Genomic DNA, 57235 nt, shown 5'->3' on the forward strand with positions numbered 1-57235 from the left:
CCGAGACACACATCCGCATCCGCATACAGCTCGTGGAACTCATGGGTGGCGCGGGGCCCGGCGTCGACGATCACGTCCGCCGGGCGCCGACCGTATTGAGCGTCGGTGGCGGTCGAGATGATGGTGCCTCGCCCGCGAGCGAGAGCCCGGATGTCGGAGAATCCCTCGTAGCGATCGATGTGGATCATCGCTGCGTCGATTTCGGCCGCTTGCTCGAGCAACTCCCCCGAGTTCATCGCCGGCGGCACCACCGTGATCTCGGCCGTGCGCACCATCTGGAGCGCCAGGGGCGACTCGATCTCGCCCGATAGGACTGCGCGACGCCCCCGCGCGACGAGCTCTTCCGCAATCGCCACGGTACGGACAAAATGACCGATCCCCCCGCGCAGAGTCGCGTCGCTGCGGAACAAGACCGCGCTCATCCCTCCTCGATCCGCTTCTGCGCGACGCCGGCGTTCAACGCGACGAGCTCTGCGTGCGCCTCCAGGATCCGCACCACATCACGCCACCGAGGCGGGCGCGGCAGCAGTGGCACGAGCGCGTCCAGCAAGGCTGCGTCCTCCTCGACGTCGAGCGTCACCCGCAGGTGGGAGGATGCCGGCGCGACGATGATGCCGGCCCGTGGCACGACCGAGTCGACGCTGTATGCGCGGCTGGTTACATGGATGCGGTCATACCCCACCGCCGTGCGATCCATCTCATCGAGCACCTCACGCGAGACCAGCTCGACATCCAGGCCGCGGGGAAGCGTGCGGTTCAACGTCGTCGCAACATATCCGAGACCCGGATCCCCGCGCCACACCGCGATCACCTGATCGATCAGGACCGCGTCAAGCAGCGGGCAGTCCGCGGTGAGCCGCACAACCGCGTCTGCCCGCGTTTCGGCCGCCGCGAGCGCGAATCGGGACAGCACGTCGGAATCGCTGCCCCGTACGACGCCCACCCCGCGCTCCCGCCCCCAGGCAGCGATCGGATCGTCGGCTGTCAGTGCCGAGGTCGCCACGACCACGTCGTCGACCTCCCTCGCCGATAAGGCCGCGCTGACGACCCAGTCGAGCACAGGGCGTCCATCGAGCTCCCGCAGCACCTTTCCTGGAAGCCGCGTAGAGCCCATTCGCGCCTGTATGACGGCAACGACGCGGGCGTTCACGCGCCGATCGCCTTCCTCACCGCTTCGATCACGTGGTCCACATCGTCTACGGTGAGCGAGGCGTGCATCGGAAGGGATATCTCCCGTCGGTACCAGTCTTCGGCCACCGGGCAGAGGCCTCGACGGTAGCCGAGGTCTTGGAACACGGGGTGCCAATACACGGGGATGTAGTTGACCTGGACGCCGATTCCGTCAGCGCGGAGTTCTTCGAAGATGCGCCGGCGTTCCTCGACTGGGACGCGCACCGGGTAGAGGTGCCACATCGGGTCGGCATTCGGTGGGCAGCGGGGCAGCTCGATGCCTGCGAGATCGGAGAGCCCGTCGCGATAGCGCTCGAACACCGCGTTGCGGCGCGCTTTGAAGGACCCGAGGCGCGACAGCTGACTTGACCCCAGGGCGGCGAGCACGTCGGGCAATCGGTAGTTCAGGCCGAAATCGGCGATCTCCTGATGCCACGGCCCTTCATCGGGCCAGCGCTGCCGGGCGCGGTCGCGGACCAGACCGTGGTTGCGGAACGCGCGGGCCCGGTCCGACAGCGCGGCGTCTCCAGTGACGACCGCACCGCCCTCGGCCGTCGTCGCGTTCTTCGTCGGGAAGAACGAGAACGTGGTCACGTCGGCGAGACCACCGACCGGAACACCGTTCAGGAGACTGCCGAGCGAGTGCGCGGCATCTTCCAAGAAGAGCGCGCCAGCGTCGTGCGCCACCACCGCCAGGCGGGTCGCATCCACCGGCACACCGGCATAGTCGACCCCCGCAACGACCGCGGTGCGATGTGATGCCGCTGCCGCGGCGGCGTCAGGATCGAGGTTGCCTGTGACGGCGTCCACGTCCGCGAACACGATCGTGGCGCCGAGGAGAGCCGCGGTGGATGCGGTGGCTGCGAACGTCAGCGGCGAAGTGACCACCTCCGTGCCGGGACGGACGCCCGCAGCGTGATATGCCGTGTGGAGTGCCGCCGTCCCGCTCGTAACGGCGACGGCCGGAATGTCCACTCCGGCTGCACAGCTCACCGCATTTTCGAACTGGACCACCGCTGGCCCCGTCGTGAGCCAGTCGGATGTCAGTGCGGCGACGACTGCATCGACATCGGCCCGGTCGATCGACTGGCGCCCATAGGGGATGTTCCTGTTCACGCTGCGCTCAGAATCGTCCGCAGGTCGTCGACGCTCAGCCATTTCTGGTTCCGATCGGAGCGGTAGCTCTCGCCCTCGGGGAACGGGACGCCGTCCGCCGGCGTCGTATAGCCCCAGCCACTCAGATGAGGCTGCACGACGAAGCGATCCCCCAGCACGAGCGTGCGACGCGCATCATCCTCCGCGATCATCTCCTCGTGCAACTTCTCGCCGGGGCGGATGCCGATCTCGACTGTCTCGGCTCCTGGGGCGACGGCCTCGGCAAGGTCGGTGATGCGCACCGAGGGGATACGTGGCACATAGAGCTCGCCGCCGGTCATCACGTCGAACGAGGCGAGCACGAACTCGACCGCCTGAGGGAGGGTGATCCAGAAGCGCGTCATCCGCCGGTCGGTGATCGGCAGCGGCTGGCCCGCGTTCGCGAGTTCCCGCCACTTCGGTACGATGCTCCCGCGAGAACCCGACACGTTGCCATAGCGAACCACAGCGAAACGAGTCCGGTAGTTCGCGGCGTAGTGGTTGCTCGCGATGAACATCCGATCCGCCGCGAGCTTTGTCGCGCCGTACAGGTTGATGGGGCTCGAGGCCTTGTCCGTCGACAGCGCGACCACCCGTGCCACGCCGGTATCGATCGCGGCCTCGATCACGTTCTGGGAGCCGCGCACATTGGTCTCGACGAATTCGAAGGGGTTGTACTCCGCAGTGTCCACCTGCTTCAAGGCTGCGGCATGGATGACATAGTCGACTCCGTGCATCGCGCGCCGCAGCCGACCGACGTCGCGGATGTCGCCGAGGAACCAGCGCAAACGAGGATCGTCGCCGAACTGCTGACGCATCTCGAACTGCTTGAGCTCGTCCCTGCTGAGGATGACCAGTCGCCCGACGTTGCGGTTGGTCAGGAGCTCCCGGGTCAGTGCCTTTCCGAGAGACCCCGTTCCGCCCGTGATGAGAATCGAACTCCCCGCGAGCACCGAGGTCATGGAGTCGGTTCCTCAAGGCGGCGGAGACGTTCTTCGTAGTGGCTGATCAACTCCAGCCGGAGGCGGGCACGTTCGTGTTCGAGTTCGGCATGCGTCTGAGCCTCAGCCGAATCAGTTTCGGACATGCTCAACTGCCGCCGCAGCGACTCGAAGCGGTATTCGAGCGCCGCGACCTGCGGTGCGACGCGATCGAACTCGGTCCTCAAGTGCCCGTAATCCGCCGCGACGCGATCACGCACTCGTGCGACCTCGTCGCGCAGAGCATCCGCTTCGATGCGCTGCTCGTTGCGGAGAGCTTCGAGTCGATAATCGAGTCGCTGATCGAGGCACTGATCGAGTCGCTGGTCCACCCGCCGCTCGACGGCGCGCGTCAGGCGTTCGCGGATCCGATTCAACATGATCATCCTCTAGCTCAGAACTTCAACGATGGAAGCGGATGCGACCGCTGTCGATCCACCGGCGGGCAAGGCGACCTTCGTTGGCGATGCGGTGTTCCGGCCCCACTGGGCAGGCATCACCATACGCATGCTCCCATGAGGTTTGCTCAGGATCGTCGACGAACGAGAGTCCAGCGACGTCAAGGGCCGCGTTCGGGAACAGATGCGCAGCGATCCACATCATCGTAGTTCCAGTCGTCGCCCACTCTCCATCATGCTCCGGATCGAGTCCGATCTCTCGGCCGAGAGGAATGATCACATCACGGTTGGGCACGGTTACGAAACCCAGGTCTCTAGGCCAGAAATGCGGGTAGACCTCCCACTCCCATTGCATGCGACCGGGCTCGATGAGGAGGTAGAGCCGCTCGCGATATCCGGAGAAGAACCAAGGCGTGGGGCGGACACCGCGATTGAAGACCACAACGTCGGCCTTCGTGCCAACAGCAGGTGCCTCATCAGGTTCGTCGAGCCTGAACCCGTTCACTCGAAAAACAAGGTCTGCTGAGTCGATGACCTCTGCTCTCGTTGCGGACGCTTCGAGCGGCTGATTGCCCACAACGGCAATGCGCTCCACTGATCGACGCGCCGCGTACGTCGATGCCAGCGGTCGCAAGACGCCATAGAAATCGGGTTCTCCCTCGAGGGAGGCGCGTCTTGGCGCGAGTTCGGCTTTCATAGTCGCGCAAAGCCTATCTGCCGTTAACCCGTACATGGCCATTCGTTCAGCGAGCGTCGCGGGTGAGAACCGCCACGGCTTCGACGTGATGCGAGTTCGGGAAGAGGTCCAGCGCGTCGACTCGGGCGAGGTCGTAGCCACCGGCGCGGAAGGTCGCGATGTCGCGCGCGAGGGCGACGGGATCGCACGCCACATACACCACCGTCGCGGGAGCGAGCGCCGTGATGTGCTCCACGACCTCGCGCCCGGCCCCGGAGCGGGGCGGGTCGAGGAGGACGACTCCCCGTGACAGCCGCTCGCGCTCGCCGGCGGATGCCTCGACCGCGAGCCGCGCCAGCCACCGGTCGACGCGCCCGGTCTCGGCACGCGCGCCGACCCAATCGACCAGGTTCTCGCCCGCGTGGTCGGTGGCGCGGGGGTCGGATTCGACGCTGGTCACCCGCGTCGAGGGTCCGCCGAGCTTGCCGAGCGTCGCAGCGAACAGGCCGACCCCGCCGTAGAGATCGAGGTGGGAGGCGTCGGGGTCGATCCAGAGCCCACCGGACTGACGGATCGGCCCGTCGGCACGCAGACTCTGCAGAGCCCCCGTGACCGTCGCAGTGAGCGAGTGGGCGGCGAGACGGTGGACCTGCCAGAAGCCGCCCGCATCGACGCGGAACTCGCGACCGTCGACGCGCTCGATGACCGTCTCGGCCTCGGGCGCGCGGCGACCACGGCGGCCGCTGCCGCGGCGGCCCCCGGCATCCGGTCGGCGCTCCGGGCGCGGCAGCACGCGAACCCGCCCATCCGCCGGCTGCACCAGGTCGCCGCGCCCGGGCTCGCCGCCGCGGAGTTCCAGGGCCGCGCGCTCGACCTCGGCGGTCGCGAGCGGCAGATCCTCGAGCGGCACCACGCGGTGGCTGCGGGCGGCGTACTGACCGACGTTGCCGTCGGCATCCACGTGCAGGCTGACGCGCGTGCGCCAGGCGGTGCCGTCGAAGGTCTCCTCGGCAACGGGGTCGCCGGCGAGCGCGTCGGTGGACTCAGCAAGGATCGGAAGCGCCGACTCGATACTCGCGGTGGCGTCGGAGACACCGCCGAAGCGGTGCAGCGCGTCGAGCAGCACCTCGAGCTTGAGCCGGCGCTGGTGCTCGAGGGAGATGTGTCCGAAGTCGGCCCCGCCAGGACGCTGCTCGGGCGGCACGTCGACGTCGGCCTGGCGCCACACGTGCAGCTGCCGGTGCGGGGACGCGTCGAGCACCTCGAGCGTCTCGGCCCGCCAGAACGACGACTTGGCCGTGTCGGTCAGTCGCACGCGGACGCGCTCCCCCGGAATCGTGTCGGGCACGAACACGACCCGCCCCTCGTGCCGGGCGACGAAGACGCCGCCGTGGGCGACGCCCGTGATGTCGAGGTCGAGGAGGTCGCCGGTTCCGCTCATCCGTCGAGCCTACGGCTCGGCCGCGTACCGTGGAGGCATGCGCGTCTGCCTCGCCTCGACTTCGCCCGCCCGGCTCATGCTGCTGGGACAGTTCGGCATCCGGCCTCTGACGGTCGCCCCGGACGTCGACGAAGAGGCCGTCATCGCGACGGTCGAGGCGTCGGAGAGCCGCACCCTGGCGCCCGACGAGCACGTGCTCCTGCTCGCTCGGCGGAAGGCCGCCGACGTGGCGGCGCGGCTGCGCGACGACATCCCCGATTTCGACGGCATCGTCATCGGCGGCGATTCGATGTTCGAGCTCGACGGCGAGGTGCTCGGAAAGCCCTACACCCCCGAGAACGCCGTCGCGCGGTGGCGCACGATGCGCGGCCGCACCGGCGTGCTGCACTCGGGGCACGCCGTCGTGCGCATCGAGCCCGGCGAAGCTCCGCGGGAGGTGCATGCGACGGCCGCGGCATCCGTCTCCTTCGTCGAGGACGTGACGGATGCCGAGATCGAGGCGTACGTCGCCACCGGCGAGCCGCTGCACGTGGCCGGAGCGTTCACGGTCGACAGTCTGGGCGGCGCCTTCATCGAGCGCGTGGAGGGCGATCCCTCGACGGTCGTCGGCATGTCGGTGTCGACGCTGCGCCTGCTGGTCCGCGAGCTGGGCGTCGAGTGGACGGCACTGTGGAACACCACGGACCCGTCGCTGGGATCGTCGGAGACCGAGCCCGTCACGCTGTAGCGCAGGCATCGCCGGGGGCGGACGGGCCTTGTAGTAGGAATCCCACGTTTCTCGTCGGTTCTTGTATGAACCGGTCAAAAGCCCTCGGGATGCCGTCGGTAGGCTGGCATCCATGCCCCAGATCGCCAAGGTTCTCATTGCCAACCGCGGCGAGATCGCCGTTCGCGTCATACGCGCCGCCCGCGATGCGGGGAAGGCCTCCGTCGCCGTCTACGCCGACCAGGACCGCGACGCCCTGCACGCCCGCCTCGCCGACGAGGCGTACGCGCTCGAGGGCTCGACCAGCGCCGAGACGTACCTGTCGATCGACAAGATCCTCTCGGTGGCGCGCCGCTCGGGCGCCGACGCCGTTCACCCGGGCTACGGGTTCCTCGCCGAGAACGCCGAGTTCGCCCGCGCCGTGATCGCGGCAGGGCTGGTGTGGATCGGCCCGTCGCCCGAGGCGATCGAGGCCCTCGGCGACAAGGTGACCGCCCGCGCGGTCGCCGAGAAGGTCGGAGCACCCCTCGCACCGGGCACCCCCGGCCCGGTCGCGGGCGCCGACGAGGTCGTGGCGTTCGCCGAGCAGGTGGGTCTTCCCATCGCCATCAAGGCGGCGTACGGCGGCGGCGGGCGAGGCCTCAAGGTCGCCCGCACGATCGACGAAGTGCCCGAGATGTTCGAGTCGGCCACGCGCGAGGCGATCAGCGCGTTCGGCCGCGGCGAATGCTTCGTGGAGAAGTACCTCGACAAGCCGCGCCACGTCGAGACGCAGTGCCTCGCGGATGCCGCGGGAAACGTCGTGGTGATCTCGACGCGCGACTGCTCGCTGCAGCGCCGCCACCAGAAGCTGGTCGAGGAGGCACCCGCGCCGTTCCTCTCGGACGAGCAGAACCGGATCCTGTACGACGCGTCGAAGGCCATCCTCAAGGAGGTCGGCTACGTCGGCGCGGGCACCTGCGAGTTCCTGATCGGCGCCGACGGAACGATCTCGTTCCTCGAGGTCAACACGCGCCTCCAGGTCGAGCACCCGGTGTCGGAGGAGGTCACCGGCATCGACCTCGTGCGCGAGCAGTTCCGTCTCGCCGAAGGCGGAGAGCTCGGGTACGACGACCCCAAGCCCGAGGGCCACTCGATCGAGTTCCGCATCAACGGCGAGGACCCGGGACGCGGCTTCCTCCCCCAGCCCGGTCCGATCCACGTGTTCAAGACGTTCGGCGGCCCCGGCATCCGTCTCGACTCCGGCGTCACCGCCGGCGACAGCGTGTCGGGCGCCTTTGACTCGCTCCTCGCCAAGATCATCGTCACCGGGCGCGACCGCGCTGAGGCGCTCGAGCGCTCGCGTCGCGCCCTCGACGAGTTCGAGGTGTCGGGGCTTCCCACCGTCCTGCCGTTCCACCGCGCCGTCGTCCGCGACCCCGCGTTCGTGGCGGAGGACGGCCGGTTCGGCGTCTACACGCGCTGGATCGAGACCGAGTTCGTGAACGACATCCCGCCGTGGGACGGCGAGCTCGATGCGCCAGCACCGTCCGAGGCACGCCACACCGTCGTGGTCGAGGTCGCCGGCAAGCGCCTCGAGGTGAGCCTTCCCGACCGCGTGGTCGCCGCACCCGGTGTCGCCGGTCGCCCCGCCGCGGTGCCGCCGTCGCGGCGCTCGCACGCCCCGACCGTGGTCGCCGGTGCATCGGGCGACGCGGTGAAGTCGCCGATGCAGGCCACCATCGTCAAGATCGCGGTCGAGGAGGGCCAGCAGGTCGTCAAGGGCGACCTCGTCGTCGTGCTCGAGGCCATGAAGATGGAGCAGCCGATCCAGGCGCACAAGGACGGCGTGATCGGCGCGATCAACGCGAATCCGGGCACGACGGTGTCGGCCGGTCACCAGCTGCTGACGATCTCCTGACGCCCGTTCCCTCCGGCAGCACCTCGCGGCAGGATGGCGGGATGGATGCGTCCCCGCCGTCACCCGAAGTATCGGCCGCCGCGATCAACGTCGTGATCCCGCCCGAGCTGCGCTGGCACGACACCCGCCGCGGCGAGGAGTTCGAGCTGCAGACCCTGACGGTGCGGCTGCTGCCCGACGGCAGCCTGGCGGTGAAGGCCTACGGCCGTCCGGTCGCCGGGGGACGCGGCGCCTACGTCTCCTTCGCGATGCCCGACCGCCCGGAACTGCGCGCCCTCGTCGACGCCGCGGCCGACCGGGCGGCAGAGCTGTGGGGCGCCCACACCGGCCTCGGTTAGGGATGCGAGGACGGATGCCGCGGGCCGCGGCATCCGCTCTTCGACGGTCTCAGGGACCGCCCGAGGTCAGCCGCCGTAGACGTTGTGGTCGACGACGTGCATCGCCCGGGCCGCGTCGGTGATGCTGCCCGACAGCGACGGGTAGACCGCGAACACGCGCGAGACCTGGTCGACGGTGAGGCGGCGCTCGACGGCGATCGCGATCGGGTAGATGAGCTCCGAGGCGCGGGGGGCGACGATCACACCGCCGATGACGGTGCCGCTGCCCTCGCGGGCGATGATCTTGACGAAGCCGTCCTTGATGCCCATCATCTTGGCCCGCGGGTTGGCCGCCAGCGGCAGCTTGTGCACGACGCCGTTGATGTGGCCGTCCTCGATGTCCTTCTCCTGCCAGCCGATCGTCGCGATCTCGGGCGCGGTGAAGATGTTCGAGGTGATGCGGCGGCGCTCGAGGGGGATGACGATGTCGCCCAGCGCGTGGAAGATGGCGGTGCGGCCCTGCATCGAGGCGACCGATGCGAGCGGCACGAAGGTGGTGCAGTCGCCGGCGGCGTAGATGTTCGGCACGGAGGTGCGGGCGACGCGGTTGACCTGGATGTTGCCGGCCTCCGTCATCTGGACGCCCGCCTCTTCCAGGCCGATGCCCGCGGTGTTGGGGATGGAGCCGACGGCCATGAGGCAGTGGCTCCCTTCGACGGTGCGCCCGTCCGACAGCGTCACGATGACGGCGTCGCCGGTGTTCTCGACCTTCTCGGCCCGCGACTTCGACAGCACCTTCATGCCGCCGCGCTTGAAGACGCGCTCCAGCACGGCGGCGGCATCCTTGTCCTCTCCGGGGAGCACCTGGTCACGGCTGGAGACGAGTGTGACCTTCGCCCCCAGGTTCATGTAGGCGCCGGCGAACTCGGCGCCCGTCACGCCCGAGCCCACGACGATGAGGTGCTCCGGAAGGGCGCTCATGTTGTAGAGCTGCGTCCAGGTCAGGATGCGGACGCCGTCGGGCTTGGCGCTCGCGAGCTCGCGCGGCGACGAGCCGGTCGAGACGACGAGCGTGTCGGCCTCGATGCGGTCGAAGTCGGTTCCGCCCGGGCCAGTCGACACGACGACCGCGTGGTCGCCCTCGAGCCGGCCATGGCCGGAGATGATGCGCACGCCCGCCTCGACCAGCGATGCGCGCATGTCGTCGGACTGCTGCCGGGCCAGGGTGAGGAGACGCTTGTTGACGGCGCTCAGGTTGATCGCGATCTCCGGCTTCAGCGGCTTGCCGTCCTTGCCCTTGGCGAACAGCTGCACGCCGAGGTCGCCGGCGCCCGCGATCGCCACGGCGGCGTCGGCCGTCGCGATGAGGGACTTCGAGGGGACGACGTCGGTGATCACCGCCGAGCCTCCGATGCCCGCGCGCTCGACCACCGTCACCTCTGCTCCGAGCTGGGCGGCGGCGAGCGCCGCGTCGTAGCCTCCGGGTCCGCCGCCGAGGATGGCGACACTCTGGGTGGTCTCGAAGCTGATCGACATGGATTCCATTCTCCCCTGCCGGATGCCGCGACCACGACACATCCGGCGACACTCCCGAAAGCGCGGCGGACCGCCCCCGCTGGCCCTGGGCCGCGGCGGTTCCTAAAGTGGTGGCATGTCAGACACCATCGGCAATCCTCTCGACGACCCCACGGCCGACCCCTTCGAGGTCGCCGCCGCCGCCGCGGAGGACATCGCCCGCATCACCCGCGTCGAACGTCACGACATCGCTCTGACCCTCGGCAGCGGCTGGGGCAAGGCCGCAGAGCTCCTCGGCGAGACGACCGCGACGTTCCCCGCGACCCAGGTGACGGGCTTCAGCGCGCCGGCGCTGAGCGGCCACGTCGGGACGCTCCGCAGCGTCGTCACGCCCAAGGGTCGCCGCGTGCTGGTGATCGGCGCCCGCACCCACTACTACGAGGGCTACGGCGTGCGGCGGGTGGTGCACAGCGTGCGCACGGCCGCCGCGGCGGGAGCGCGCACGATGGTGCTCACCAACGGAGCGGGCGGCATCAAGCACACCTGGACGCCGGGCCGACCGGTGCTGATCAGCGACCACATCAATCTCACCGGCGACTCGCCGCTCGAGGGCGCGACGTTCATCGACCTCACCGATCTCTACTCGCTGCGGCTCCGGGACCTCGCACGCTCCATCGACCCGAGCCTCGATGAGGGCGTGTATTGCCAGTTCCGCGGGCCACAGTACGAGACTCCGGCCGAGGTGCAGATGGCCAAGGCGATCGGCGGCCACATCGTCGGCATGTCGACGGCGCTCGAGGCGATCGCCGCGCGCCAGGCCGGCATGGAGATCCTCGGCTTCTCGCTCATCACCAACATGGCCGCCGGCATCCAGAAGACACCGCTCAGCCACCAGGAGGTGCTCGACGCCGGCCGCGAGGCCGAGCCGGTCATCTCCTCGCTCCTCGCCCGCGTGATCGGCGCGCTGTGAGCGGCGCGGAGGTGCCGGCCGCCAGCCCCGACACGCAGGAGCCGGCACCGGACAAGGTGCCGACCGGGGCGGATGCGGCAGCCGAAGTGCTCGCGCGCGCACACTCGTGGCTCGCGCAGGACCCGGACGGCGTGACGCGCAGCGAGCTGCGTGCGCTCATCGAAGGCGCGGAGTCCGGCGCCGCGGCAGCGGCGGAGGAGCTCGTGGACCGCTTCTCGACGCGGCTCGCGTTCGGCACCGCGGGCCTCCGCGGCGCGCTCGGCGCGGGCAGCAACCGCATGAACCGCGTGCTCGTCGCCCAGGCCGCCGCGGGACTCGCCGCCTACGTGCGCGCGCAGGCCGGGCTCCCGCCGATCGGAGCGGAGGCGGTCTCCTCGGCCACCGAGCACGAAGGTGCGCAGGCGATGGATGCCGGGCCGCACGCCGACGCGGATGACGCCGCTTCAGGCGGCCCGGCGGACGGAGAGGCCAGGTCGAACACGGCGGAAGCCGCACCAGGGGCCGCGGCCGACGACGCGCCCGCCGGGCCGTCTGCGCCAGAGCTCACCGAGACTCCGTCGGTCGATGCGCTGGAGGCAGAGGGACCGGAGGTCCCCGGCATCCTCGACGATGCACCGATCGTCGTGATCGGCTACGACGGGCGACGCAACTCCGATGTGTTCGCCCGCGACTCGGCGGAGATCTTCGCCGGCGCAGGGCTCCGTGCCATCCTGCTCCCCCGGCTGCTGCCTACCCCCGTGCTCGCCTTCGCGGTGCGGCACTTCGGCGCCGCCGCCGGCGTCATGGTGACCGCGAGCCATAACCCGCCCGACGACAACGGCTACAAGGTGTACCTGGGCGGCGACGACGACGGCTCGCAGATCGTCGCGCCCGCCGACGCCGAGATCGCGGCGCACATCGCGCAGGTGGCCGAGGCCGGCGACATCAGCACACTCCCCCGCTCGCTCGCCTTCGAGGTGGCGACCGAGGACGTCGTCGACGACTACATCGCGGCCACCGCGGCCGTCGCCCCCGCCCCTGCGGGCGCGGACGGGCTCAGCTGGGTCTACACCGCGATGCACGGCGTGGGGTGGGAGACGCTGTCGCGCATCCTGCAGGCCGCCGGCTACCCGGAGCCTGTGCCGGTTTCGGCGCAGCTCGAGCCGGACGGCACATTCCCGACCGTGGCGTTCCCGAATCCGGAGGAGCCGGGCGCCATGGACCTCGCGTTCGAGGCCGCCCGCGCAGCGGGCGCCGAACTCGTGATCGCGAACGATCCGGACGCCGACCGGCTCGCCGTCGCCTTGCCGGACGACACCGCCGAGGGCGGCTGGCGCCGGCTGACCGGCAACGAGGTCGGGCTGCTGCTCGGCTGGCGCGCCGCGCAGCTCGCGACGGCTGACGGCCCGGCCCCGGAGGGCGCCTCGCTCGCCTGCTCGCTGGTCTCATCGCCGGGTCTGCAGACGGTCGCGGAGCACTACGGCCTCGACTTCCACGCGACGCTGACCGGCTTCAAGTGGATCTCGCGCGCCCCCGGCATCGTGTTCGGTTTCGAGGAGGCCCTCGGCTACCTCGTGAACCCCGGGACCGTGCGTGACAAGGACGGCATCTCGGCGGCGGTGGCGATCCTCGGCATGGTCACCGAGGCACGCGGCCGAGGCGCGACGCTCGCCGACCTCCTCACGGAGTTCGAGGAGCAATTCGGCGCTTTCGCCAGCGACCAGATCTCGATCCGCGTCGACGACGTGTCGCAGATCACAGGGATCATGGCGGCGCTGCGGGCGCGGCATCCGGAATCCGTCGGAGATGTCGCAGTGGATCGCATCGACGACCTCGAGCAGGGCGTCGACGACCTGCCGCCGGGCGACGTGCTGCGGCTGTGGCTCGTCGACGGCTCGCGCGTCGTCGTGCGCCCGAGCGGCACGGAGCCGAAGCTCAAGCTGTACCTGGACGTGCGGGGCGACTCGCGCGAGGACGCCGCCGCGCGCATCACCGCGCTCGCGGACGGCACCCGCGCGCTGCTCGCCGAGTACGGCGACTGACCGCACTTCGCGCCCGGTCGTTGAGCGAGCGAGGAACGAGCGAGACGAAACGCCGCCGAAGGTTGCGCGGCGTCAAGGCGTTTCGTCTCGGTCGCTGGCGCTCCCTCGCTCAACGACCGGGGGGACGCGCTTCCTGGTCGCCGGCGCTCCCCCGCTCAACGACCGGAACTTTGCGCCCGGCCGTTGAGCGAGCGAGGAACGAGCGAGACGAAACGCCGCCGAAGGTTGCGCGGCGTCAAGGCGTTTCGTCTCGGTCGCTGGCGCTCCCTCGCTCAACGACCGGGGGGACGCGCTTCCTGGTCGCTGGCGCTCCCCCGCTCAACGACCGGAACTTTGCGCCCGGCCGTTGAGCGAGCGAGGAACGAGCGAGACGAAACGCACCCGGCGCCGAAAGGCCTCAGCGGAGCACGAAGTGGCCGGGTGAGACCTCGGTGAGCACGGTGCCCTCGGGTTCGAGCCCGACGAGATCGGGCCGCGTCGAGATGCGCTCGAGTCGACGGCGGGCCTGCACGGGGTCGATCGACAGCGCGGCATCGAGCAGGTGGCGCGTGTAGGCGTGCTGCGGCGACGCGAACACCTCGGCGGTCGGTCCGAGCTCGACGATGCGGCCGCGGTTCATCACGGCGGTGCGCGTGGCGATCTCCCGCACGACCGACAGGTCGTGCGAGATGAACAGGTAGGTCAGCTCCAGCTCCCGCTGAAGCCGCAGGAGGAGGTCGGTGACCTGCGCCTGGATGGACATGTCGAGCGCCGAGAGCGGCTCGTCGCACACCACGAAGCCCGGACGCACAGCGATGGCCCGCGCGATCACGATGCGCTGGCGCTGCCCGCCCGAGAACGCGCGGGGGCGTCGGTGGACGGCATCCCCGTCGATCCCCACGGCCGCGAGCGCCTCGATCGCCTGCGCGCGCGAGTCGCCGCCGGGCGCGAGCACCGTGAGCGGCTCCATGACGTTCTGCAGCGCTGTGCGGTGCGGGTTCAGGGACGAGAACGGATCCTGGAAGATGACCTGCATCGATCGGTGGTAGGGCGCCCGGCGGGAGCGCGGGAGCGACGTGAGGTCGACGCCGTCGTACGTCACCGTGCCGCTCGTCGGTTCGTCCATCTGCAGGATGCTGCGCCCCAGCGTGGACTTGCCGCTCCCCGACTCCCCCACCAGCGCGAGCGTCTCGCCGCGGCGGATCGTCAGATCCACGCCGTCGACGGCCCGCACGGTCCCGGTCGTCCGACCCCAGGCGTTGCGCAGGGGAAAGGTCTTCACGAGCGCGTCGACGCGCACGAGATCGTCTATCGTCTGTTCGCTCATGCGTCCGCCTCCTCCGGTGAGGGCTCGGTGGGCGCGGCATCCAACAGCTCCTTCGTGTACGGATGCCGCGGCTCGCGGAAGACGCGATCGACATCGCCCGACTCGACGATGCGGCCGTCCTTCATCACGAGCACGTCGTCACAGACGGCCGCGACGACGGCGAGATCGTGCGTCACGATGAGTACGGTGAGCGAGCGCTCGGCCTGGAGCGTCCGCAGCAGCGCCAGGATCTGCGCCTGGATCGTGGCATCGAGTGCGGTCGTCGGCTCGTCCGCGAGGAGCAGCTCCGGCCGCGCGAGCAGGGCCATCGCGATCATGGCGCGCTGGCGCATGCCCCCCGAGAGCTCGTGCGGGTAGCGCGACAGCACGCGGTCGGGGTCGGGGATACGCACGGCAACCAGTGCCTCGCGCGCGAGCGCCGTCGCCTGGCGGCGCCCCACACGCTGGAACCGCTGCGCGACCTCGACGAGGTGCGCGCCGATGCGGACGAGCGGGTTGAACGAGGTCATCGGGTCCTGGAAGACCATCGCGGCCGGCAGCCGCTCCCGCGACGCCGCAGACGTGATGTTGCGACCGTCGAGGACCACGCGCCGCCAGTCGCGGGTCGCACCGTCGGGGAGGATGTCCATGAGCGCGCGCAACAGCATGGTCTTGCCCGAGCCCGACTCGCCGACGATGCCGACGACGCGGCCGCGCGGCACCTCGAACGACACGTCCTCGAGCACGCGCACGCGCCCGCCGGTTCGGCCTGCGAGGTCGACGTCGAGTCCTTCGACACTCAGCAGCACATCGCCGGGCTCAGCGGGCGGCGGGGTCGCGGCTGGGCCCACGCGGCCGGAGGCTCCGCGCGACGCGCCAGCGGCGGGTGGAGGGGTCGTGGGGACCGTCATGACGCTCCTCCTTCGCTGACGGTCTGGCGCAGCGCGTCGCCGAGCACGTTGAACGAGAGCACGGTGAGCAGGATCAGGATGCCCGGGATGAGGGCGAGGTAGGGCGCCGTCTGCAGACTGCCCTGCGCCGATTCCAGCAGGCTTCCCCAGGACGCCATCGGGGGCTGGATGCCGAGACCCAGGAAGCTCAGCGCCGACTCCGTGAGGATCGCGGTGGAGATGCTCGCGGTCGCCGCGACGATGATGGTCGGCGAGGCGTCGGGCATCACGTGGCGCCACACCACGAGCTCGCGCCGCACGCCGACGTAGCGGGCGTAACGGACGAACGCGCGCTCCCGGAGGCTCAGCGTCTCGGCGCGCACGAGTCGTGCCGTGGGCATCCACGAGAAGGCGCCGATCACGAAGATGATCGTCCAGAGCCCGGGCTTCAGGAACACGCTGGCGACGATGACGAGCACCATCCACGGGATCGACGAGAGGAAGTCGACGAACCGCATCAGCAGGTCGTCGATCCGGCCGCCGGCATAACCGGCGATGAGGCCGACGACGACGCCGATCACAGTCGCCGCCGTCATCGCCAGGATGCCGACGGTCAGCGAGATGCGGCCGCCATAGACCACGCGCGAGAAATAGTCGCGCCCGAGCTCGTCCGTGCCGAACCAGTGCGCGGCGCTCGGCGGCTGCCAGCGGATCGCGAGGTCGGTCGCGGTGGGATCCAGGGGCAGCAGCGGCGCCAGCAGCGAGACCGCGGCCACGATCACGAGGAACGCGATGGCCAGCAGGGATGTGACCGAACGGAACGAGCGCGTGCGGTGAACGAGCGTGTTCGCGTCGATGGCGGCGGCGACGTTGGGAGTGGTGGCGGTCATGAGCCCGCTCCGATCCGGATGCGCGGGTCGACCACGACGTAGAGGATGTCGGCGATGAGGTTGCCGACGATCACGAGCACGGCCGACAGCAGCAGCACGGCGAGCACGACCGGGTAGTCGAGACTGCGGGTCGCCGTGAGGAAGTAGGGACCGATGCCGGGCCAGCCGAAGATCGACTCGGTGACGATGGCGCCGGTGACGAGGATGGGCAGCGCGAGACCGAGCTGCGTGATGATCGGCAGCATCACGTTCCGCCCGACGTGGCGGCTGAGCACCTCGCGCCGCGACGCCCCGAACCCGCGCTGCACGAGCACGTAGTCCTGCGACAGTTGGCTGATGGTCGCGGCTCGCACATAGCGGGCCAGCTCGGGGAAGAACGCGACCACGAGCACGAGGAACGGCATCACGAAGTGCATCAGGAAGTCGACGGGATCGCCCTGCTTGCCCACGGAGTGCATGCCGATGATCGGGAACCATCGCAGTTGGTAGCCGAACACGTAGATGACCAGCAGCGCGAACCAGAACGACGGAGTCGCGATGCCGATGCCCGCCAGTCCGTCGATGGCCTTGTCGACGACCGTGCCACGACGCGAGCCGGCGATGAGTCCCAGCACGACGGCGATGACGAGAGCGGCGATGTAGGCCGGCGCCACCAGCATGATCGTGTTAGGAATCCGCGCGGCGAGCTCTTCGGCGATCGGGTGCCGGCTCACGAGCGAGTAGCCCAGGTCACCCTGCACGACGCGGGAGAGCCAGAGGCCGTATTGCACGACGAGGGGCTGGTCGAGACCGTAGCGCGCGCGCATCGCCGCCTGCGTCTCCTCCGACATCTGCGGCGTGGTGATCGTGTCGACCACGTCGTACGGCGCTGAGTGCAGCAGCGCGAAGACGACGAACGTCACCAGCAGCAGCATCGGCACGACCTGCAGCAGGCGCCGCAGGATGTAGACACCCATCGTTCTCCTTCCCCGCTGAAACGGATGCCGGGTCGCAACCCGCCGGACATGCCGATGTCACGGGCACCCGCGGCGGGGTGCCCGTGACATCAGTGGCTCACTGCTCGGTGAGCAGCCCGAAGTTCTCGAACGTGTAGATCGGGACGGTCTTCGCGTCGTCGACGCCGCCGATCCGCGGGTTGACCGCGAGGATCTTGAGGTTGTCGGCGAGCGGGAACACGACGGCGTCCTCGGCGATCTGCGCCTGCAGGTCGGCGTAGATCGAGGCACGCGCGTCGGGGTCGAGCTCGACGGCACCCTGGTCGAACAGCGCGTCCGTGGCCGGGTTGGAGTACGAGAAGTAGTTCGCCGAAGCGCCGGTGCGGTACAGCTGGCTGTACGCGTCCGGGTCCTGACCCATGATGTAGCCGCCCAGGAACGCGTCGTACTGCGAGTCGGCGCCCTTCTGGATCTCGTCGAAGACCGCTGCGGGCTCGATGCCGGCGAGCTCCACCGTGATGCCGGCATCCTGCAGCTGCTCCTGGATGAGGGTGGCCTCGGTGGTCTGCGCGGGATCGGCACCGGCGTACGCCAGGGTGATCGAGAGGTCCGACACGCCGGCCTCGTCGAGGAGGGCTGCCGAGGCATCCGCGTCCTGCTCGTACTTCTCGACGTCCTCGGTCGCGAACGCGTTGCTCGGCGGGAGGATCGTGTACGCGCTCTCGTAGTAGTCGTCGCTCAGGAACGCCGCGGTGTTGATCTCGTCGCGGTCGAGCGCGAAGAAGATCGCCTGTCGCACCTTCGGGTCGGTGAGCTTGGCGGCGTTGAGGCCGACGTAGGCGACGCGGCCCTCCGCGTACGGGTAGACGTTCAGGCCGGCGCCCTCGAGCTCGGTGATCTGAGCGGGCGTCGCGAACGACGCGTCCACCTCACCGGTCTGCAGCGCCGTCTTCGTGGTGTCCGCATCCGCGACGATGCGCAGCGTGACCTTGGGGATCTTGGGCGCGTCGCCGTAGTAGTTCTCGTTCGCCTCGAACGTGAGGTACTGGCCACGCTCGTACTCGGTCAGCTTGTAGGGGCCCGAGCCGACCGCGAGCGGGTCGAGCTCCGACACCGAGAAGTCGGTGACGTCGCCGTACACGTGCTCCGGGATGATGTACGTCTCGGTGGCGATGTTGCTGAGCGCCGCCGCGCTCACGCTCGGCAGGTGGAAGACGACGGTGAGCTCGTCGGTCGCCTCGGCCGTGATGGGCTGGTCGCCGACGTACAGCAGGTCGGCGTTGCCGTTCTCGCGGACCGCCTTGTTCGTGTAGGTGAAGACCACGTCCTCAGACGTGAGCGGCTCTCCGTCGGACCACCGCAGGCCGTCCTTGAGGGTGACGGTGACCGACAGGCCGTCCTCGGCCGGCTCGATCGACTCGGCCAGCTCGTTCACGACGGTGCCGTCGCCTTCGACCCGCGCCAGCGGCGAGTAGACGAGGTTCGTGACGGTCAGGCCCCAGCGGTCCGCGACGTTGATCGGGTTGAGCGAGGTCGGGTCGCTCGCGATCGCGTAGGTGAACTGTCCGGTCGCCTCGGCGCTGGTGGTCTCAGGTGCGGCGTCGCCCTGTGCGCAGGCCGCCAGTCCGATGGTGGCCGCCAGGGTCAGGGCGATGGGGGCGATCACTCGCCGTCTCGTCTTCATGAGCTCGTGGGTCTTCATCGTGTTTCGAGTCCTCTTCGCTGTGCATACGCCCGAATGGACGCACTGTTCGAGCCTAGGTCGGCCCGCGAGAGAGAGGCGCCGATCGGGCGAAGAATTGCGAAGTATGTCGACGCGGGGGCAGGCACATCGAGTCCTAAGCTCGAAGGATGCTGCTCACCCTGCCCATCGCCCTGGAGAACGCGTACGTGCGCCTGGAACCGCTCGCGCCCGAGCACGAGGCCGATCTCGCGGCGGCTGCCGTGGGGCTCGAGCACACCTGGTACACCTCGGTGCCGCGTCCCGACGGGATCGCCGCCGACATCGCGCAGCGCCTGGCGTGGCGGGACGCGGGTCACATGAACCCATGGGCGGTGCGCCGTCTCGACACCGGCCGCGTGGTGGGCACCACGACCTTCTGCAACATCGACCAGCCGAACCGCCACGTCGAGATCGGCCACACCTGGCTCGGACGCGAAGCGCAGCGCACCGCCGTCAACACGGCATCCAAGCTACTGCTCCTCGGCCACGCGTTCGAGGCGTGCGACGCGATCGCAGTCGAGTTCCGCACGCACTGGCACAACCGCCAGTCGCGTGCCGCGATCGCCCGGCTCGGCGCCCGGCAGGACGGCGTGCTGCGCAACCACCGGCTCGGCCCGGACGGCACCCTCCGCGACACCGTGGTCTTCTCGATCCTCCCCCACGAATGGCCCGCGGTGCGCCTCGGCCTCACCGAGCGCCTCGCGCGCGGCTGACCCGGGCGACCGGCATCCGTCCCTTCGCCTCCTCGTCTACCGGCCTTGTGAGGTTTGGGGCGCGTTCGCTCCGTTGGGGCGCAGATTCTGCGCCCCAACGGAGGTTTTGCGCCCCAAGACCATGGGTGGGACGGATGCTGCACCGCAACACCCGCTCCTCCCCGACGGCGGCCGTTCGCGGCTTGACCGCGGATTCTCCACGATCGGCGCCCGGGCGCACGTACCGCGCGAGGACGGCGAGCAGGCTCGACGCATGCCACCGATGCGCCTGCTGCGTCACGACGATCTCGTCCTCCTCGGTGTGGGCCCGCGCCGCCTGGCGACAGCGCTCCGTACGGGATCAGTGGTCAAGGTTCGGCCCGGGGTGTTCGTGCGAGGCGACGCGTGGAACGCAGCCAAACCCGAAGCACGGGCCGTCGCACGGGCCCAAGCACTGACGGCGGTCTCAACGATCCCTCCCGTCGTGTCGCACGAAACGGCGGCCGCTGTGCACGGCCTGCCCCTGTATCGCGCGGATGACCGGGAGCGCGTCCATGTGATCGCAGCCAGCGGGCGCCCTGGTGCCGCCGCAGGGGTCATACGTCATCGCGGAGAACTCCCCGACGACCACGTCATCGAGCTGGAGGGTATGCGCGTCACCTCGCTCGTCCGCACGGTAGCCGATGTCGCGCGCACCACCACCTTCGAGCAGGGCGTGACCATCACCGACGCAGCCCTGCGCGAGCATTTCGTGACCGGGCCGGGTCGGTACGACTTCGACGGCGCCGAGGACTTCCGGCAGAGGGTGTTGGAGATCGTGCGACGAGCCCCGCATGGGCAGACGCGCGCACGGCGTGTGCTCGATTTCGCCGATGGGCGCGCGCAGCTTCCGGGCGAGAGCATCAGTCGAATCCGCCTGCGAGACTTGGGGTTCCGAGCGATTCAGCTGCAGGTGCCGGTGGCGGGACCGCGGAACACCACCTACTTCGTCGATTTCGGTCTTGAGGAAATCACCGCGCTCGGCGAGTTCGACGGTGCGATCAAGTACGTGGACGGCCGACTCCTCGACGGTCGCACGTCGTCGCAAGCACTCGACGAAGAGAAGCAGCGCGAGGACTGGATCCGCGGGACGACCCAGCGCCGCTTCGCCCGCTGGGGCTGGCCGCACCTGCGCACGGCCGCCCAGTTGGGCGCACGACTCGAGGCGTTCGGCATCCGCCCCCTGTGCTGAGACCGCCGCCACCCACGCGCGGGATCGACGCCTTCCCTCTCGCCGGGTTCGGGGCGTGTTCTCCCCGCCGGGGCGCAGATTCTCCGCCCCAACGGAGGAAATGCGCCCCAAACCGAGGCTGAGGGCAGATGCCGCGGCTCAGCCGTCGATGACGGCGACGAGCTCGTCGAGGAAGGCGTTGAAGTCGGTGCCGCGACGCACGATGCGCTGCACGCTGTCTCGCTCGCTGAACACCTCGACGAACTGCTCGAAGACGGTCTGGAACGCCTCGCGATCCGTCTCCGAGAACGCGACGAGTGCGACGACCTGCACCCGTCCGTCGCCCCATGCGATCGACGGGTCGGCGATGCCGATGGCGATGGCGGTGCGGGATGCCGTCATCTCGAGCGCGTGGGGCACGGCGAGGGCGTCCGTGAACGCGGTGGATGACAGGCGTTCGCGCTCGATGGTGCGCTCGACGTACTGCGCATCGATGACGCCGCGCTCGCGGAGCAGCGCCCCGAGGGTGCGGATCACGCCTTCCTCGCCCTCGGTCGCGGCGACGTCGAGCCCCCGGAGGAAGGCCGACGGCTCGAAGTAGCGCTCGAGCTCGGCACGCAGCCGCGCGAGCCGTCGCGAGCGACGGATCCGGCCCGCCGCGGACTGCACCCGCTCGACGTCCGCGTCGGTGAGGAACGGCTGGATGCGCACGATGCGCTCGCTCGTCAGGGGCGGGTCGATCGTCGTGAGCACGAGGTCGGTGTCGATCGACGCCCAGTCGGGGTCGACGCGCGTCTCGACGCCGACGACCTCGACCGCCTGCCCCAGCGAGCGGTCGACGCTGGAGCGCAGCAGCTCGTGCAGGTCGTAGTAGCCGGGACACACGATGGTCGCGGTGAGCAGCTGGTCGGCACGCCGGCTGCGCTCGAGGCGTCCGCCGACGTGCATGGCGATGTAGGCGATCTCGTCATCGGGCAGCGGAATGCCGAGGCGCTGCTGCAGGCGGCTGGCGATGAACACCGCCACCTCGAAGATCATCGGATACGTCGACTTGAGCGAGCGCGTCAGCGGGTTGCGCGACCACGCCTGCTCCCGCGCCCGATGCAGCAGGTTCTGCACGTGCAGCGCCAGGCGCGCCACGAAGTCGTCGTGGGCGATGTCGACGAGGAACTCCTCGGCGGCGGCGACGACGACATCGCGTACGGCGGCCTGCACCTCGGGATCGAGGGTTGACGGTGTGCTGACGGATGCCGCGCCCTCGATCCCGTCGGGTGCGACGACGCGGGTGAGCACGAGAGTCGCGAGATGCTGGAGGTCCGCGCTGCCGAGGCGCACCCCGAGGTGCCGCTCCGACAGGTCGGCGATGATCGCCGCCACCTGGGTCTGCGTGGGACGGTCGCGCCCGTTCGCCTGCTCGGCGCCGACGGCGTCGAGCGGGCGGTCCCGGGCGGTGCGGTCGGCGGCGATCGCGATGTGCATCACGACGTCGGCGATGCCGATCTCGTTGACGAACCATCCGAGCTCGCCGACGCGCGCCACGAGCTCGGTCTTGAACGGACCGAACGCCTGAGCCCCGACCGACCCCTCGCCGAGGGTCCGCCGGAGGGCCGCGAGGTCGAAGGATCCGGCATCCATCTCGTCGTGCGCGAGCTTGCTCAGCAGGCGTCGCTGCGCGCCCTCGGTGCCGCGCAGCCGTGCGTGGGCGGCCGAGCGTTCGAGCGTGAGCTCCGTGCCGCCGAGGAGGCCGCGCACCCGCGACAGGTCGCCCTCGAGCGTGGCCGGCGACACGTGGAGGGCGTCGGCCGTCTCGAAGACGTCGATGCCGTCGGGGGCGTCCAGCAGCGCGCGCACCAGGGTGTGAAGGCGGTCGCGCGGCGTGCCCGCGTCCCCGCCGGCGCGCAGGACCGCAGCGGCCTCGGAACCGGCCCGGTACCCCTGCGGGCCCGACTCGACGGCGGTGCCGGGAGCCGCGCGTGCGTTCGCCGCGGTCACATACGACCGGATGCTGCGAGGAGTCACGCCGAGGGCGTCGGCGAGAGCGGATGCCGTCAGCCAGTCGCCGTCGCGCAGGAGCAGTGCGAGCACGCGATCTTGCCGGGCCCGGGTCACCAGGCCAGTCAACCACGGCGCTGTCGCCCGAGGTCCTCCGTAGCCTCATTGCGTTTCGTCTCGCTCGTTCCTCGCTCGCTCAACGACCGGACAGTGCGGTTAAGCGAGCGAGCAAACGGCTCGCTGTCGTGACCGCGACCCACCGGTCGTCGCGCGAGGGAGCGCCGGCGATCGAGTCGCAACGCCCCGGCCTCGGCGCACGACCCGACCGTTTCCGCCCCCGCGGAAGAAGGAGTGGTTGTCCCCTCTCAGCGTTCTCACAAGAATGGCCATGAGGAGGCGGGTCGATGAGGATCCTGGTGGTCTGCGGAGCGGGTGCCTCGAGCACCTTCGTCGCTCAGCGCGTTCGTCACGCGGCGCATGCGGAGGGTCTCGACTATTCCGCGTTCGCCGGCACCGAGCAGTCGCTGCCGATCGATCTCGATGGCGCCGACGTCGTCCTGGTGGGACCGCATCTTGCGCACGCGCTGGAGCGCATCGATCGGGATGCCGCCGCACGGGGCACGATCGTCGTTCTGCTGCCGTCCGACATCTTCGGAGACCGCGACGGCACCCGCACCCTCGCGCTGGTCCGCGCCGCGACCGGAAGCCCCGGGGGGTCGCTTCCGGCCGCGGCGGCGGACCCGCCGGACAGTCCCGACTGACCCGCCATCCCCTGAACGCCGAGCTCACGACAGAGAGGTCACCCCATGCCACCCATCTCCCGCACCGTCCGGATCGGATCGGCGCACGGGCTGCACGCGCGGCCCGCGAAGCTGTTCGCGCAGGCGGCGAAGGATGCCGGCATCCCGATCACGATCGCGAAGGACGCCGGCGGCCCGGTCAACGCCGCCAGCATCCTGGGCGTGATCGCGCTCGGCGTGGAGCAGGGCGACTACGTGACCCTCACGGCGGACGGTGACAACGCCGACGCCACGCTCGACAGGCTCGCCGAGCTGCTCACCACCGACCACGACGCGGAGGCCTGAGATGACCGAGCTGCGAGGTGTCGGCATCGGCCTGGGCGTCGCCCAGGGACCTGTCGCGCGCATGGCGGAGCCGGCGCCCCCTCCCTCCGACGCACCCAGCACGTTGAGCGTCGACGAGGAGAAGGCGCGGGTGACGGATGCCGTCGCCGCCGTCGCCCGCGAGCTCGAGGCGCGCGGGGCGCAGGCCGGCGGCGCCGCACAGGAGGTGCTCGAGGCGCAGGCGATGATGGCGGAGGACCCGACCCTCGTCGATGAGGTCGGCACCCGCCTGGCCCAGGGACGGACGGGCGAGTTCGCGGTGTTCGACGCGTTCGCGTCGTTCCGCGAGCAGCTCACCGCGCTCGGCGGCTACCTCGGCGAGCGCGCCGCCGACCTCGACGACGTCGCCCAGCGCGTCATCGCCCGGCTGCGCGGCGAGCCCGCACCGGGCGTGCCCGATCCCGGGCATCCTTTCGTGCTCGTCGCGAAGGATCTCGCGCCGGCCGACACCGCGCTCCTGGACCTCGACAAGGTGCTGGCGCTCGTCACCACGGAGGGCGGCCCGACGTCGCACACGGCGATCCTCGCGCGCGAGAAGTCGATCGTCGCGATCGTCGGCGCGGCTGACGCCAAGAACCTGCGGGACGGCGAGACCGTGATCGTGGATGCCGCGGCCGGCGTCGTCACGACGGCGGCGACGCCCGACGAGCTCGAGCGCGCTCAGCGCCGCGCCGAGGAGCGGGCATCCGCCTCGTCCGCGCCGATCACCGACGGCGCCCTCGCCGACGGCACGCCGGTGCCGCTGCTCGCGAACCTCGGCAAGCCGGAGGGCGCCGTCGATGCGGTGGCCCTCGGCGCCGAGGGCGTCGGGCTCTTCCGCACCGAGTTCCTCTTCCTGAGCTCGGCGCAGGCACCGACCGTCGAGCAGCAGCGCGAGGCCTACACGAAGCTGCTCGCGGCGTTCCCGGGCAAGAAGGTCGTCGTCCGCGTGCTCGACGCCGGCGCCGACAAGCCGCTGGCGTTCCTCAACGACGCGCACGAGGAGAACCCGGCGCTCGGGCTCCGCGGCATCCGCGCCCTGCGGGCGAGCGAAGACATCCTCCGGGAGCAGCTCACCGCACTTGCAGAGGCGGATGCCGCCACCGACGCCGACCTCTGGGTCATGGCGCCGATGGTGGCGACCGTCGAGGAATCGGAGTACTTCACCGACATCGCCCGCGACTACGGCATCAAGACTGCCGGGGTCATGGTCGAGGTGCCGTCCTCCGCGCTGCTGGCCGACCGGATCCTGTCGTACACCGACTTCGCGTCGATCGGCACCAACGACCTCACGCAGTACACGATGGCGGCCGACCGCCTGCTCGGCTCGGTCGCCTCCCTCCAGGATCCCTGGCACCCCGCGGTGCTGCGGCTCATCCGCGAGGTCGGCGACGCCGGCCGGGCGCACGGCAAGCCGGTCGGCATCTGCGGCGAGGCGGCGGCCGACCCGCTCCTTGCCGTGGTGCTCGTGGGCCTCGGCGCCACGAGCCTGTCGATGGCTCCCACGGCCCTCGCCGACGTGCGCGCCACGCTGCTGAAGCACACCGCCGGCCAGGCGCGCGACATCGCCGCCGCCGCCCTCGCCGCGTCGGACGCGGCATCCGCTCGAATCGCGGCGCAGCAGGCCGCGGCCGGCAGCACGAGCACCACCGCCCAGACGGCGGCCACCCGATAGACCGCCCGCAGCTGCGGCACAACGAGAAGAGAAGAAGGAGACAGCAGACATGACAACGGCGTCTGTGCCCGCATCGGGCACCAACAAGGCTCGGGTCGGAGTCCAGCGCTTCGGCACGTTCCTGTCCGGCATGATCATGCCGAACATCCCGGCCCTGATCGCGTGGGGCATCTTCACGGCGTTCTTCATCGAGGTGGGGTGGACACCCAACGCGGACCTCGCGACGATCGTCGGCCCGTTCATCCACTACCTGCTGCCGATCATCATCGCCTACACGGGCGGCAACATCGTGTACGGCGTCCGCGGCGGCGTCGTCGCCTCGATCGGCGTCATGGGCGCGATCGCCGGGTCGGATTTCCTGATCGCACAGATCAACGCGGACCTTCCCGCCGACAACCAGCTCGGCCAGGTACACATGTTCATCGGCGCGATGATCATGGCGCCGCTGTCGGCGTACACGATGAAATGGCTCGACAGCCTCTGGGAAGGCAAGATCAAGGCGGGCTTCGAGATGCTCGTCAACATGTTCTCGGCCGGCATCTGGGGCTTCGTGATGGCCATCGTCGGGTTCTACCCGATCGCGTGGCTGGTCAACGGGCTGATGCAGATCCTCAGCAGCGGCGTCAACTGGCTCGTCGACATGAACCTGCTGCCGCTGACCAGCATCATCATCGAGCCGGCGAAGGTGCTGTTCCTCAACAACGCCATCAACCACGGCGTCCTGACGCCGCTGGGCATCCAGCAGGCGGCCGACGCCCCGAACAACGCATCGATCCTCTTCCTCCTCGAGGCCAATCCCGGCCCGGGTGTGGGTCTGCTGCTGGCGTTCACCTTCTTCGGCATCGGGGCGGCACGCGCCTCGGCGCCCGGGGCTGCCGTGATCCAGTTCTTCGGCGGCATCCACGAGGTGTACTTCCCGTATGCGCTGATGAAGCCCATGGTGATCCTGGCGCTCATCGCGGGAGGCGCGACGGGTGTCACGACGAACATGCTCCTCGGCGGAGCCCTTCGAGCGCCAGCCGCACCTGGCAGTATCTTCGCGGTGCTCGCGCAGACGGCCACGGGTTCGTACTTCGCGGTCATCCTGTCGGTGATCCTTGCCGCAGCGGTCACCTTCGTCCTCACGGCGTTGATCCTCCGGGCCTCGCGCAAGCGCGACCTCGAGGCGATGGCAGCGACGGACGATGCCTTCGGCGCCGCGATCACGCAGACGGAGGCGGCCAAGGGCAAGTCCTCCGACGCGCTCTCGGGCCTGCGCGGCGGCGCCGCCACTGGACCCGACGGCGGCATCGAGCCGGCGACCATGACCGAGCGCGAGATCAAGAACATCGTGTTCGCGTGCGACGCGGGCATGGGTTCGTCGGCGATGGGCGCCAGCGTCCTGCGCAACAAGATCAAGAAGGCGGGCATCGAGGACGTCACCGTCGTCAACAAGGCGATCGCGGCGCTGGATGCCTCGGCGGACCTGGTCATCACCCAGAACCAGCTCACCGACCGGGCGCGGCAGAAGACGCCCGGCTCGGTGCACGTGTCGGTGGACAACTTCATGAACTCGCCCCGATACGACGAGGTCGTGGACCTGGTGCGCGCGCAGCACCAGGATGGGGCGTAGCCGAGACCGCGGTGGGGCCGGGCGGGCGCTTCATGCCCTCGGCCCCATCGCCCGGCCGGCCACGGCGAGCATCGCCGCGGCGCAGGCCGCGGCATCCGTCATCCGTTGATGACAACCGGAACGAACGATGAGAGAGGCGAAGACATGGCACGCGAGGTCCTGAGCATCGGTCAGGTGCGCATCCACTCCGGAAGCGCGACGCGCAACGAGGCGATGAAGGAGGCCGCCGACATCCTGCAGGCTGCGGGCGCGGTCACCGGCGCGTACTACGACGCCATGCTGCAGCGCGAGCAGACCGTGTCGACGTACATGGGCAACGAGCTGGCGATCCCGCACGGCACGAATGAGACGAAGGGCGAGATCCTCGAGTCCGCGCTGTCGGTGGTGCGCTACGACGGCGGGGTCGACTGGGACGGCAACCCCGTCACCTTCGTCGTCGGCATCGCAGGCAAAGGCGACGAGCACCTCGAGATCCTCTCTCAGATCGCCATCCTGTTCTCGGAGGAGGACGACGTGGCGCGCCTGAAGCAGGCGCAGACGCCGGAGGAGCTCTTCAGCCTGGTGTCGGCGGCGGGCGTCTGATGAAGGCCGTCCACTTCGGCGCCGGCAACATCGGTCGCGGCTTCGTGGGACTCCTCCTTCACGAAGGCGGATACGAGCTCGTCTTCTCCGACGTGGCCGCACCGCTGGTCGACGCGATCAACCGCGCGTCGAAGTACACCGTGCACGAGGTGGGCGAAGGCGGGCGCGACACCGTCGTCACGGGCTTCCGCGCGATCAACAGCGCGGAGCATCCCGAGCAGGTGGTGGAAGAGATCGCGGGCGCCAACGTCGTCACGACCGCCGTCGGGCCGACGATCCTGAAGTTCGTCGCCCCGCACATCGTCGGGGGGCTCGCGCTGCGCGATCCGTCCAGTCCGCCGCTGCAGATCCTGGCGTGCGAGAACGCGATCAACGCCACGGATCTGCTGCGCGACGAGATCAAGGAGCTCGCGGGCGACGCCTGGGACGCGCTTGCCTCCCGTGCCGTCTTCGCGAACACCGCCGTCGACCGAATCGTGCCCGGTCAGCCCGAAGGAGGCGGAGTGGACGTCACCGTCGAGCCCTTCTTCGAGTGGGCCATCGAGCGGCCGCCGTTCGGCGACGATCCGCCCCGCATCCCGGGCGCACACTTCGTCGACGACCTCGAACCGTACATCGAGCGCAAGCTGTTCACGGTCAACACCGGTCACGCCGCCACCGCGTACTTCGGCGCCCAGGCAGGGGTGGAAGGGATCGCACAGGCGCTCGCCGACCCCCAGCTGTCCGCACGCGTCGAGGCGGCGCTCGAAGAGACGTCGGCCCTTCTCGAGGCCAAGCACGGGCTCGATGCCGAGTCCCTCGCGGCCTACCGGTCGACGATCCTGAGCCGCTTCCGCAACACCGCCCTGCCCGACACGGTGTGGCGGGTCGGCCGTCAGCCGCTGCGCAAGCTCTCGCGCCACGAGCGGTTCGTCGGCCCCGCCGCCGAGGCCGCCGAGCGCGGTCTCGGCGTCGACGCGCTGGTCGACGCAATGGGCGCGGCGCTGGCCTTCGACGACACAGAGGACGCCCAGTCGGTGGACCTGCAGCGGATGCTGCGGGAACAGGATGCCGCGACCTTCACGGCGTCCGTCACAGGCCTCGAGCCGGAGCATCCGCTGTTCACCAAGGTCGAGGCCGTCGTCGCGGCACGGCAGGCGGAACTCGGAGCCTGACCGGGCTCGCAGGTTGAGCGGCACGCGCCGGTCTACGCTCGACCGGTGACCCCGAGCGCCCCCTCCCCCGAGCCCGCACCCGACGCCGAGGCGGGATCGGAGGCCATGGCTCCATCGGCACCCAAGACCCGCCGGCGCGGTCTCCGGGTGCTGTGGTGGATCCTCGGCTCGCTCGGCGCCCTCATCGTGCTCGCCGTCGTGGGCATCGTGATCTGGAGCCAGGTCGGCGTCATGGCCGCCGAGCCGGGACCCCTTGCCGACGTGCGCGCGAACACCGCGATCGAGATCACCGACACCGACGCGGGCATCGTGCTGGCACCTGCCGGCGAGTCGGCGGACGTCGGCCTCGTGTACGTGCCGGGCGCAAAGGTCGACCCCTGGGCATATGCAGACAAGCTGTCGGGTCTCGTCGCCGAGGACGGCGTCACCGTGGTCATCACGAAGCCCTGGCTGAACCTCGCGTTCTTCGACCTGCGCCCGCTATCGGCATTCACCGACCTGGCACCCGGAATCGACACCTGGCTCGTCGGCGGCCACTCGCTCGGTGGCGTGCGCGCGTGCCAGCTGGCAACGGATGCCGACGGTCTTGCGCTCTTCGGCTCTTACTGCGCCAACGACCTGTCGACGTCGGGACTGCCCGTGATCAGCGTGTCCGGCAGCGAGGACGGCCTGTCGACACCGGAGAAGATCGCCGAGGCGAGGCCCCTCCTGCCCGACGACGCCGAGATGCACGAGATCGAAGGCGCGAGTCACGCATCCTTCGGTGACTATGGACCGCAGCCCGGCGACGGCACGCCGACGATCGCGGACGACGACATGCGCGACCAGCTCACCGAGCTCGTGGGGCCTTTCGCCCTCGCCACCGCCGGTCGCTGACCGGCGCTCCCGCCCGAAGCCGAAGCGGACTGACGTCTGGACCGCATCCACCGCGTTTCGTCTCGCTCGTTCCTCGCTCGCTCAACGACCGGACAGCCCACGTCCCGGTCGTTGAGCGAGGCAGCGCCAGCGACCGAGACGAAACGCCCCGAGCCGACGGGCCGGGCTGAGCGACCGGCACCGCCCGCCTAGACTGGAATCCCGTGACCGTCATCCTCGCTGCGATCGCGGCCTTCGTCGCTGCGGTCATCCAGCGCATCACCGGGCTCGGGTTCGTGCTCGTGCTCGTCGGGCCGATCGTCCTTCTCTACGGACCGGTCGAGGGCGTCACGATCGGCGTGCTCCTCGCGCTCGTCGCCTCCCTCGTCGCGATCCCGCTGGTGTGGCGCCAGATCGACTGGGCTCGCTCCTGGTGGCTCATCTGGCCCGGGATCGTCGCCGCCCCTTTCGGCGCCCTCCTCGTGCGGCTCCTCCCCGATGCCGCCCTCCTGCTCCTCATCGCCGGCATGGCGTACCTGGCCCTGATGGCCGGACGCATCTCTGCGCTCTCCACATCGCTGACGGGGCGCATGGGCGCCGTCGTGTCGGGCTCCGCCGCGGGCTTCATGCACGTGGCGAGCGGCCTGTCGGGCCCGCCGCTCGCCGCATACGCGGTGGGCGACCGCTGGCCGCAGCGCAGCTTCGCCGCGAGCGCGCAGCTGATCTTCGCGGTCTTCGGCGTCGTTTCGGTGGCCTTGCGAGGACTGCCGGTCACGCCGGCCGAAGACGTCGGCACCCTCGTCATCGCGACGGTCGCCGGCATCGCGATCGGCACGATCCTCTCCCGCAACGTGTCGCCGCGCATCGCCCGGGCAGCCATGCTCGCGCTCGCGTGGGCGGGCGCGACGGTGGTGCTGGTCCGCGGCATCCTGGCACTGTTCATGTGACGGCTGCCGACGTCCGACGGGCGCGGCATCCCGTCGCGGGTGCCGGATCACGCGCGGATTTCGGTTAATGCTGCTTCACGCCTAGTGTTCTGTCGGCGGAATCGTCACGCCGGCACGAGGACGTGCGCACCGACGAACGTGAGGATCAATGAGCGACCATCGTTACGCCATCATCGGCGCCGGCCCCTCGGGCCTGTCGGCGGCCCGTGCCCTGCAGAAGGCCGGGATCGACTTCGACGGCTTCGAGGCATCGCGCGGCGTCGGCGGCCTCTGGGACATCGAGAACCCGCGCTCGACCATGTACGAGTCGGCGCACCTCATCTCCTCGCGCACCACGACCGAGTTCGCCGAGTTCCCGATGCGGACGACCGCCGACTATCCGAGCCACCGCGAACTCGTCTCGTACTTCCGCGAGTTCGCCGACCACTTCGGCATCACGGAGCGGTTCCGCTTCGACACGAAGGTCACCTCGCTCGCGCGCACCGACGACGGCGGCTGGATGCTGCAGGCCGAGGGCCCTTCGACAGGCTCAGGGACCGGGGGCGGCTCAGGGACCGGCGGCGGCTCAGGGACCGGGGGCGGCTCAGGGACCGGCGGCGGCTCAGGGACCGGCGGCGGCTCAGGTACCGGCGGCGGCTCAGGCGACGGCGGCGGCTCAGGCGACGGCGGCGGCTCAGGCGACGGCGGCGGCTCAGGGACCGGCGGCGGCTCAGGGACCGGGGGCGGCTCAGGGACCGGGGGCGGCTCAGGGACCGGCGGCGGCTCGGACACCGGCTCCGCAGGCGAGCCGACGCAGCGGCGCTACGACGGCGTGATCCTCGCGAACGGCACGCTCGCCGAGCCGAACGTCCCGGCGTTCCCCGGCGCGTTCACCGGCGAGCTCCTGCACACGAGCGCCTACAAGTCGGCGACGCAGCTGACCGGCAAGCGTGTGCTCATCATCGGCGCCGGCAACTCCGGCTGCGACATCGCCGTCGATGCCGTGCACCACGCGGCATCCGTCGACATGAGCGTGCGGCGCGGCTATTACTTCGTGCCGCGCTATCTGTTCGGCAAGCCGTCCGACACGCTCAACCAGGGACGGCCGCTTCCCGCGCGTCTGAAGCAGTTCGTCGACACCAGGGTGCTGCGGGCATTCACGGGCGACCCGGTGCGGTTCGGGTTTCCGAAGCCGGACTACAAGATCTACGAGTCGCATCCCATCGTCAACACACTCATCCTCAATCACCTCGGCCAGGGCGACCTGCGCATCGTGCCCGACATCGACCGGTTCGACGGCCGCACCGTGCACTTCCGCGACGGCTCATCGGGCGAGTACGACACCGTCCTCCTCGCGACCGGCTACAAGCTCGACTACCCGTTCGTCGACCGCAGCGAGCTCGCCTGGAGCGGCATGGCGCCGCGCCTCTTCCTCAACGCGTTCACCCCGTCGTTCAACGGGCTGTACGTGATGGGCATGATCGAGGCATCCGGAATCGGCTGGCAGGGCCGGTACGAGCAGGCCGAACTCATCGCCGCCTACCTCGCGGCGCTCGAGCGCCACCCCGACCGCGCCGCGGCCTTCCGCCGGCGCGTCGCGAGCGAGGCCTGGCCCGACCTCACCGGCGGCTACCACTACCTCGGCCTGGAACGCATGTCGTACTACGTGAACAAGGACGCCTATCGCGGTGCGGTGCGAGCCGCCACCCGCCTGCTGCGGACGGATGCTGCGGCGCCGACGCCGAGCGGACCCTTCGACAGGCTCAGGGACCGGAGCAAGGACAAGCTCAGGGACCGCAGAACGTCGGCATCCATGCGCACGCCGGCTGCGAAGAAGGCGACGGCATGAACCCGGACGACGTCCTCCTCAACTTCAACCCGGGCACTCTCGTCGTGCTCAACGTGGTGCTGGGGCTCATCATGTTCGGCATCGCCCTCGACACGACGGTCGACGACTTCAAGGTGGTCGCCCGCAAGCCGAAGCCGTTCGTCATCGCGATCCTCGCGCAACTGGTCGTGCTGCCGGCCGTGACCTTCGGGCTCACTCTGATCCTGCCCGTGACGCCGTCGATGGCTCTCGGCATGATCCTCGTGGCGTGCTGCCCGCCCGGCAACATCTCGCAGGTGCTCACGCACCGCTCCGGCGGCAACGTCGCGCTGTCGGTGTCGATGACGGCGGTGTCGAACCTGATCTACATCCTCTTTCTGCCGCTCTCGGTCGCGTTCTGGGGTTCGCTGCACCCGACCGCGCGCGATCTGCTGGTGGCCGTCGAGCTCAACCCGTGGTCGATGCTGGGCGACATCCTGCTCATCATCGGCGTGCCCTTCGCCCTGGGCCTGTTCATCCGCAACCGGTTCCCCGTCTTCGCCGGCAGGGTGCAGCCGTGGGTGAAGTGGTTCTCGCTGATCGCGCTCGTCGGCTTCATCGTGGCGGCGCTCGCGGGCAACTGGTCCTACTTCGTGGCGTTCCTCGGCATCATCATCCTCGTCGTCACCATCCACGACGCCGTCGCGCTGGGCATCGGATACACGACCGCCGTCGTCGGCGGCCTCGGCACGCGGGAGCGCAAGGCGATGACGTTCGAGGTCGGCATCCGGAACGCCGGTCTCGGGCTCGGGCTCGTCTTCGCGTTCTTCGGCGGACTCGGCGGCATGGCCATCGTGGCCGGCTGGTGGGGCATCTGGGACATCATCGCGGGTCTCGCCGTCGCGGCCCTCTGGGCGCGCCACACCAAGCGGCGCACCGGGTCGGCGAAGGGCGACGCGTCGCGTCACGCACTGCGGGTCGCGGATGCCGGGGCCACCGACGCTGGAGCCGCCGGCGCCGCGGAGTCCGGCGCCTCGGATCCCGGCTCGTCGGCCTCCGGTTCCTCGGCAGGAGCCGCGGAGTGAGCCGCGCAGGCCACACCGCCGCGGCCCGTGCCGCTGCGGCGCGCAGCAGCCTCTCGACGCAGCCGACCACCCTGACCGATCCCGCCGCACTCGGTGTCCGCCGCGAGCGGGTCAGGGTGCTGGTCACCGGAGGCGCCGGCTTCCTCGGGTCGCACGTGGCCGCAGCGCTCGTCGCGCACCCGGACGTGGAACTGGTGGTGGCCGGCGATGTGCGGCGGCCGCAGCATCCCATCGACGGCGTCGTCTACGACGACTGCGATGTGACGAGCGCCGGTGGACTGGTGCCGCTGCTGGAGCGCCACCGCATCGACGTGGTCGTGCACCTCGCGGCGATCGTGAACCCCGGCCGCGATCACGACCTCGAGTACCGGGTCGACGTCGACGGCTCGCGCCACGTGCTCGAGGCGTGCGTCGAGGCCGGAGTGCGGCGCGTCGTGGTGTCGTCGTCGGGCGCGGCCTACGGCTATCACGCCGACAGCCCGGAGTGGTTGCGCGAATCCGACCCGGTGCGCGGCAACGACGAGTTCGCGTACTCCAAGCACAAGCGCCTCGTCGAGCAACTGCTCGCCGGCTACCGCACCGCACACCCCGAGCTCGAGCAGGTGGTGTTCCGCATCGGTACCATCCTCGGGCCGACCGTGCAGAACCAGATCACCGCGCTCTGGGACGGCCCGGCGCTGCTCAAGGTGCGCGGGTCCGAGTCCCCGTTCGTGTTCGTGTGGGTCGACGACGTGGCAGCCGCGATGGCGCGCGCCGCGACGTCCGGCCCGCCCGGTGTCTACAACGTGGCCGGCGACGGCCGGGTGACCGTGCCCGAGATCGCGCGACGTCTCGGCAAGCCGGTCGTGACGGTGCCGCCGGGCCTGCTCGGAATCGGACTGCGCGTGGGACGGATGCTGCGCCTCACCGTCCACGGTCCCGAACAGGTCGGGTTCCTGCGCTACCGACCCGTGCTGGCGAACGACGCCCTCAAGCGGGACTTCGGCTACACGCCTTCCAAGACCTCATCCGAGGCCTTCGAGGCCTACCTCTCCACCCACCCCGGCGTCGCCCGCCGCTGACCCGCTACCGTCTCTGCGTCGCCCCGGCTGCAGGACGGTGCGCACCGCCGCGGTCCGGCAACAACTCCGCAAGATCTACCCGAGGGCTGGCCTCACCGCCGCGGTCGGCCATGAAGTTGTCTCCATTGAGGACTTGATGACGCGCAACCCGGCGCCGGTCGGGCCGTGATTGCTCACGGCGTTGGTTGGTGAGTCGAGGAGCCCGGGCCTCACGCCGGCAGCACCAACTCCTCAGGACCGGGCGACGTTCAGCGGCAGTCCCCCAGCGACATTGCGAACGGTTATCGATCCTGAGGACTTGTGGCTCCTCCACAGCAGAGGAAGCGGTGACGAATCCCCCACTTCCGCACAGAGGCGCCAAGAGGGCGGCCGGCCGGCAACGCCGGACGACAGGGTGAAGCGCATGTTCGAACTCGCAGAGCGCTCGCTCACCAGCGGCATATCGCCGACATTCCTCAGCCGCGACGAGCTCCTGCGAATGGGCCTGACGCGGACTCGCCTCGCCCGTGCACTGGCCGACGGACGGATCGTTCGAGCACGCAAGGGACGATACATCCGCAGCGATCTGCATCCTGATCTCCTTACGGTGGCCAAGCTGGGCGGGCGGCTCGACTGTGTATCGCTGCTGCGCCATCTCGGTGTCTTCGTCCTCGCTGCCCCGGCACTTCATCTGCAGGTGGATGTCGGCGCGAGCCGGCTGCCTCTCCGCCCACCGGGGGTGACGTGTCACTGGCGGGACTCCGAGGCACCGCGCGAAGCACTGGTGTCGGACCTGGTGGAAGCACTCGCACAGTCCGTGCGATGTCAGGGGCCACGCGAGGCCATCGCCTCGCTCGACAGTGCATGGCACGCCCGGCTGATCGACGACGCTACGCTGGCGCTCGTCTTCGGGAGGCTTCCACGCAGGTACCAGGCGCTGAGAAGACTGCTCGATCCTCGAAGCGAGTCGGGTTCCGAAAGCCTCATGCGACTGATCCTGCGCACCCTCGACTGCCAGGTCGAGCTGCAGGTCCGGATCAGCGGTGTCGGCAGGGTGGACTTCGTCGTCGACGGCTGGCTCATCGTCGAATGCGACAGCGAAGAGCACCACTCGGGCTGGGCGGCGCAGAAGCACGACCGGCGGAGGGACCTCGCGGCGGCAAGGGTCGGCTACACGACGGTCCGCATCATCGCTGAGGACATCTTCCACCACCGCGACGAGGTGCGTGCGGCGCTCCAGGACGTACTCCGACACGGGCCGCGCCGCCGCACAGAGCGCAGCAACTCCTCAAACAAGGTGAGATGAGCTCGTTGTGGGCCCGAGGGTGCGCTCGCCGCACCAGAACTGAGGAGTTGTTGCGGCCGTGCCGTGGAGCAGCGGATGCCGCGGCCGCGGCATCCGCTCTCCAGAGGCCGTGGGCTACGCGTCGAAGCCGTCGGCGATGAGATCGATGAGCTCCTCGCGCTCCTCGACGGGGAGGAACGCGCCAGCGGCGGCGTTAAGCTGGAACGCCTCCAGGTCGTCGAGGCCGTACTCGAACGTCTCGGCGAGAAGCGCGAGCTCGCGCGTCAGCGACGTGCGGCTCATGGTGCGGTTGTCGACGTTCACGGTAACCGCGAAGCCCAGCTGGTACAGCAGGTCGAACGGGTGGTCCTCGATCGTGGTGCCCCAGCGCTCGATCGCACCGGTCTGCAGGTTCGACGACGGCGACAGCTCGAGCGGGATCTCGCGGTCGCGCACCCAGCGGGCGAGGTCGCCGAACTGCACGAGCACCTCTTCGCCGGCGCGCGAGACGACCTCGAGGTCTTCGGCGATGCGCACGCCGTGCCCGAGCCGCAGCGCACGGCCATCGATGAGAGCCGATCGGATGGACTCGAGGCCGGCGGCCTCTCCGGCGTGGACGGTCGCGGGGAAGAACTCCGACGCGAGGTAGTCGAAGGCGTCGCGGTGGTTCGAGGCGGGGAAGCCGTCCTCGGGGCCGGCGATGTCGAACCCGACCGCACCCCGATTGCGCCACTCGACGGCGAGACGCGCGATCTCGAGCGACCGGTCGGTGTGACGCATCGCGGTGATGAGCTGGCCGACGCGGATGTCGCGGCCACCGCGCTCGGCGGCATCCTCGCCCTCCTCGATACCCTCCTGCACGGCGGCGACGACCTCGTCGAGCGACAGCCCGCGCGTCAGGTGCTGCTCGGGCGCCCACCGCACCTCGCCGTAGATCACGCCGTCGGCGGCGAGGTCCTCGACGAACTCCCGCGCGACGCGCGTGAGGCCCTCGCGGGTCTGCATCACGCCGATCGTGAGGTCGAACGTCTTCAGGTACTCGACGAGGGAGCCCGAGTCGCTCTTCTCGGCGAACCAGTCCGCGAGGTCGTCGGGGTCGGACTCCGGAAGCTCCAGCCCGATCGCGTCGGCGAGTTCGACGATCGTCGCCGGCCGCACGCCGCCGTCGAGGTGATCGTGCAGCGACACCTTGGGGAGGCTCCGGAGGGACAGACCGTCGAGAATGGCGTCGCCGTGCTGGTCGATGGGCATGGATTTCTCCTCGGTTGCGATCGCGAGTGGGGGTGATGGACGGATGCCGCGACCCGGCGCCGCACCGGAGCCCCGGCGCGGGACTGACCCAGCCTAGGCGGTGATGCGTTCCAGGACGAGTGGAGCGGCAGCCAGCGCCTCCGCACCGATCCGCCAGGCGCCCTCGACGGCTTCGAGGGCGCGTTCGAAGCGGGAGTCATCCTCGCCGAGCAGGGTGAACAGCGGCTGACCGACGGCCACCTGATCGCCGGGCTTGACGTGAAGATCGATTCCGGCGGCGTGGAGCACCGGGTCCTCGGCACGCGCGCGGCCGGCGCCGAGGCGCCATGCGGCGATGCCGAACGGCAGCGCCTCCACGCCGGTGACGTAGCCGGCCTCGGTGGCCGTGACGGTGTGGGTCTCGTTCGGCGCCGGGAGGGCGGCATCCGGATCGCCGTCCTGGGCGCGGATCATGGCGCGCCAGGCGTCCATCGCGCGGCCGTCCCGGAGGGCCGCCTCGACGTCCGCGTCGGGCTGCCCCGCGAGCGCGAGCATCTCGCGTGCAAGCGCGACCGTCAGCTCGACGACATCGGCGGGACCGCCGCCGGCGAGCACCTCGACCGACTCGCGCACCTCGTTGGCGTTGCCGATCGCGAGGCCGAGAGGCGTGTTCATGTCGGTGAGCAGGGCGGTCGTCGCGACGCCCGAGTCCGTTCCGAGCGCCACCATGGTGCGGGCGAGCTCCCGCGCGCGGTCGACGTCGCGCATGAACGCCCCCGAGCCGAACTTCACATCGAGGACGAGCGAGTCGGTGCCCTCGGCGATCTTCTTCGACATGATGCTCGACGCGATGAGCGGAATCGCCTCCACGGTGCCGGTGACGTCGCGCAGCGCGTACAGCTTCTTGTCGGCGGGTGCGAGCCCCGAGCCGGCCGCGCAGATGACCGCGCCGACATCGCGCAGCTGCGCGAACATCTCGTCGTTCGACAGCGCCGCACGCCAGCCCGGAATCGACTCCAGCTTGTCGAGGGTGCCGCCGGTGTGGCCGAGCCCGCGGCCGGAGAGCTGCGGGACCGCCACGCCGAACGAGGCGACCAGCGGGGCGAGCGGCAGCGTGATCTTGTCGCCGACGCCGCCGGTCGAGTGCTTGTCGACCGTCGGCTTGCCGAGGCCGGCGAAGCTCATCCGCTCCCCCGACGCGATCATCGCGTCGGTCATGACCCGGATCTCGTCGCGCGTCATGCCGTTCAGGAGCACCGCCATCGCGAACGCGGCCATCTGCGAATCGGCCACATAGCCGCGGGTGTAGGCGTCGACCATCCAGCGGAGGGCAGGGTCGGGGACTGCGCCGCCATCGCGCTTGGACCGGATGACGTCGACCGCGTCGAACGGCTCCACCGCGTGCGGTTCGATGGGCTCACCGACCGCAGGGGCGGTCATCGTGCCGCCTCCTCGAGGTCGCGGGGTCCGAACGCGTCGGGCAGCACCTCGTCGATGGTCCGGATGCCCGACACGGTCTCGAGCAGCATGCCCGGGATCGCGAACTCGTAGAGCAGCTGCCGGCATCGACCGCACGGCATGATCGTGTCGCCATGGCCGTTGACGCAGACGAAGGCCACGAGACCGCCGCCGCCGGACATCTGCAGCTCACTGACGAGACCGCACTCGGCGCAGAGGCCCACGCCGTACGACGCGTTCTCGACGTTGCACCCGGTGACGATGCGCCCGTCGGTCACGAGGGCGGCCGCGCCCACCTTGTAGCGGGAGTACGGCGCGTACGCACGCTCCATGGCGTCGGTCGCGGCGGCGCGCAGCTCGTCCCAGTCGATATCGGTCACTTCAGGACTCCGTTCAGGGTGAGGAAAAGCGTCACAGGGGTCCCCTGACGTTCGGCCGAGCCCGGCGGAGCATCCGACCGACCGCTCCGGTATCCGGAGGGTCGGCGGCGGCGGATCCGGATGCCTCGGCTCGGCATCCGCCGCTCGTCACGGTATCGGCGGGCACGGTCACCCCTTGATATAGGGCTTGCCCGCGGCGGCGGGACCGCGTATCTGCCCGGCGAAGCCGGCGACGGCGAGGATCGTCACGAGATACGGCAGCATCAGCATGAACTCGCTCGGGATGGGGGTCTTCAGCACGGTGAGCAGGTTCTGCAGGTTCGTGACGAAGCCGAACATCAGGGCCGCGAGGGTGGCACGGATCGGATCCCAGCGGCCGAAGATGACGGCGGCGAGCGCGATGAAGCCGAGGCCGGCCGTCATCTCCTTGCCGAACTGCGGCACCGACACCAGCGTGAAGTACGCGCCTCCGATTCCCGCGACCGCGCCGGCGAGGGAGACGTTCCAGAACCGCGAGGTGTTCACTCGGATGCCGACGGTGTCCGCAGCCTGAGGATGCTCGCCGACGGCGCGGAGCCGCAGACCCCACCGCGTGCGGTACAGCGCCCACGCGACCAGGGCGACCGTGAAGAACATCAGGTAGACGATGAACGTCTGGTTGAACAGCACCGGTCCGATGATGGGGATGTCGCTGAGCAGCGGGATCTTGATGCGGGTGAACCGCACCGGGTTGTTCAGCAGGGACTCGTTCGGTGCGAGCAGCGCCCCGTAGAGGAAGCCCGTGAGGCCTGTCACCAGCACGTTGAGCACCACGCCGACGATGACCTGCTCGACGAGGTACTTGATCGCGAATGCGGCGAGCACGAATGCGACCAGGACACCGCCGATCATCGCCCCGATCAGTCCGACGAACGGGTTGTGCGTGATGCTGGAGAGCACCGCCGCGGTGAAGGCGCCGAGTAGCAGCTGTCCTTCGATGGCGACGTTCACGACACCGACCCGTTCACCGATCACCCCGCCGAGCGCGCCGAACACGAGCGGCACGGACAGCGAGACGGCGCCGACGAGGAGGCTCGAGACCGGCACGAGGCCGCCCGCACCCGCCCAGACGAGGAACGCGAACACCGCGAGCACCCCGAAGACGATGATCAGCCAGAGCGCGGGCGAGCGGTAGGACCACGTGTCCCACAGCGCCCAGGCGGTGAGCAGCACGAGGATTCCGAGAAGGATCCAGCACGTCGCCGCGGTGGGCAGTTCGACGTCCGGCAGGGCGAACGCGGAATCGCGGCCGCCGAGACGGAAGGTGCTCACGCCGTCGCGCGGCACGAACAGGAAGAGCGCCGCGAGCAGGAGGACGACCGCGCCCAGGACGATCGCCGTCTTGAAATGGCGCTCGCGGACGGTGACGAGCTGGATCGTCCCGTCGGCAGATGCGGTGGGGGCCAGTGCGCTCATGCCGCCACCGCCTTCTTCGCGGCCTTGGCTCTCGCCTTGGCGGCCTTCTCGGCATCCGTCTTCGGGAGGAAGAAGATCGTCCGCAGCAGCGGGGGCGCCGCGATGAACAGCACGATCAGCGACTGCACGACCAGCACGATGTCGACCGGGATGCCCTGCGCCTGCATCGAGAACGACCCTGCTTTCAGCATGCCGAACAGGATGCCGGCGGCGAAGGTGCCCCAGGCGCGGCTGCGGCCGAGCAGGGCGACGGTGATGGCGTCGAAGCCGATGCCGGCGTCGATGGTGGCGGTGAACCCGGTGGTCACCGAACCCTGGATCTGGTTCATGGCGGCGAGGCCGGCGAGGCCTCCGGCGAACAGCATCGCGTAGATGTAGATGCGCTGGACGCTGATGCCCGCGGCGCGGGCGGCGTGCGGGTTCTCGCCCACTGCTCGCATGCGCAGGCCCAGGCTCGAGCGCTCGATGATCCACCACACGAGCAGCGTCGCCAGGATGACGATGACGAAGCCCCAGTCGAGCGACGGGAAGTCGGGGCCGAACAGCTCGGGGAATCGCGCCGACTCGGGCGTGGCCGCGCTGATGGGCTGGTTCGTGCCCTCCTTCTGCAGCAGGCCGGGGGTGCGGATCATCCACAGCAGCAGGTAGTACGCCACGTAGTTGAACATGATCGTGAGGATGACCTCGTGCGCACCCGTGTACGCCTTGAGCACACCGACGAGGCCGCCCCAGAGCGCCCCGCCCACGATCCCCGCGAGGAGCGTCGCGGGCAGATGGAGCCACATCGGCAGATCGATGTGGAAGGTGAACAGCGCCGCGAACACCGCGCCCATGAGCATCTGACCGCGCGCGCCGATGTTGAACAGCCCGACGCGGAACGCGAGGGCGACACCGAGACCCGCGGCGATGAGCGGCGCGGCGAACCCGAGCGCGTTCGTCAGCGGTTTGATCTGCGCAGCGAAGTCGGCTCCGCGGGCGTTGAAGACGGCACCGCGGAAGAGCGCCTCATAGCCGCCGTAGACCGCGGACCAGGCGGCGACGAACGTGTCGCCCGGACGGGCGAAGAAGTAGACGGACGCCTGCTGGACGTCCTCGTCGGTGAGCGCGATCAGGATGCCGCCCACCAGCATGGCGAGCACGATCGCGAGGATCGTGGTGACGATGCTTCCGCGCATCAGCTCTTTGATGAAGGCGTTCGCCTTCGGGGGTGCCGGCGGCTCCTGCCCGGTGAGGGGCCCCGACATGCGGGGAAGCTGCGGGTCTATGGGACGCTCGACGCCGGCGGCGCCGGGTGTCGTACCGCTCATGCCGAGACCTCCGCATCCGTCGCGCCGGCCATCATGAGTCCGAGCACCTCGCGGGACGTGTCGCCCGGCACGACACCGACGATGGTGCCGCGGTACATCACCGCGATGCGGTCGGCGAGGGCAGCGACCTCATCGAGCTCGGTGGAGACGACGACGACGGGGATGCCGGCATCCCGCGTCTCGACGATTCGCTTGTGGATGAACTCGATGGATCCGACGTCGACGCCGCGCGTGGGTTGAGCGGCGACGAGAAGGCGCAGCTCCCGGCTCATCTCCCTCGCGATCACGACCTTCTGCTGGTTGCCGCCCGACAGCGCGCCGGCGGGCGTCGCCGGCCCTTGCGTGCGGATGTCGTATTCGGCGATCCGATCCTTCGCGAACTGCTCGACCGCTTGCCGGCGGATGGTTCCGGCCCGCACGAACTGGGCGTCGATCGAGCGGTCGAGGATCAGGTTCTCGGCGACGGTGAAGTTGCCCACCAGCCCGTCCTCCGTGCGGTCCTCGGGCACGAAGCCGACACCGGCGTCGAGGATCGCCCGGACGCTCTTGCCGACGAGCTCGACGCCGTCGAGCTCGATCGAGCCCTCGATGCGGGACGCGAGTCCCACGATCGCCTCGACGAGCTCGGTCTGTCCGTTGCCCTGCACGCCGGCGACGGCGAGGATCTCGCCGGGATGCACCTCGAACGCGACGTCGTCGACGACGACCGCACCGGTCGCGGTCAGCACGCGCAGATCCTTCACGACGAGCCCGCCCTCGCCGGGGCGAGGGGCATCCTTGTGCACGGTCAACTCGACGGCGCGGCCGACCATGAGGGAGGCGAGCTCGGCGTTGGTGGCCGTCGGCGAGGCCTGGCCGACGACCTTTCCGAGGCGGATCACGGTGATCTCGTCGGCGACCTCACGCACCTCGCGGAGCTTGTGGGTGATGAAGACGATCGACGTGCCCTCGTCTCGCAGCTGGCGCATGATCGCCATCAGCTCGTCGGTCTCCTGCGGGGTGAGCACCGCGGTGGGCTCGTCGAAGACCAGCACCTTGGCGTCTCGCGAGAGCGCCTTGATGATCTCCACGCGCTGCTGCACGCCGACCGGCAGGTCGCCGACGATGGCGTCCGGGTCGATCGCGAAGCCGAAGCGGTCGGCTACCTCGCGCACGTGACGGCGTGCGGCGCCCAAGTCGAGCACGCCGGGGCCCCTCGTGGTCTCGTGCCCGAGCATGACGTTCTCGGCGACCGTGAAGACGGGGATGAGCATGAAGTGCTGGTGCACCATGCCGATGCCGGCCGCCATGGCGTCGCCCGGTCCGCGGAAGTGCTGCACGACGTCGTCGAGGAGGATCTCCCCCTCGTCGGCCTGATACAGGCCGTAGAGGACGTTCATCAGCGTCGACTTCCCCGCGCCGTTCTCACCGAGAAGCGCATGGATGCGCCCCGGCTCCACGAGGAGATCGATGTGGTCGTTCGCGACGAGACTGCCGAATCTCTTCGTGATCCCGCGAAGCTCCAGCTTCATATCTGCACCCTATAGATTCGCTCGGCCGCGGCGCTATGCGCCGGGCGGGTGCGGGGCGTGCGCCCTGCACAAGTCGGCGGCACGTGTCGGGGCGGACAGCGGATGACCGCTGCCCGCCCCGATCGTGCCGCACAGGATTACGGAGAGTTCGGCGACTCCACCACGATGTCACCCGAGATGATCTGCTCCTGGAGCGCGGTGAGCTCGTCGAGCAGTCCGTCGGGCAGCTGCGACTCGAAGTCGTGGAAGCTGGACAGCTTGACGCCCTCGTTCTCGAGGGTGCCGATGTAGGGCTCCGGGTCGAAGTCGCCCGACGCTGCGGCGATCGTCGCGTCGTAGACGGCGACGTCGATCGCCTTCATGATCGAGACGAGCGTCAGGTCGGCGACGTCGGGGTCGGCGACCGCGAGGTCGGAGTCGACACCCAGCATCACGGTGCCGGTGCCACCATCGGTGATGGCAGCCGCAGCGCTCTGGTAGATCGGTCCGCCGACCGGCAGGATCACGTCGACACCCTGGTCGAGAACGCCCTGCGCGGTCTGCTTGGCGGTGTCGTTGGCGTCGAAGCCGCCCGTGAACGAGCCGGTCTGAGCCTCGGAGTCCCATCCGAAGACCTGGACGTCGGCGCCCTTGTCCTCGTTGTACTTCTCGACGCCCAGCTGGTAGCCGTCCATGAACACGGCGACCGACGGGATCTGCATGCCGCCGAAGGTGCCGACCTTGTTCACGCCGCTCTGTGCGGACCACGCCGCCGCGGCGTAGCCGCCGAGGTAGGCGGCCTCTGCGGTGTTGAAGACGAGGGGCTTGATGTTCGGGGCGTCGGTGGTGCCGTCGAAGTCGGTGTCGGCGTAGTCGTCGATGATCGCGTAGTTCACGTCGGGGTTCGCGAGCGCGGACTCGACGGTCGCCGCCGACAGGTTGAAGCCGACCGAGATGATCAGCGTGCAGCCCTCGGCGACCGCGGTCTCCATGTTGGGCGCGTAGTCGTTCTCGGAGGTCGACTCCAGTTCGAGCGGCTCGATGCCGAGCTCGTCGGCGGCGCGGTCCATGCCCTCCTTGGCGGACTGGTTGAACGACTTGTCGTTCCAGCCACCGGCGTCGGAGACGAGGCACGCCTGGAAGCCGTCGACGACGTCGGCGGCGCCGGCACTGTCGCTCGGGCTCGCCTCGGGCGCGGAGCCGCAGCCCGCGAGGGCCAGCAGAATACCCGCGGCGGCTGTGACGCCTACGAGCTTCTTGGTGCGTGAGATGGTCAACTCAGCCTCCACTACATTGCCCCGCGTCCTTCACGGGGACTGCACAAAGTTACCCACTGTGTCGGTGCGGTTGCATACTCCACAGCCCGCTGTTCGCGAAAGGTTACAAAGACGCAATATGCGGTGCGATCAGAAGCCGAGCAGGAAAACGGATGCCGCGGCCGCGGCTGGGCCCACGAGCCCGAGGCTCCGCTCAGCGCGAAGCGATGAGTGGAAAGGCGTGGGGACCCTCACAGCACCTCGCCGCGCCCGCTGAGCTTGAGCGCGTCGACGACGCCCTTCACGCGCTGGGCGTGCTCGCTCGTCGTGACGAGCAGCGCATCCTCGGTGTCGACGATGACGATGTCACGCACGCCGATCACGCTGATGACGCGCCGCGTCTGGCTCACCACGATGCCGCTGGCGGCGTCCGAGAGCACGCGGGCGTTCTCGCCGAGGATCGCGAGGTCGTTCTTGCGGCCGTGCGAGTTGAGCTTGGCGAGGCTCGCGAAGTCGCCGACGTCGTCCCAGTCGAAGTGACCGGGGATGACCGCGAGGCGGCCCTTCGCGGCGGCGGGCTCGGCGACCGCGTAGTCGATGGCGATCTTCTTCAGGCTCGGCCACACGCGGTCGACGACCGGTCCGCGCTCTTCCCGGTCGTCCCACGCCTCGGCGAGGTCCATGAGTCCGGCGTACAGCTGCGGCTCGTTCTCGGCGATCTCGCCGAGCAGCACATCCGCACGGGAGATGAACATGCCGGCGTTCCAGAGATAGTTCCGGTCGGCGAAGTACTCCTTCGCCGTTTCGAGGTCGGGCTTCTCGACGAAGCTGCCGACGAGGGCCGCCTCGGGCGCACCATCGATCGACAGCGCGTCGGTCTTCCTGATGTACCCGAAGCCGACGGACGGCTCGGAGGGCTGGATGCCGATGGTGCAGATGTAACCCTCGCGTGCCGTGGCGACGGCCTGGTTCACCGCCCAGTCGAAGAGCTGCGGCACGCGGATCACGTGGTCGGCCGCGAACGAGCCGATGATGACGTCGGGCTCCCGGCGCGACAGGATCGCTGCGGCGAGGCCGATCGCCGCCGTCGAGTCACGAGGCTCCGACTCGAGCACGACGTTCTTGTCGGCGATGCCGGGCAGCTCCCGCTCGACCGCAGCGCGGTGCGCACGGCCCGTCACGACGGCGATGCGGTCGGGGCCGGCGAGCGGCTCGAGCCGGTCCCAGGTGTCGCGCAGCAGGGTGCGTCCCGAGCCGGTGAGGTCGTGGAGGAACTTCGGCGCATCGGCACGCGACAGCGGCCACAGCCGGCTCCCGATGCCGCCGGCGGGGATCACGGCGTAGAAGTCGTCGATGGGTCCTGGCATGCCACCGAGGCTACCCTGACGCCTGCGCGCGTGACGGCGACCGGGCCTCCGGCCGGCCGCCGTCACGCTCCGCTCAGCCCCGCCGCGGAGAGGTGCCGGGCGTGGCGTCGCGCAGCGACTCCAGCATCGCCGTGAACGCCGGCTTCGGCGTGTAGTCGTCCTCGAAGATCGTCGCCCAGCCCTCACCGGGGAACACGTCGGGAACCCAGGAGTTCGCGTCCGGGAAGCCCCACACCGTGAAGGACGAGCAGGCGGTCACGTTCAGGCACGCCTCGAGCATCGCGTCGTAGCGCTCGGCCTGGACGGCCACCTGCTCGGGGGTCGGGCCCGTCTCACCGGGCTGCAGCGGGATGCGGACGTCCGCTTCGGTCACCGCGACCTGCAGTCCGAGCGCCGCGAAGCGCTCGAAGTTCGCCTGGATCGACGCGTCGAAGCCGTACAGCAGGCTGAGGTGGCCCTGGGCGCCGAAGCCGCCGAGCGGCACGCCGTCGGCCAGCATGCGCTGCGCGAGCGCGTAGTAGGCATCGGTCTTTTCATTGATGCCCTCCGCGTTGTAGTCGTTGAGGAACAGCACCGCCTCGGGGTCGGCCTCGTGCGCCCACCGGAACGCGTCCTCCAGGAGCGCGATCGGGTCGGCGGCGCATGCCTTGAGGAACGGGTTCGCCTCCGTGCGCAGCCGCACACCGCCGTTGTCCCACGTGTCCTGGAAGATCTCGTTGGCGACGTCCCACTCGTAGATCCGGCCCTTGAAGTGACCGACCACGGTGCGGATGTGGTCCTCGAGCACGGCACGCGCCTGGTCGCACGTCCAGGTCTGGCTCGCCGCCGTGACCCACGCCGGGTTCTGGCTGTGCCACAGCAGCGTGTGGCCGCGGACCTGCTGGTGGTTCGCCCGGGCGAAGGCGACCAGGGCGTCGGCGGACGCGAAGTCGTACACATTCGGAGCCGGGTGCACGGCATCCCATTTCATGTCGTTCTCAGGGGTGAGCGACGAGAACTGCGCGCCGAGCACCTGCTGGTACTTCGTAGGGGCGTGGCGGTCGTACTGCACGAGGTCGCGCTGCCCCCACGCGGCGCTGCCGATCGCGAGGTCGCGCGGCGCCTGCGTGCGCAGGGCGTGCTTGTCGGCGTGGCTGTGGCCGGGCGGCTCGGCGTTCGCCGCAGTCGCGCCCCAGAGAGGCAGCACGAGAGCGGCGACGGCTGTGGCCGCCAGAAGCGATCGGAGGGATCGGCGCATGGGGAAACTCCTGACATCTTTGTCTGTCATATGCGGCGCCTGGGCGACACATATGTTCTTGCGTGCAACAAACGCTAGGCCGCGCTCTCGGGCAGGGCAAAAGGTTTCGGAGCGTTTTCCACGTCGATGACGAGGGCCTGAAGATCTCTCGACGTCGAGATAAGTTAGGCCGCCCTAATCCCCCAGCCGCGCGCGACGGGAATAGGATGGTCGCAGCGCCCGCGTGACGCCGACGGCTCGCAGCACACCGCTTCGGGCCCACTTCGGGGGACGCCTCGCCGTCAGAGGCCAGCCCCACCGTGTTTCGATCCAAGGAGGACGGCCGTGTCTGCACCAGCACGCGTCACACCGTCGGTATCCGAGACCACCTCCCGAGTCCCCCGCGGCACGCTGTACCGCGGGAACGAAGGAATGTGGTCGTGGGTGCTGCACCGCATCACCGGCGTCGCGATCTTCTTCTTCCTGCTGGTCCACATCCTCGACACCGCGCTCATCCGGGTCTCGCCCGAGGCGTACGACGCGGTCATCGGCACGTACAAGAACTGGGTGATGGCCCTCGGCGAGGTCGCCCTCGTCGGCGCGATCGCGTACCACGCCTACAACGGCCTGCGCATCATCCTGGTCGACTTCTGGTCGTGGGCCACGCGCCACCAGCGTCAGCTCTGGTGGGGCGTCCTCGGACTGTGGGTCGTGACGATGCTGGGCTTCGCGCCGCGCCACCTCATGCTCGCCTTCGCTCCGGGAGGAGGCCACTGATGACCGCCATCGCCGACCCCCGCGCCCCGCACGCCCCCGCACGGCGGAAGGGTCCCAACCTCGAGAAGTGGGGCTGGATCTACATGCGCGCCTCCGGCGTGCTGCTCGTGGTCCTCATCTTCGGTCACCTCTTCGTGAACCTGATGCTCGGCGAGGGCATCCACGGCATCGACTTCGCCTTCGTCGCCGGCAAGTTCGCCTCGCCGTTCTGGCAGTGGTGGGACGTGCTGATGCTCTGGCTCGCACTGATCCACGGCGCCAACGGCATGCGCACGATCGTGAACGACTACGTGACGCACCCGACCACCCGCCGAGTGCTGGTGTGGGCGCTGTGGCTCGCCGCGGCATTCCTCATCGTCCTCGGAACCCTCGTGGTCTTCACCTTCGACCCGTGCCTCGGCTTCGACGCCGATACCGCGTCCGACGTCATCGTCAGCATCTGCGCATAGCGTTCGGGCTTTTCCCCGAGCATCGACCACCGAAAGCATCCAGCGTGAGCACTGAGACCCCTGCCGGCACCGAGAGCATTGCAAGCTACGTCAAGGACGGCGTGCACTACCACCAGTTCGACATCGTCATCGTGGGCGCCGGCGGCGCCGGCATGCGGGCGGCCATCGAAGCCGGACCGGGTGCGCGGACGGCCGTCATCTCGAAGCTGTACCCCACGCGTTCGCACACGGGTGCGGCGCAGGGCGGCATGGCGGCGGCGCTCGCCAACGTCGAAGAGGACTCGTGGGAGTGGCACACCTTCGACACCGTCAAGGGCGGCGACTATCTGGTCGACCAGGATGCCGCGGAGATCCTCGCAAAGGAGGCCATCGACGCGGTCATCGACCTCGAGAACATGGGCCTGCCGTTCAACCGCACGCCGGAGGGCAAGATCGACCAGCGCCGCTTCGGCGGCCACACCGCCGACCACGGCAAGACGCCGGTGCGCCGCGCCTGCTACGCCGCCGACCGCACCGGTCACATGATCCTGCAGACGCTGTTCCAGAACTGCGTCAAGCTCGGCATCAACTTCTTCAACGAGTTCTACGTGCTCGACCTCGTCACCGTGGGCGAGGGCAAGGACAAGCAGATCGCGGGCGTCGTCGCCTACGAGCTCGCCACGGGCGAGCTGCACGTCTTCCAGTCGAAGGCCGTCATCTTCGCCACCGGCGGCTTCGGCAAGATCTTCAAGACCACCTCGAACGCGCACACCCTCACCGGTGACGGAGTGGGCATCATCTGGCGCAAGGGCCTGCCGCTGGAAGACATGGAGTTCTTCCAGTTCCACCCGACCGGACTCGCGGGGCTCGGCATCCTGCTCACCGAAGGTGCGCGCGGCGAGGGCGCCATCCTCCGCAACGTCAGCGGCGAGCGGTTCATGGAGCGGTACGCCCCCACCATCAAGGACCTCGCGCCTCGCGACATCGTCAGCCGCTGCATGGTGCAGGAGGTCGCCGAGGGCCGGGGCGCCGGTCCGCATCGCGACTATGTGCTCCTGGACTGCACCCACCTGGGCGCCGAGGTGCTCGAGACGAAGCTCCCCGACATCACCGAGTTCGCCCGCACGTACCTCGGCGTCGACCCCGTCGTCGAGCCCGTGCCGGTGATGCCCACCGCGCACTACGCGATGGGCGGCATCCCGACCAACAACGACGCGCAGGTGCTGAGCGACAACACCACCGTCGTGCCCGGCCTGTACGCCGCCGGCGAGTGCGCCTGCGTCTCGGTCCACGGGTCCAACCGCCTCGGCACCAACTCGCTGCTCGACATCAACGTGTTCGGCAAGCGCGCCGGGCGCAACGCCGTGGAGTACGTCAAGACCGCCGACTTCGTGCCGCTCCCCGAGGATCCCGCCGCCGAGGTGCGCGGCCTCATCGAGGGCCTGCGCAACAACCAGGGCACCGAGCGCATCGCGGTGCTCCGCAAGACGCTGCAGGACGAGATGGACCGCAAGGCCCAGGTGTTCCGCACCGACGAGTCGCTCGGCGAGGTGCTCGACGTCATCGAGGAGCTGCGCGAGCGCTTCAAGAACGTGCACGTCGACGACAAGGGCAAGCGCTACAACACCGACCTGCTCGAGGCAGTGGAGCTCGGCTTCCTCCTCGACATCGCCGAGGTCGTCGTCGTGACAGCCCGAAACCGCAAGGAGAGCCGCGGCGGCCACATGCGCGACGACTTCCCGCACCGCGACGACGAGCAGTACATGCAGCACACGATGGCCTACCTGTCGGGGGATGCCGGGTCTTCGCACTCCGACGACCACATCCGCCTCGATTGGAAGCCCGTCGTCTTCACGAAGAACGAAGCCGGCGAGTTGCGCTACCCGCCGTTGGAGAGGAAGTACTGATGTCGACGCTGGCCCCAGTAGAGACGCCTGCCGACGCCGCCACCGAGGTCGAGACCACGGACGACACCGGCATCCAGTCGTTCCTGGTCACCTTCATCATCCGCCGGTTCAACCCGGAGGTCGACGAAGAGCCGCGCTGGGTCGACTACGACGTGGAGCTGTACTCGACCGACCGTGTGCTGGACGCCCTGCACAAGATCAAGTGGGAGGTCGACGGGTCGCTGACCTTCCGCCGATCCTGCGCACACGGGATCTGCGGCTCGGACGCGATGCGCATCAACGGCCGCAACCGACTCGCGTGCAAGACCCTCATCAAGGATCTCGACATCTCGCAGCCCATCTACGTCGAGGCGATCAAGGGCCTTCCCCTCGAGAAGGATCTCGTCGTCGACATGGAGCCGTTCTTCGCGTCGTACCGCGAGGTGCAGCCGTTCCTGATCGCGAACTCGAAGCCCGAGCCGGGCAAGGAGCGCATCCAGTCGATCGTCGACCGCGAGGTCTTCGACGACACCACGAAGTGCATCCTGTGCGCGGCATGCACCTCGTCGTGCCCGGTCTTCTGGACCGACGGGCAGTACTTCGGCCCCGCCGCGATCGTCAACGCGCACCGCTTCATCTTCGACTCGCGCGACGACGCCGGCGACGTGCGCCTCGACATCCTCAACGACAAGGAGGGCGTGTGGCGCTGCCGCACCACCTTCAACTGCACCGAGGCGTGCCCCCGTGGCATCGAGGTGACGAAGGCGATCGCCGAGGTCAAGCAGGCCGTCCTCCGCGGACGCGCGTAGCACTTCTCCCCCGTTGGCGGACGGATGCCGCGACGCGGCGCGGTGCGGCATCCCTCAGTCGATACTCTGGCTTCCGTGAGCCAACGGGACGATGCGCGCAGACAGGATCGCGCGCGTGCGCAGGAGCACGACGAGGCTCGCGATCAGGCGGATGCCGCGCAGCGTGAAGAGGAGTCGCTCCGGGCTCGCTGGGAGGCGACGCAGGAGAACCTGCGCGAGCGGTTCGATCAGCCCCTCAGCAGAGCGACCGCGCTGACGCAGCGCACGATGGCGTGGTTCCCGGTGCGGGTGTGGCGTCATTTCCTCCAGCACAACGGCTTCCTGCTCGCCGCGGGAGTCAGCTATCAGGCGCTCTTCGCGACCTTCGCGGCCATCTACGTCGCCTTCGCGATCGCAGGGCTCTGGCTCGGCGGCAGCTCGGATGCCATCGAAGCGCTCATCAGGCTCATCAACAGCTACATCCCCGGCCTGATCAGCGACGAGGGGCTGTTCACCCAGCAGCAGGTGACCGAGGTGGCGACGAGCAATGCCGGCGTCCTCGGCGTCACGGGCATCATCGCGCTCGGCACACTGATCTGGACGGCCATCGGGTTCGTGACGTTCAGCCGACGCGCGGTGCGCGACATCTTCGGGCTCCCGCCGGATCTGCGCAGCTACTTCTATCTGAAGGCGCGGGATCTCATCGGCGCCGGACTGTTCGCGCTTGCTCTGGTGGTCGGCTTCGCCGCGCAGACGCTCGGCACCTGGGCGTTGAACTGGCTGTTCGCCGTGCTGGGATGGAAGAACGCGTCGGGCTGGGTCGGGGTCACCACGAGCATCGGAACGGTGGCGATCTCCTTCGTCATCTTCAGCGCCGCGCTCGGGGGACTCATCCGCTTCCTCACCGGGACCAAGCTGCCCTGGCGCCGGATCTGGCCGGGCGCCCTCCTCGGCGGCGGCGCCATCACCGTGCTCCAGCTGTTCACGGGGTGGCTCTTCGTCTACACGCCGACGAACGCCCTGCTCGCGACGTTCGCGATCTTCGTCGGCCTGCTGCTGTGGTTCCGCATCATCGGCATCATCATGCTGGTGGCCGCGGCGTGGATCGCCGTCTCGGCGAAGGACGAGGAGATCCCCCTGTTGCCGCAGACCGAGGCCGAGCGGCTCGCCGCCGAGCACGCCGCTCTGCTCGTGGCGGCACGCGTGCGGCTGCGCACGGCACAGGGGGCGCGCGACACGGCTCCCTGGTACCGGCAGTGGGCGGCCGACCGCGCGGTGCGGGAAGCGGAGCAGGAACTCGCCCAGGTGGAAGCGGCCACCCCTGCTGCTCCGACGAAGAAGCCGGGCAGCCTCTTCGAATGAGTGTCGGCGGCGGCGGATAGTCTTGCCGTCGTGTCTCGCCGTGTTCGCATCGCCTCTGTCAACGTCAACGGAATCCGTGCCGCCACTCGCAAGGGCATGAACGACTGGCTCGATGCCGCCGACATCGACGTTCTGGCCCTGCAGGAGGTGCGGGCGACCGAGGACGAGCTGCGCGCGGCCCTCCCCGGCTGGGAGATCGTCAACGACGAGGCGCTGTCCAAGGGCCGTGCCGGCGTAGCGGTGGCGAGCCGCATCCCCTCGATCGAGGTGCGGCGCGTTCTCGGGCCGGCCGCCGACGACGCCGCCGAGGTGCTCGACAGCGCCGGCCGCTGGATCGAGGCGGACTTCGACATCGACGGCGAGCGGCTCATCGTGGTGAGCGCGTACGTGCACACCGGCGAGGCCGAGACGCCCAAGCAGGACGCGAAGTGGGCGTTCCTGGACGCGATGGAGAAGCGGATGCCGCAGCTCAAGGCCGCGTCGCCGCTCGCGCTCGTGATGGGCGACCTGAACGTCGGTCACCGCGAACTGGACATCCGCAACTGGAAGGGCAACGTCAAGAAGGCCGGCTTCCTCCCCCGCGAGCGTGCGTACTTCGACCGCTTCTTCGGCGAGGAGGGCGCAGACGTCACCGGGACCGACGGCTCGCATGGCACCGGCCTCGGCTGGGTCGACATCGGACGCCGCTTCCACGGCGACGTCGACGGCCCGTACACCTGGTGGTCGATGCGCGGGCGCGCCTTCGACAACGACGCCGGATGGCGGATCGACTACCACCTCGCGACGCCCGAGCTCGGCTCCCGCGTCGTCGACTACCGCGTCGTGCGCGCCCCCTCCTGGGACACCCGGTGGAGCGACCACTCCCCCGTCGTCGCCGACTACACGATCGGTCACTGAGCCGGTCGACCCGGGGCGCGCCTGCTCGACGGGGGGTCGGCGCTGGGCGCGCACGCGGACGGCGGATGGGCGCGGCTGTCCCGCTGCGGCGCAGGCCGCGGCATCCGCTTTATAGACTTGCCGGATGAGCAAACCGCGCCTGTACTCCGGCATGCAGCCCTCCGCCGACTCGCTCCAGATCGGCAACTACATCGGGGCGCTCATGCAGTGGCGCGACCTGCAGGAGTCCTACGAGGCGTTCTTCTCGGTCGTGGACCTGCACGCGATGACTGTCGCGCAGGATCCGGAGCATCTGCGCGAGAAGACGCGCCGCACCGCCGCGCAGTACATCGCGGCGGGAATCGAGCCCTCTCGGTCGACGCTCTACGTGCAGTCGCACGTGCCGGCGCACGCCGAGCTCGCGTGGATCCTCTCGACGATCACGGGCTTCGGCGAGGCCGGCCGCATGACGCAGTTCAAGGACAAGTCGCAGCGCTACGGCTCGGAGGCGACGTCGGTCGGACTCTTCACCTATCCCGTGCTGATGGCAGCCGACATCCTGCTGTACCAGACCGACATCGTGCCGGTCGGTGACGACCAGAAGCAGCACGTCGAGCTCACCCGCGACCTCGCGGAGCGCTTCAACAGCCGTTTCGGCCAGACGTTCACGGTGCCCATGCCGGTCATCCAGCAGGAGACCGCCCGCATCTACGACCTGCAGAATCCCACCTCGAAGATGTCGAAGTCGTCCGAGTCCGACGCCGGCACCCTGTGGATGCTCGACGATCCGGCGGTGTCGGCGAAGAAGGTCATGCGCGCCGTCACCGACTCGGAAGGGTCGGTGCGGTACGACCGCGAGGCGAAGCCCGGCGTGTCGAACCTGCTCGTGATCTACGCCGCCCTCACCGGTCGCCAGATCCCGGCGATCGAGGACGAGTACGCCGGTCGCGGCTACGGCGACTTCAAGAAGGGCCTCGCCGAGGTCGTGGTGAACGAGTTCGGCCCGGTGCGCCAGCGGGCGCTCGAGCTGCTCGCCGATCCCGCCGAACTCGACCGCGTGCTCGCCGCGAACGCGGCGAGGGCTGAGTCCGTCGCCAACCGCACTCTCGACGACGTGTACGACAGGGTCGGCCTCCTGCGCCGCTCCCGCTGAACCAGGACGGATGCCGCGGCCCCGCGCCGCGGCATCCTCCTCACCGGCGCAGGCGGACCACCGTAGGGTGGGCGGGTGGAACCCACGATTCTCCGCACCCGTCGGCTGGAGCTGTCCCTGCCGGTGGAGGCCGATGTCGACGCGATCTACGAAGCGTGCCAGGACGCCGAGACGCAGCGATACACGACAGTGCCGTCTCCCTACGAGCGGACCCACGCCGAGGAGTTCGTGCCCCGTACCGACGCCGACTGGGAGAGCGGCGCGCACGTCACGTGGGCGATGCGCGAAGGGCCGGTGCTCGCGGGCATGATCGGGCTCTACCGCCTCGACGGGCGCGGTGCGGGCGAGCTCGGCTACTGGGTGTCGCCGTGGTCGCGTCGGCGTGGACTGCTCACCGAAGCGGCGCGGGCCGTCCTCGACTGGGGCTTCGCCGCCGACGGGCCGGGGCTGCAGCGCATCGAATGGCGGGCTGTCGTCGGCAACGTGGGCTCCGCCCGCGCCGCTCGCACCCTGGGCTTCCGCTACGAGGGCACCCTGCGCCAGGCGCTCGTCGGCGCGCAGGGGCGCGACGACGGCTGGATCGCCGGCCTGCTCGCCACCGATGACCGCACTCCTCAGCCCTGGCCCGTGCTCGACTGACACCCGGTCCGTACCGGCCCGGGTGTCGCCGCTGCATGGCAGGATGAGCGCATGCCCGAGATGCCCGAGGTGCAGGGGCTCGTCGACTTCCTCCGCGAGCGGCTCACCGGCGTGCGCATCACGCGCGCCACCGTCGCCAACATCGCCGCGCTGAAGACGTACGACCCGCCGATCGAGTCGCTGGCGGATGCCGAGATCACCGGTGCGACCCGCCACGGCAAGTTCATCGACCTGTCGACGACCGGCCCGCACCTGGTGTTCCACCTCGCGAAAGCCGGGTGGCTGCGCTGGTACGACGAGCTGCCGAAGACCGTCATCCGGCCGGGCAAGACGCCGATCGCATTGCGGGTGGCGCTGTCGGACGGCGCCGGATTCGACCTCACCGAAGCCGGCACCAAGAAGTCGCTCGCGGTGTATGTCGTGCGCGAGACCGACGACGTTCCCGGGATCGCCCGCCTCGGCCCCGACCCGCTCGATCCGTCGTTCACACGCGACACGCTGGCGGGCCTGCTGGTGAGCCGACGCACGCAGATCAAGGGCGTCCTGCGCGACCAGGCGACGATCGCCGGGGTCGGCAACGCCTACTCGGACGAGATCCTGCATGCGGCGAAGATGTCGCCGTACGCCCTCGCCACCTCGCTCACCGACGACGACGTGACGCGACTCTTCGACGCGATGACCGAGACCTTGACGGATGCCGTCGCCGAGGCATCCGGCAAACCACCTGCCGAGCTCAAGGACGCGAAACGTCGCGGCATGCAGGTGCACGGGCGTCGCGGTGAGAAGTGCCCCGTCTGCGGGGACGAGGTGCGCAGCGTGTTCTTCGCCGACAACTCGCTCGAGTACTGCCCGACCTGCCAGACGGGCGGCAAGATCCTCGCCGACAGGCGGCTGTCCCGTCTGTTGAAGTAGGACTCAGTCGCCGGTCGTGTCCATGAGGATGCGCGCGTCGTCGTCGACCCAGTCGAGCGACTTCGAGACGGCCTTGCGCCACTGCCGGTAGCGCCGCTCGCGCTCGTCCTCCGGCATCCGGGGCTCGAAGCGCACGTCCTCCTGCCAGTGCGCCCGCAGCTCGTCGAGCCCGCCCCACACGCCGGTCGCCAGCCCCGCCGCGTAGGCGGCGCCGAGGGCCGTCGTCTCGACGACCTTCGGGCGGACGACCGGGATGCCGAGGATGTCGGCCTGGAACTGCATGAGCAGGTCGTCGCGCGTCATGCCGCCGTCGACGCGCAGTTCGTCCAACGCGCGGTCAGTGTCCGCTACGACAGCCTCGATCACGTCTCTGGTCTGGAACGCCGTCGACTCGAGCGCGGCGCGGGCGATGTGCGCCTTGTTCACGTAGCGCGTGAGCCCCACCAGCGCGCCTCTCGCGTCGGGGCGCCAGTACGGCGCGAACAGGCCCGAGAATGCAGGCACGAAGTAGGCGCCGCCGTTGTCGTCGACGCTGGCGGCCAGCGTCTCGACGTCCTCCGACCGATGGATGATGCCGAGGTTGTCGCGCAGCCACTGCACCAGCGACCCGGTCACGGCGATCGAGCCCTCGAGCGCGTAGCGGGCGGGCTCGTCGCCGATGCGGTAGCCCACCGTCGTGATGAGGCCGCTGCCCGACCGCACGATCTCGGTCCCGGTGTTCACGAGGAGGAAGTTGCCGGTGCCGTAGGTGTTCTTCGACTCCCCCGCGTCGAACGCCGCCTGCCCGAACGTCGCCGCCTGCTGGTCGCCGAGGATCCCGGCGATCGGCACCCCATCGAGCACCGACGGCAGCTGCGAGTGCCCCATGACCTCTGACGAGGAGCGGATGGCGGGCATCATGGCCCGCGGGATGCGCCAGGCCGCGAGGAGCTCGTCGGACCAGTCCAGCGTCCGCAGATCCATCAGCAGCGTGCGCGACGCGTTGGTCACGTCGGTGACGTGGATCCCGCCGCGTGCGCCGCCCGTGAGATTCCACACCACCCAGGTGTCGGGGGTGCCGAACAACAGCTCGCCGGCCTCGGCCGCCGCGCGTGCGCCGGGGACGTGGTCGAGGATCCATTCGACTTTCGACGCCGAGAAGTACGTCGCCAGCGGCAGTCCCGTCGTATCGGCGAACCGGTCGGACCCGCCGGCCTTCGTCATCTCGTCGATGCGTGGCTGGGTGCGCGTGTCCTGCCAGACGAGCGCGTTGTGCACCGGGCGGCCGGTGCGCTTCTCCCACACGA

Annotated in this window: 52 protein-coding genes (2 of these 52 only partly in view); 28 read left to right on the forward strand and 24 right to left on the reverse strand. The window is 69.7% G+C overall.

The window, feature by feature from the left end; translation table 11 throughout:
- The 7 genes in view from NCG93_RS11215 to NCG93_RS11245 are tightly spaced (at most 46 nt apart) and all read right to left on the reverse strand, a layout consistent with a single transcriptional unit that may run on beyond the window.
- Positions 1–422, reverse strand: partial view of a GNAT family N-acetyltransferase gene (locus NCG93_RS11215; protein ID WP_194414135.1) — the 5' end (the start) only. The gene continues 1009 nt to the left of window position 1, outside the view; the window shows 422 of its 1431 coding nt (coding positions 1–422); its start codon is at positions 420–422; the stop codon falls past the left edge of the window.
- Positions 419–1150 (reverse strand): cytidylyltransferase domain-containing protein, encoded by a 732-nt coding sequence (locus NCG93_RS11220; RefSeq protein WP_308212157.1) that lies wholly within the window; start codon positions 1148–1150, stop codon positions 419–421. The genes NCG93_RS11215 and NCG93_RS11220 overlap by 4 nt, the downstream gene beginning before the upstream one ends.
- Complete coding sequence (locus NCG93_RS11225) at positions 1147–2286, reverse strand: aminotransferase class V-fold PLP-dependent enzyme (protein ID WP_194414137.1); 1140 nt, start codon at positions 2284–2286, stop codon at positions 1147–1149. Before NCG93_RS11225 ends, NCG93_RS11220 begins: the two co-directional genes overlap by 4 nt.
- Positions 2283–3266 (reverse strand): UDP-N-acetylglucosamine 4,6-dehydratase (inverting), encoded by a 984-nt coding sequence (gene pseB / locus NCG93_RS11230; RefSeq protein ID WP_194414138.1) that lies wholly within the window; start codon positions 3264–3266, stop codon positions 2283–2285. Before pseB ends, NCG93_RS11225 begins: the two co-directional genes overlap by 4 nt.
- Entirely contained in the window at positions 3263–3664 is a 402-nt protein-coding gene (locus tag NCG93_RS11235; RefSeq protein WP_194414139.1) for a hypothetical protein, read from the reverse strand. Before NCG93_RS11235 ends, pseB begins: the two co-directional genes overlap by 4 nt.
- A gap of 22 nt (positions 3665–3686) precedes the next feature.
- On the reverse strand, positions 3687–4379 hold the full coding sequence (locus NCG93_RS11240; RefSeq protein ID WP_206687610.1) for a glycosyltransferase family 29 protein: 693 nt from the start codon (positions 4377–4379) through the stop codon (positions 3687–3689).
- Between the two features lie 46 nt (positions 4380–4425).
- Positions 4426–5799 (reverse strand): class I SAM-dependent RNA methyltransferase, encoded by a 1374-nt coding sequence (locus NCG93_RS11245; RefSeq protein WP_194414140.1) that lies wholly within the window; start codon positions 5797–5799, stop codon positions 4426–4428.
- A 37-nt stretch (positions 5800–5836) separates the two neighbouring features.
- Between NCG93_RS11245 and NCG93_RS11250 the strand changes: the two genes are divergently transcribed.
- The 3 genes from NCG93_RS11250 to NCG93_RS11260 all read left to right on the forward strand — a co-directional run bounded on the left by NCG93_RS11250 (position 5837) and on the right by NCG93_RS11260 (position 8743).
- Complete coding sequence (locus NCG93_RS11250) at positions 5837–6526, forward strand: Maf family protein (protein ID WP_194414141.1); 690 nt, start codon at positions 5837–5839, stop codon at positions 6524–6526.
- A 112-nt stretch (positions 6527–6638) separates the two neighbouring features.
- On the forward strand, positions 6639–8405 hold the full coding sequence (locus tag NCG93_RS11255; protein ID WP_194414142.1) for an acetyl/propionyl/methylcrotonyl-CoA carboxylase subunit alpha: 1767 nt from the start codon (positions 6639–6641) through the stop codon (positions 8403–8405).
- A 41-nt stretch (positions 8406–8446) separates the two neighbouring features.
- Positions 8447–8743, forward strand: a complete 297-nt coding sequence (locus NCG93_RS11260) for a hypothetical protein (RefSeq protein WP_194414143.1) — start codon at positions 8447–8449, stop codon at positions 8741–8743.
- A gap of 66 nt (positions 8744–8809) precedes the next feature.
- Here the strand turns inward: NCG93_RS11260 and NCG93_RS11265 are convergent, their stop codons facing one another.
- Positions 8810–10267 (reverse strand): NAD(P)H-quinone dehydrogenase, encoded by a 1458-nt coding sequence (locus tag NCG93_RS11265; RefSeq protein ID WP_194414144.1) that lies wholly within the window; start codon positions 10265–10267, stop codon positions 8810–8812.
- Between the two features lie 106 nt (positions 10268–10373).
- Between NCG93_RS11265 and NCG93_RS11270 the strand changes: the two genes are divergently transcribed.
- Positions 10374–11207 carry a purine-nucleoside phosphorylase gene (locus NCG93_RS11270; RefSeq protein WP_194414145.1) on the forward strand — a complete coding sequence of 278 codons (834 nt, stop codon included), beginning with the start codon at positions 10374–10376 and terminating at the stop codon, positions 11205–11207.
- Between the two features lie 86 nt (positions 11208–11293).
- Complete coding sequence (locus NCG93_RS11275; RefSeq protein WP_372495985.1) at positions 11294–13228, forward strand: phospho-sugar mutase; 1935 nt, start codon at positions 11294–11296, stop codon at positions 13226–13228.
- A 397-nt stretch (positions 13229–13625) separates the two neighbouring features.
- Here NCG93_RS11275 and NCG93_RS11280 read toward each other — a convergent pair whose 3' ends face one another.
- The 5 genes from NCG93_RS11280 to NCG93_RS11300 form a co-directional block, all read right to left on the reverse strand.
- Positions 13626–14534, reverse strand: a complete 909-nt coding sequence (locus NCG93_RS11280; protein ID WP_194414146.1) for an ATP-binding cassette domain-containing protein — start codon at positions 14532–14534, stop codon at positions 13626–13628.
- Positions 14531–15424, reverse strand: a complete 894-nt coding sequence (locus NCG93_RS11285) for an ABC transporter ATP-binding protein (protein ID WP_194414147.1) — start codon at positions 15422–15424, stop codon at positions 14531–14533. The genes NCG93_RS11280 and NCG93_RS11285 overlap by 4 nt, the downstream gene beginning before the upstream one ends.
- Entirely contained in the window at positions 15421–16293 is an 873-nt protein-coding gene (locus NCG93_RS11290) for an ABC transporter permease (RefSeq protein ID WP_194414148.1), read from the reverse strand. The genes NCG93_RS11285 and NCG93_RS11290 overlap by 4 nt, the downstream gene beginning before the upstream one ends.
- The gene (locus tag NCG93_RS11295) at positions 16290–17249 is read right to left on the reverse strand and encodes an ABC transporter permease (RefSeq protein ID WP_194414149.1); all 960 of its coding nucleotides are present in this window, start codon (positions 17247–17249) and stop codon (positions 16290–16292) included. The genes NCG93_RS11290 and NCG93_RS11295 overlap by 4 nt, the downstream gene beginning before the upstream one ends.
- Before the next feature lie 97 nt (positions 17250–17346).
- A complete protein-coding gene (locus NCG93_RS11300; protein WP_206687611.1) occupies positions 17347–18930 on the reverse strand; it encodes an ABC transporter substrate-binding protein in 1584 nt (527 codons plus the stop codon).
- 149 nt (positions 18931–19079) lie between these two features.
- On the opposite strand from NCG93_RS11300, the gene NCG93_RS11305 reads away from it, so the two are divergent.
- On the forward strand, positions 19080–19664 hold the full coding sequence (locus NCG93_RS11305) for a GNAT family N-acetyltransferase (protein WP_194414150.1): 585 nt from the start codon (positions 19080–19082) through the stop codon (positions 19662–19664).
- A 463-nt stretch (positions 19665–20127) separates the two neighbouring features.
- A complete protein-coding gene (locus NCG93_RS11310) occupies positions 20128–20874 on the forward strand; it encodes a hypothetical protein (RefSeq protein ID WP_194414151.1) in 747 nt (248 codons plus the stop codon).
- Positions 20875–21012: 138 nt separating this feature from the next.
- On the opposite strand, the gene NCG93_RS11315 is transcribed toward NCG93_RS11310, so the two are convergent.
- Positions 21013–22962, reverse strand: a complete 1950-nt coding sequence (locus tag NCG93_RS11315; RefSeq protein WP_194414152.1) for a BglG family transcription antiterminator — start codon at positions 22960–22962, stop codon at positions 21013–21015.
- A 287-nt stretch (positions 22963–23249) separates the two neighbouring features.
- Here NCG93_RS11315 and NCG93_RS11320 point away from each other — a divergent pair, with 287 nt between their 5' ends.
- The 12 genes from NCG93_RS11320 to NCG93_RS11375 all read left to right on the forward strand — a co-directional run bounded on the left by NCG93_RS11320 (position 23250) and on the right by NCG93_RS11375 (position 35990).
- Positions 23250–23606: a PTS sugar transporter subunit IIB gene (locus NCG93_RS11320; protein WP_194414153.1), complete on the forward strand. Its 357-nt coding sequence runs from the start codon at positions 23250–23252 to the stop codon at positions 23604–23606.
- A 45-nt stretch (positions 23607–23651) separates the two neighbouring features.
- Positions 23652–23930: an HPr family phosphocarrier protein gene (locus NCG93_RS11325; protein WP_194414154.1), complete on the forward strand. Its 279-nt coding sequence runs from the start codon at positions 23652–23654 to the stop codon at positions 23928–23930.
- A 1-nt stretch (position 23931) separates the two neighbouring features.
- Entirely contained in the window at positions 23932–25623 is a 1692-nt protein-coding gene (ptsP, locus tag NCG93_RS11330; RefSeq protein ID WP_194414155.1) for a phosphoenolpyruvate--protein phosphotransferase, read from the forward strand.
- 49 nt (positions 25624–25672) lie between these two features.
- Positions 25673–27235, forward strand: a complete 1563-nt coding sequence (locus NCG93_RS11335) for a PTS mannitol transporter subunit IIBC (protein WP_194414156.1) — start codon at positions 25673–25675, stop codon at positions 27233–27235.
- 144 nt (positions 27236–27379) lie between these two features.
- Positions 27380–27817, forward strand: coding sequence for a PTS mannitol transporter subunit IIA (locus NCG93_RS11340; RefSeq protein WP_194414157.1), 438 nt, complete (start codon positions 27380–27382; stop codon positions 27815–27817).
- A complete protein-coding gene (locus tag NCG93_RS11345) occupies positions 27817–28971 on the forward strand; it encodes a mannitol-1-phosphate 5-dehydrogenase (protein ID WP_194414158.1) in 1155 nt (384 codons plus the stop codon). Before NCG93_RS11340 ends, NCG93_RS11345 begins: the two co-directional genes overlap by 1 nt.
- Before the next feature lie 105 nt (positions 28972–29076).
- A complete protein-coding gene (locus tag NCG93_RS11350) occupies positions 29077–29847 on the forward strand; it encodes an alpha/beta hydrolase (RefSeq protein WP_194414935.1) in 771 nt (256 codons plus the stop codon).
- Between the two features lie 203 nt (positions 29848–30050).
- A complete protein-coding gene (locus NCG93_RS11355) occupies positions 30051–30773 on the forward strand; it encodes a TSUP family transporter (protein WP_194414159.1) in 723 nt (240 codons plus the stop codon).
- Positions 30774–30921: 148 nt separating this feature from the next.
- On the forward strand, positions 30922–32601 hold the full coding sequence (locus NCG93_RS11360; RefSeq protein ID WP_241741846.1) for a flavin-containing monooxygenase: 1680 nt from the start codon (positions 30922–30924) through the stop codon (positions 32599–32601).
- Positions 32598–33644 carry a bile acid:sodium symporter family protein gene (locus NCG93_RS11365; protein WP_194414160.1) on the forward strand — a complete coding sequence of 349 codons (1047 nt, stop codon included), beginning with the start codon at positions 32598–32600 and terminating at the stop codon, positions 33642–33644. The genes NCG93_RS11360 and NCG93_RS11365 overlap by 4 nt, the downstream gene beginning before the upstream one ends.
- Positions 33641–34705, forward strand: a complete 1065-nt coding sequence (locus NCG93_RS11370) for an SDR family oxidoreductase (protein ID WP_252787523.1) — start codon at positions 33641–33643, stop codon at positions 34703–34705. Before NCG93_RS11365 ends, NCG93_RS11370 begins: the two co-directional genes overlap by 4 nt.
- A gap of 403 nt (positions 34706–35108) precedes the next feature.
- The gene (locus tag NCG93_RS11375) at positions 35109–35990 is read left to right on the forward strand and encodes a DUF559 domain-containing protein (protein ID WP_241741847.1); all 882 of its coding nucleotides are present in this window, start codon (positions 35109–35111) and stop codon (positions 35988–35990) included.
- 114 nt (positions 35991–36104) lie between these two features.
- Here the strand turns inward: NCG93_RS11375 and NCG93_RS11380 are convergent, their stop codons facing one another.
- The 9 genes from NCG93_RS11380 to NCG93_RS11420 all read right to left on the reverse strand — a co-directional run bounded on the left by NCG93_RS11380 (position 36105) and on the right by NCG93_RS11420 (position 47149).
- A complete protein-coding gene (locus tag NCG93_RS11380; RefSeq protein ID WP_194414161.1) occupies positions 36105–37220 on the reverse strand; it encodes an adenosine deaminase in 1116 nt (371 codons plus the stop codon).
- 93 nt (positions 37221–37313) lie between these two features.
- A complete protein-coding gene (locus tag NCG93_RS11385; protein WP_194414162.1) occupies positions 37314–38639 on the reverse strand; it encodes a thymidine phosphorylase in 1326 nt (441 codons plus the stop codon).
- Positions 38636–39037, reverse strand: coding sequence for a cytidine deaminase (locus tag NCG93_RS11390; protein ID WP_194414163.1), 402 nt, complete (start codon positions 39035–39037; stop codon positions 38636–38638). The genes NCG93_RS11385 and NCG93_RS11390 overlap by 4 nt, the downstream gene beginning before the upstream one ends.
- A 168-nt stretch (positions 39038–39205) precedes the next feature.
- Positions 39206–40492 carry an ABC transporter permease gene (locus tag NCG93_RS11395; RefSeq protein WP_194414164.1) on the reverse strand — a complete coding sequence of 429 codons (1287 nt, stop codon included), beginning with the start codon at positions 40490–40492 and terminating at the stop codon, positions 39206–39208.
- Positions 40489–41799, reverse strand: a complete 1311-nt coding sequence (locus NCG93_RS11400) for an ABC transporter permease (protein ID WP_194414165.1) — start codon at positions 41797–41799, stop codon at positions 40489–40491. Before NCG93_RS11400 ends, NCG93_RS11395 begins: the two co-directional genes overlap by 4 nt.
- Positions 41796–43310 carry an ABC transporter ATP-binding protein gene (locus tag NCG93_RS11405; protein ID WP_194414166.1) on the reverse strand — a complete coding sequence of 505 codons (1515 nt, stop codon included), beginning with the start codon at positions 43308–43310 and terminating at the stop codon, positions 41796–41798. The genes NCG93_RS11400 and NCG93_RS11405 overlap by 4 nt, the downstream gene beginning before the upstream one ends.
- A 137-nt stretch (positions 43311–43447) precedes the next feature.
- Complete coding sequence (locus tag NCG93_RS11410) at positions 43448–44566, reverse strand: BMP family lipoprotein (RefSeq protein ID WP_194414167.1); 1119 nt, start codon at positions 44564–44566, stop codon at positions 43448–43450.
- 230 nt (positions 44567–44796) lie between these two features.
- Entirely contained in the window at positions 44797–45912 is a 1116-nt protein-coding gene (locus NCG93_RS11415; RefSeq protein ID WP_194414168.1) for a mannose-1-phosphate guanylyltransferase, read from the reverse strand.
- Positions 45913–45985: 73 nt separating this feature from the next.
- On the reverse strand, positions 45986–47149 hold the full coding sequence (locus tag NCG93_RS11420) for an endo-1,4-beta-xylanase (RefSeq protein ID WP_194414169.1): 1164 nt from the start codon (positions 47147–47149) through the stop codon (positions 45986–45988).
- A 324-nt stretch (positions 47150–47473) separates the two neighbouring features.
- On the opposite strand from NCG93_RS11420, the gene sdhC reads away from it, so the two are divergent.
- The 9 genes from sdhC (at position 47474) to NCG93_RS11465 (ending at position 55949) form a co-directional block, all read left to right on the forward strand.
- The gene (sdhC, locus tag NCG93_RS11425) at positions 47474–47905 is read left to right on the forward strand and encodes a succinate dehydrogenase, cytochrome b556 subunit (protein WP_163620584.1); all 432 of its coding nucleotides are present in this window, start codon (positions 47474–47476) and stop codon (positions 47903–47905) included.
- A complete protein-coding gene (locus NCG93_RS11430) occupies positions 47905–48354 on the forward strand; it encodes a succinate dehydrogenase hydrophobic membrane anchor subunit (protein WP_194414170.1) in 450 nt (149 codons plus the stop codon). Before sdhC ends, NCG93_RS11430 begins: the two co-directional genes overlap by 1 nt.
- 44 nt (positions 48355–48398) lie before the next feature.
- Positions 48399–50240 carry a succinate dehydrogenase flavoprotein subunit gene (gene sdhA, locus NCG93_RS11435; protein ID WP_194414171.1) on the forward strand — a complete coding sequence of 614 codons (1842 nt, stop codon included), beginning with the start codon at positions 48399–48401 and terminating at the stop codon, positions 50238–50240.
- Positions 50240–51028: a succinate dehydrogenase iron-sulfur subunit gene (locus NCG93_RS11440; RefSeq protein WP_194414172.1), complete on the forward strand. Its 789-nt coding sequence runs from the start codon at positions 50240–50242 to the stop codon at positions 51026–51028. The genes sdhA and NCG93_RS11440 overlap by 1 nt, the downstream gene beginning before the upstream one ends.
- Positions 51029–51103: 75 nt before the next feature.
- Entirely contained in the window at positions 51104–52369 is a 1266-nt protein-coding gene (locus NCG93_RS11445) for a YihY/virulence factor BrkB family protein (RefSeq protein WP_252787524.1), read from the forward strand.
- A gap of 30 nt (positions 52370–52399) precedes the next feature.
- Positions 52400–53266 (forward strand): exodeoxyribonuclease III, encoded by an 867-nt coding sequence (locus NCG93_RS11450; RefSeq protein WP_194414174.1) that lies wholly within the window; start codon positions 52400–52402, stop codon positions 53264–53266.
- Between the two features lie 124 nt (positions 53267–53390).
- A complete protein-coding gene (gene trpS / locus NCG93_RS11455) occupies positions 53391–54398 on the forward strand; it encodes a tryptophan--tRNA ligase (RefSeq protein ID WP_194414175.1) in 1008 nt (335 codons plus the stop codon).
- A gap of 75 nt (positions 54399–54473) precedes the next feature.
- Positions 54474–55037, forward strand: coding sequence for a GNAT family N-acetyltransferase (locus NCG93_RS11460; protein ID WP_194414176.1), 564 nt, complete (start codon positions 54474–54476; stop codon positions 55035–55037).
- A gap of 51 nt (positions 55038–55088) precedes the next feature.
- Entirely contained in the window at positions 55089–55949 is an 861-nt protein-coding gene (locus NCG93_RS11465; protein WP_194414177.1) for an Fpg/Nei family DNA glycosylase, read from the forward strand.
- 3 nt (positions 55950–55952) lie between these two features.
- On the opposite strand, the gene glpK is transcribed toward NCG93_RS11465, so the two are convergent.
- Positions 55953–57235: the 3' portion of a glycerol kinase GlpK gene (glpK, locus tag NCG93_RS11470; protein WP_194414178.1), read on the reverse strand. Its footprint extends 256 nt past the window's final position; the window shows 1283 of its 1539 coding nt (coding positions 257–1539); the start codon falls outside the window, past its right edge — the gene reads right to left on this strand; it ends in the stop codon at positions 55953–55955.

The organism is Microbacterium yannicii (assembly GCF_024055635.1).
In the GTDB taxonomy this organism is placed as follows: Bacteria; Actinomycetota; Actinomycetes; order Actinomycetales; family Microbacteriaceae; genus Microbacterium; species Microbacterium yannicii.

Excerpts from the sequence above, each read along its gene's own strand:
- NCG93_RS11325 (WP_194414154.1), top strand. The coding sequence starts at position 23,652 with ATGCCACCCATCTCCCGCACCGTCCGGATCGGATCGGCGCACGGGCTG.
- NCG93_RS11465 (WP_194414177.1), top strand. The coding sequence starts at position 55,089 with ATGCCCGAGATGCCCGAGGTGCAGGGGCTCGTCGACTTCCTCCGCGAG.
- ptsP (WP_194414155.1), top strand. The coding sequence starts at position 23,932 with ATGACCGAGCTGCGAGGTGTCGGCATCGGCCTGGGCGTCGCCCAGGGA.
- NCG93_RS11245 (WP_194414140.1), bottom strand. The coding sequence starts at position 5,799 with ATGAGCGGAACCGGCGACCTCCTCGACCTCGACATCACGGGCGTCGCC.
- NCG93_RS11300 (WP_206687611.1), bottom strand. The coding sequence starts at position 18,930 with ATGAAGACCCACGAGCTCATGAAGACGAGACGGCGAGTGATCGCCCCC.
- NCG93_RS11440 (WP_194414172.1), top strand. The coding sequence starts at position 50,240 with ATGTCGACGCTGGCCCCAGTAGAGACGCCTGCCGACGCCGCCACCGAG.
- NCG93_RS11360 (WP_241741846.1), top strand. The coding sequence starts at position 30,922 with ATGAGCGACCATCGTTACGCCATCATCGGCGCCGGCCCCTCGGGCCTG.
- NCG93_RS11235 (WP_194414139.1), bottom strand. The coding sequence starts at position 3,664 with ATGTTGAATCGGATCCGCGAACGCCTGACGCGCGCCGTCGAGCGGCGG.
- NCG93_RS11260 (WP_194414143.1), top strand. The coding sequence starts at position 8,447 with ATGGATGCGTCCCCGCCGTCACCCGAAGTATCGGCCGCCGCGATCAAC.
- NCG93_RS11405 (WP_194414166.1), bottom strand. The coding sequence starts at position 43,310 with ATGAAGCTGGAGCTTCGCGGGATCACGAAGAGATTCGGCAGTCTCGTC.
- NCG93_RS11250 (WP_194414141.1), top strand. The coding sequence starts at position 5,837 with ATGCGCGTCTGCCTCGCCTCGACTTCGCCCGCCCGGCTCATGCTGCTG.
- NCG93_RS11400 (WP_194414165.1), bottom strand. The coding sequence starts at position 41,799 with ATGAGCGGTACGACACCCGGCGCCGCCGGCGTCGAGCGTCCCATAGAC.
- NCG93_RS11305 (WP_194414150.1), top strand. The coding sequence starts at position 19,080 with ATGCTGCTCACCCTGCCCATCGCCCTGGAGAACGCGTACGTGCGCCTG.
- NCG93_RS11295 (WP_194414149.1), bottom strand. The coding sequence starts at position 17,249 with ATGGGTGTCTACATCCTGCGGCGCCTGCTGCAGGTCGTGCCGATGCTG.
- trpS (WP_194414175.1), top strand. The coding sequence starts at position 53,391 with ATGAGCAAACCGCGCCTGTACTCCGGCATGCAGCCCTCCGCCGACTCG.
- NCG93_RS11420 (WP_194414169.1), bottom strand. The coding sequence starts at position 47,149 with ATGCGCCGATCCCTCCGATCGCTTCTGGCGGCCACAGCCGTCGCCGCT.
- NCG93_RS11255 (WP_194414142.1), top strand. The coding sequence starts at position 6,639 with ATGCCCCAGATCGCCAAGGTTCTCATTGCCAACCGCGGCGAGATCGCC.
- NCG93_RS11335 (WP_194414156.1), top strand. The coding sequence starts at position 25,673 with ATGACAACGGCGTCTGTGCCCGCATCGGGCACCAACAAGGCTCGGGTC.
- NCG93_RS11270 (WP_194414145.1), top strand. The coding sequence starts at position 10,374 with ATGTCAGACACCATCGGCAATCCTCTCGACGACCCCACGGCCGACCCC.
- NCG93_RS11290 (WP_194414148.1), bottom strand. The coding sequence starts at position 16,293 with ATGACCGCCACCACTCCCAACGTCGCCGCCGCCATCGACGCGAACACG.
- NCG93_RS11340 (WP_194414157.1), top strand. The coding sequence starts at position 27,380 with ATGGCACGCGAGGTCCTGAGCATCGGTCAGGTGCGCATCCACTCCGGA.
- NCG93_RS11415 (WP_194414168.1), bottom strand. The coding sequence starts at position 45,912 with ATGCCAGGACCCATCGACGACTTCTACGCCGTGATCCCCGCCGGCGGC.
- NCG93_RS11350 (WP_194414935.1), top strand. The coding sequence starts at position 29,077 with ATGGCTCCATCGGCACCCAAGACCCGCCGGCGCGGTCTCCGGGTGCTG.
- NCG93_RS11320 (WP_194414153.1), top strand. The coding sequence starts at position 23,250 with ATGAGGATCCTGGTGGTCTGCGGAGCGGGTGCCTCGAGCACCTTCGTC.
- NCG93_RS11265 (WP_194414144.1), bottom strand. The coding sequence starts at position 10,267 with ATGGAATCCATGTCGATCAGCTTCGAGACCACCCAGAGTGTCGCCATC.
- NCG93_RS11430 (WP_194414170.1), top strand. The coding sequence starts at position 47,905 with ATGACCGCCATCGCCGACCCCCGCGCCCCGCACGCCCCCGCACGGCGG.
- NCG93_RS11365 (WP_194414160.1), top strand. The coding sequence starts at position 32,598 with ATGAACCCGGACGACGTCCTCCTCAACTTCAACCCGGGCACTCTCGTC.
- NCG93_RS11285 (WP_194414147.1), bottom strand. The coding sequence starts at position 15,424 with ATGACGGTCCCCACGACCCCTCCACCCGCCGCTGGCGCGTCGCGCGGA.
- NCG93_RS11280 (WP_194414146.1), bottom strand. The coding sequence starts at position 14,534 with ATGAGCGAACAGACGATAGACGATCTCGTGCGCGTCGACGCGCTCGTG.
- NCG93_RS11385 (WP_194414162.1), bottom strand. The coding sequence starts at position 38,639 with ATGACCGCCCCTGCGGTCGGTGAGCCCATCGAACCGCACGCGGTGGAG.
- pseB (WP_194414138.1), bottom strand. The coding sequence starts at position 3,266 with ATGACCTCGGTGCTCGCGGGGAGTTCGATTCTCATCACGGGCGGAACG.
- NCG93_RS11345 (WP_194414158.1), top strand. The coding sequence starts at position 27,817 with ATGAAGGCCGTCCACTTCGGCGCCGGCAACATCGGTCGCGGCTTCGTG.
- NCG93_RS11395 (WP_194414164.1), bottom strand. The coding sequence starts at position 40,492 with ATGAGCGCACTGGCCCCCACCGCATCTGCCGACGGGACGATCCAGCTC.
- NCG93_RS11240 (WP_206687610.1), bottom strand. The coding sequence starts at position 4,379 with ATGAAAGCCGAACTCGCGCCAAGACGCGCCTCCCTCGAGGGAGAACCC.
- NCG93_RS11375 (WP_241741847.1), top strand. The coding sequence starts at position 35,109 with ATGTTCGAACTCGCAGAGCGCTCGCTCACCAGCGGCATATCGCCGACA.
- NCG93_RS11380 (WP_194414161.1), bottom strand. The coding sequence starts at position 37,220 with ATGCCCATCGACCAGCACGGCGACGCCATTCTCGACGGTCTGTCCCTC.